The sequence below is a fragment of the Micromonospora sp. U21 genome (assembly GCF_018070045.1).
GTDB lineage: Bacteria > Actinomycetota > Actinomycetes > Mycobacteriales > Micromonosporaceae > Micromonospora.
The window spans coordinates 1-56701 of the sequence record NZ_JAGPYK010000007.1; the positions used below are offsets into that span (position 1 = coordinate 1).

The 56701-nt window shown below is 72.3% G+C and carries 55 protein-coding genes and 1 pseudogene (1 of these 56 cut by a window edge); 41 read left to right on the plus strand and 15 right to left on the minus strand.

Annotated elements, in window-relative coordinates; all coding sequences use genetic code 11:
- The first annotated feature begins 31 nt into the window (after positions 1–31).
- Both KBX63_RS11300 and KBX63_RS11305 read left to right on the plus strand, forming a co-directional pair.
- Positions 32–1066: an iron ABC transporter permease gene (locus KBX63_RS11300; protein WP_210911226.1), complete on the plus strand. Its 1035-nt coding sequence runs from the start codon at positions 32–34 to the stop codon at positions 1064–1066.
- A complete protein-coding gene (locus tag KBX63_RS11305) occupies positions 1063–1878 on the plus strand; it encodes an ABC transporter ATP-binding protein (RefSeq protein ID WP_210910968.1) in 816 nt (271 codons plus the stop codon). The genes KBX63_RS11300 and KBX63_RS11305 overlap by 4 nt, the downstream gene beginning before the upstream one ends.
- A 9-nt stretch (positions 1879–1887) precedes the next feature.
- Here the strand turns inward: KBX63_RS11305 and KBX63_RS11310 are convergent, their stop codons facing one another.
- The 3 genes from KBX63_RS11310 to KBX63_RS11320 all read right to left on the minus strand — a co-directional run bounded on the left by KBX63_RS11310 (position 1888) and on the right by KBX63_RS11320 (position 4456).
- Complete coding sequence (locus KBX63_RS11310) at positions 1888–2661, minus strand: VOC family protein (RefSeq protein ID WP_210910969.1); 774 nt, start codon at positions 2659–2661, stop codon at positions 1888–1890.
- Positions 2662–2754: 93 nt separating this feature from the next.
- Entirely contained in the window at positions 2755–3492 is a 738-nt protein-coding gene (locus tag KBX63_RS11315) for an ABC transporter permease (RefSeq protein ID WP_210910970.1), read from the minus strand.
- A 13-nt stretch (positions 3493–3505) separates the two neighbouring features.
- A complete protein-coding gene (locus KBX63_RS11320; RefSeq protein WP_210910971.1) occupies positions 3506–4456 on the minus strand; it encodes an ABC transporter ATP-binding protein in 951 nt (316 codons plus the stop codon).
- Between the two features lie 105 nt (positions 4457–4561).
- On the opposite strand from KBX63_RS11320, the gene KBX63_RS11325 reads away from it, so the two are divergent.
- Complete coding sequence (locus tag KBX63_RS11325) at positions 4562–4837, plus strand: hypothetical protein (RefSeq protein ID WP_247662157.1); 276 nt, start codon at positions 4562–4564, stop codon at positions 4835–4837.
- Here the strand turns inward: KBX63_RS11325 and KBX63_RS11330 are convergent.
- The 3 genes and pseudogenes from KBX63_RS11330 to KBX63_RS36390 all read right to left on the minus strand — a co-directional run.
- Positions 4817–7021 carry an AAA family ATPase gene (locus tag KBX63_RS11330; protein ID WP_247662158.1) on the minus strand — a complete coding sequence of 735 codons (2205 nt, stop codon included), beginning with the start codon at positions 7019–7021 and terminating at the stop codon, positions 4817–4819. The genes KBX63_RS11325 and KBX63_RS11330 overlap by 21 nt on opposite strands.
- A 412-nt stretch (positions 7022–7433) precedes the next feature.
- Entirely contained in the window at positions 7434–7790 is a 357-nt protein-coding gene (locus KBX63_RS36385; protein WP_307871690.1) for an HNH endonuclease signature motif containing protein, read from the minus strand.
- Positions 7791–7900: 110 nt separating this feature from the next.
- Positions 7901–8296: pseudogene (locus KBX63_RS36390) on the minus strand (DUF222 domain-containing protein); the annotation flags it as partial.
- On the opposite strand from KBX63_RS36390, the gene KBX63_RS36395 reads away from it, so the two are divergent.
- From KBX63_RS36395 to KBX63_RS11355, 4 genes are all read left to right on the plus strand, one after another.
- Positions 8280–8444: a hypothetical protein gene (locus KBX63_RS36395; RefSeq protein WP_307871703.1), complete on the plus strand. Its 165-nt coding sequence runs from the start codon at positions 8280–8282 to the stop codon at positions 8442–8444. The pseudogene KBX63_RS36390 and the gene KBX63_RS36395 overlap by 17 nt on opposite strands.
- Before the next feature lie 368 nt (positions 8445–8812).
- Positions 8813–9397 carry a helix-turn-helix transcriptional regulator gene (locus KBX63_RS11345; protein WP_210910972.1) on the plus strand — a complete coding sequence of 195 codons (585 nt, stop codon included), beginning with the start codon at positions 8813–8815 and terminating at the stop codon, positions 9395–9397.
- Positions 9398–9436: 39 nt separating this feature from the next.
- On the plus strand, positions 9437–10810 hold the full coding sequence (locus KBX63_RS11350; RefSeq protein ID WP_210910973.1) for an MFS transporter: 1374 nt from the start codon (positions 9437–9439) through the stop codon (positions 10808–10810).
- Entirely contained in the window at positions 10762–11613 is an 852-nt protein-coding gene (locus KBX63_RS11355; protein WP_210910974.1) for a menaquinone biosynthetic enzyme MqnA/MqnD family protein, read from the plus strand. Before KBX63_RS11350 ends, KBX63_RS11355 begins: the two co-directional genes overlap by 49 nt.
- 68 nt (positions 11614–11681) lie before the next feature.
- Here KBX63_RS11355 and KBX63_RS11360 read toward each other — a convergent pair whose 3' ends face one another.
- Both KBX63_RS11360 and KBX63_RS11365 read right to left on the minus strand, forming a co-directional pair.
- Positions 11682–12641 (minus strand): hypothetical protein, encoded by a 960-nt coding sequence (locus KBX63_RS11360; RefSeq protein ID WP_210910975.1) that lies wholly within the window; start codon positions 12639–12641, stop codon positions 11682–11684.
- Complete coding sequence (locus KBX63_RS11365) at positions 12641–13630, minus strand: hypothetical protein (protein WP_210910976.1); 990 nt, start codon at positions 13628–13630, stop codon at positions 12641–12643. Before KBX63_RS11365 ends, KBX63_RS11360 begins: the two co-directional genes overlap by 1 nt.
- 370 nt (positions 13631–14000) lie before the next feature.
- Here KBX63_RS11365 and paaA point away from each other — a divergent pair, with 370 nt between their 5' ends.
- From paaA to KBX63_RS11505, 28 genes are all read left to right on the plus strand, one after another.
- Complete coding sequence (gene paaA, locus KBX63_RS11370; protein ID WP_210910977.1) at positions 14001–15068, plus strand: 1,2-phenylacetyl-CoA epoxidase subunit PaaA; 1068 nt, start codon at positions 14001–14003, stop codon at positions 15066–15068.
- 14 nt (positions 15069–15082) lie between these two features.
- Positions 15083–15364, plus strand: a complete 282-nt coding sequence (gene paaB, locus KBX63_RS11375) for a 1,2-phenylacetyl-CoA epoxidase subunit PaaB (protein ID WP_210911228.1) — start codon at positions 15083–15085, stop codon at positions 15362–15364.
- A gap of 67 nt (positions 15365–15431) precedes the next feature.
- A complete protein-coding gene (gene paaC, locus KBX63_RS11380) occupies positions 15432–16157 on the plus strand; it encodes a 1,2-phenylacetyl-CoA epoxidase subunit PaaC (RefSeq protein ID WP_210910978.1) in 726 nt (241 codons plus the stop codon).
- A 53-nt stretch (positions 16158–16210) separates the two neighbouring features.
- Entirely contained in the window at positions 16211–16687 is a 477-nt protein-coding gene (gene paaD / locus KBX63_RS11385; protein ID WP_210910979.1) for a 1,2-phenylacetyl-CoA epoxidase subunit PaaD, read from the plus strand.
- Positions 16684–17793, plus strand: a complete 1110-nt coding sequence (paaE, locus tag KBX63_RS11390) for a 1,2-phenylacetyl-CoA epoxidase subunit PaaE (protein WP_210910980.1) — start codon at positions 16684–16686, stop codon at positions 17791–17793. Before paaD ends, paaE begins: the two co-directional genes overlap by 4 nt.
- Positions 17790–18212 carry a hypothetical protein gene (locus tag KBX63_RS11395; protein WP_210910981.1) on the plus strand — a complete coding sequence of 141 codons (423 nt, stop codon included), beginning with the start codon at positions 17790–17792 and terminating at the stop codon, positions 18210–18212. Before paaE ends, KBX63_RS11395 begins: the two co-directional genes overlap by 4 nt.
- A gap of 24 nt (positions 18213–18236) precedes the next feature.
- Complete coding sequence (locus KBX63_RS11400) at positions 18237–18515, plus strand: type II toxin-antitoxin system Phd/YefM family antitoxin (RefSeq protein WP_210910982.1); 279 nt, start codon at positions 18237–18239, stop codon at positions 18513–18515.
- A complete protein-coding gene (locus KBX63_RS11405) occupies positions 18512–18922 on the plus strand; it encodes a type II toxin-antitoxin system VapC family toxin (protein WP_210910983.1) in 411 nt (136 codons plus the stop codon). Before KBX63_RS11400 ends, KBX63_RS11405 begins: the two co-directional genes overlap by 4 nt.
- 75 nt (positions 18923–18997) lie before the next feature.
- Positions 18998–20188 carry a cyclic dehypoxanthinyl futalosine synthase gene (gene mqnC / locus KBX63_RS11410; protein ID WP_210910984.1) on the plus strand — a complete coding sequence of 397 codons (1191 nt, stop codon included), beginning with the start codon at positions 18998–19000 and terminating at the stop codon, positions 20186–20188.
- A 480-nt stretch (positions 20189–20668) separates the two neighbouring features.
- Positions 20669–21907 (plus strand): LPXTG cell wall anchor domain-containing protein, encoded by a 1239-nt coding sequence (locus tag KBX63_RS11415; RefSeq protein WP_210910985.1) that lies wholly within the window; start codon positions 20669–20671, stop codon positions 21905–21907.
- A 113-nt stretch (positions 21908–22020) separates the two neighbouring features.
- Entirely contained in the window at positions 22021–22731 is a 711-nt protein-coding gene (locus KBX63_RS11420; protein ID WP_210910986.1) for a demethylmenaquinone methyltransferase, read from the plus strand.
- A gap of 85 nt (positions 22732–22816) precedes the next feature.
- Complete coding sequence (locus KBX63_RS11425) at positions 22817–23044, plus strand: hypothetical protein (protein WP_210910987.1); 228 nt, start codon at positions 22817–22819, stop codon at positions 23042–23044.
- A 139-nt stretch (positions 23045–23183) separates the two neighbouring features.
- Positions 23184–24461: a geranylgeranyl reductase family protein gene (locus KBX63_RS11430; RefSeq protein WP_210910988.1), complete on the plus strand. Its 1278-nt coding sequence runs from the start codon at positions 23184–23186 to the stop codon at positions 24459–24461.
- A 134-nt stretch (positions 24462–24595) separates the two neighbouring features.
- Complete coding sequence (locus KBX63_RS11435; RefSeq protein WP_210910989.1) at positions 24596–24961, plus strand: NADH-quinone oxidoreductase subunit A; 366 nt, start codon at positions 24596–24598, stop codon at positions 24959–24961.
- A 14-nt stretch (positions 24962–24975) separates the two neighbouring features.
- A complete protein-coding gene (locus KBX63_RS11440) occupies positions 24976–25653 on the plus strand; it encodes an NADH-quinone oxidoreductase subunit B family protein (protein WP_210910990.1) in 678 nt (225 codons plus the stop codon).
- Positions 25654–25708: 55 nt separating this feature from the next.
- Positions 25709–26443, plus strand: coding sequence for an NADH-quinone oxidoreductase subunit C (locus tag KBX63_RS11445; RefSeq protein ID WP_210910991.1), 735 nt, complete (start codon positions 25709–25711; stop codon positions 26441–26443).
- Positions 26440–27765 (plus strand): NADH-quinone oxidoreductase subunit D, encoded by a 1326-nt coding sequence (locus KBX63_RS11450; RefSeq protein WP_210910992.1) that lies wholly within the window; start codon positions 26440–26442, stop codon positions 27763–27765. The genes KBX63_RS11445 and KBX63_RS11450 overlap by 4 nt, the downstream gene beginning before the upstream one ends.
- Positions 27762–28934 (plus strand): NADH-quinone oxidoreductase subunit NuoE, encoded by a 1173-nt coding sequence (gene nuoE, locus KBX63_RS11455; RefSeq protein WP_210910993.1) that lies wholly within the window; start codon positions 27762–27764, stop codon positions 28932–28934. The genes KBX63_RS11450 and nuoE overlap by 4 nt, the downstream gene beginning before the upstream one ends.
- Positions 28931–30247 (plus strand): NADH-quinone oxidoreductase subunit NuoF, encoded by a 1317-nt coding sequence (nuoF, locus tag KBX63_RS11460; protein WP_210910994.1) that lies wholly within the window; start codon positions 28931–28933, stop codon positions 30245–30247. Before nuoE ends, nuoF begins: the two co-directional genes overlap by 4 nt.
- Positions 30247–32754, plus strand: a complete 2508-nt coding sequence (locus tag KBX63_RS11465) for an NADH-quinone oxidoreductase subunit G (RefSeq protein ID WP_210910995.1) — start codon at positions 30247–30249, stop codon at positions 32752–32754. The genes nuoF and KBX63_RS11465 overlap by 1 nt, the downstream gene beginning before the upstream one ends.
- A complete protein-coding gene (gene nuoH, locus KBX63_RS11470) occupies positions 32751–34103 on the plus strand; it encodes an NADH-quinone oxidoreductase subunit NuoH (protein ID WP_210910996.1) in 1353 nt (450 codons plus the stop codon). Before KBX63_RS11465 ends, nuoH begins: the two co-directional genes overlap by 4 nt.
- Before the next feature lies 1 nt (position 34104).
- On the plus strand, positions 34105–34746 hold the full coding sequence (nuoI, locus tag KBX63_RS11475; protein WP_210910997.1) for an NADH-quinone oxidoreductase subunit NuoI: 642 nt from the start codon (positions 34105–34107) through the stop codon (positions 34744–34746).
- Entirely contained in the window at positions 34743–35513 is a 771-nt protein-coding gene (locus KBX63_RS11480; protein WP_210910998.1) for an NADH-quinone oxidoreductase subunit J, read from the plus strand. The genes nuoI and KBX63_RS11480 overlap by 4 nt, the downstream gene beginning before the upstream one ends.
- Entirely contained in the window at positions 35513–35830 is a 318-nt protein-coding gene (gene nuoK / locus KBX63_RS11485) for an NADH-quinone oxidoreductase subunit NuoK (protein WP_210910999.1), read from the plus strand. The genes KBX63_RS11480 and nuoK overlap by 1 nt, the downstream gene beginning before the upstream one ends.
- A gap of 11 nt (positions 35831–35841) precedes the next feature.
- Positions 35842–37767: an NADH-quinone oxidoreductase subunit L gene (nuoL, locus tag KBX63_RS11490; protein WP_210911000.1), complete on the plus strand. Its 1926-nt coding sequence runs from the start codon at positions 35842–35844 to the stop codon at positions 37765–37767.
- 64 nt (positions 37768–37831) lie between these two features.
- Positions 37832–39367 carry an NADH-quinone oxidoreductase subunit M gene (locus KBX63_RS11495; RefSeq protein WP_210911001.1) on the plus strand — a complete coding sequence of 512 codons (1536 nt, stop codon included), beginning with the start codon at positions 37832–37834 and terminating at the stop codon, positions 39365–39367.
- A 52-nt stretch (positions 39368–39419) separates the two neighbouring features.
- Positions 39420–40973 (plus strand): NADH-quinone oxidoreductase subunit NuoN, encoded by a 1554-nt coding sequence (nuoN, locus tag KBX63_RS11500; RefSeq protein WP_210911002.1) that lies wholly within the window; start codon positions 39420–39422, stop codon positions 40971–40973.
- Between the two features lie 101 nt (positions 40974–41074).
- Positions 41075–42148, plus strand: coding sequence for a polyprenyl synthetase family protein (locus KBX63_RS11505; RefSeq protein WP_210911003.1), 1074 nt, complete (start codon positions 41075–41077; stop codon positions 42146–42148).
- On the opposite strand, the gene KBX63_RS11510 is transcribed toward KBX63_RS11505, so the two are convergent.
- Positions 42124–43353: an MFS transporter gene (locus tag KBX63_RS11510; RefSeq protein ID WP_210911004.1), complete on the minus strand. Its 1230-nt coding sequence runs from the start codon at positions 43351–43353 to the stop codon at positions 42124–42126. The genes KBX63_RS11505 and KBX63_RS11510 overlap by 25 nt on opposite strands.
- Positions 43354–43507: 154 nt before the next feature.
- Between KBX63_RS11510 and KBX63_RS11515 the strand changes: the two genes are divergently transcribed.
- Positions 43508–44290 carry an IclR family transcriptional regulator gene (locus tag KBX63_RS11515; RefSeq protein WP_210911005.1) on the plus strand — a complete coding sequence of 261 codons (783 nt, stop codon included), beginning with the start codon at positions 43508–43510 and terminating at the stop codon, positions 44288–44290.
- A gap of 78 nt (positions 44291–44368) precedes the next feature.
- Here KBX63_RS11515 and KBX63_RS11520 read toward each other — a convergent pair whose 3' ends face one another.
- A complete protein-coding gene (locus KBX63_RS11520; RefSeq protein ID WP_210911006.1) occupies positions 44369–46495 on the minus strand; it encodes a PhoX family phosphatase in 2127 nt (708 codons plus the stop codon).
- 240 nt (positions 46496–46735) lie between these two features.
- Between KBX63_RS11520 and KBX63_RS11525 the strand changes: the two genes are divergently transcribed.
- Together KBX63_RS11525 and KBX63_RS11530 are read left to right on the plus strand one after the other, a co-directional pair.
- Complete coding sequence (locus KBX63_RS11525) at positions 46736–47251, plus strand: sigma-70 family RNA polymerase sigma factor (protein ID WP_210911229.1); 516 nt, start codon at positions 46736–46738, stop codon at positions 47249–47251.
- Positions 47248–47955, plus strand: coding sequence for an anti-sigma factor (locus tag KBX63_RS11530; protein WP_210911007.1), 708 nt, complete (start codon positions 47248–47250; stop codon positions 47953–47955). Before KBX63_RS11525 ends, KBX63_RS11530 begins: the two co-directional genes overlap by 4 nt.
- A gap of 7 nt (positions 47956–47962) precedes the next feature.
- Here the strand turns inward: KBX63_RS11530 and rarD are convergent, their stop codons facing one another.
- The 4 genes from rarD to eccE all read right to left on the minus strand — a co-directional run bounded on the left by rarD (position 47963) and on the right by eccE (position 51908).
- Positions 47963–48889 (minus strand): EamA family transporter RarD, encoded by a 927-nt coding sequence (gene rarD / locus KBX63_RS11535; RefSeq protein ID WP_210911008.1) that lies wholly within the window; start codon positions 48887–48889, stop codon positions 47963–47965.
- A 17-nt stretch (positions 48890–48906) separates the two neighbouring features.
- Entirely contained in the window at positions 48907–49392 is a 486-nt protein-coding gene (locus tag KBX63_RS11540) for a GNAT family N-acetyltransferase (RefSeq protein WP_210911009.1), read from the minus strand.
- 127 nt (positions 49393–49519) lie between these two features.
- A complete protein-coding gene (locus tag KBX63_RS11545) occupies positions 49520–49906 on the minus strand; it encodes a phage holin family protein (protein ID WP_089018084.1) in 387 nt (128 codons plus the stop codon).
- Positions 49907–49967: 61 nt separating this feature from the next.
- A complete protein-coding gene (eccE, locus tag KBX63_RS11550; protein ID WP_210911010.1) occupies positions 49968–51908 on the minus strand; it encodes a type VII secretion protein EccE in 1941 nt (646 codons plus the stop codon).
- A 290-nt stretch (positions 51909–52198) separates the two neighbouring features.
- Here eccE and KBX63_RS11555 point away from each other — a divergent pair, with 290 nt between their 5' ends.
- Together KBX63_RS11555 and KBX63_RS11560 are read left to right on the plus strand one after the other, a co-directional pair.
- Positions 52199–52519, plus strand: coding sequence for a WXG100 family type VII secretion target (locus tag KBX63_RS11555; RefSeq protein ID WP_210911011.1), 321 nt, complete (start codon positions 52199–52201; stop codon positions 52517–52519).
- A 23-nt stretch (positions 52520–52542) separates the two neighbouring features.
- Positions 52543–52836: a WXG100 family type VII secretion target gene (locus tag KBX63_RS11560; protein ID WP_210911012.1), complete on the plus strand. Its 294-nt coding sequence runs from the start codon at positions 52543–52545 to the stop codon at positions 52834–52836.
- 114 nt (positions 52837–52950) lie between these two features.
- Here KBX63_RS11560 and mycP read toward each other — a convergent pair whose 3' ends face one another.
- Positions 52951–54168 carry a type VII secretion-associated serine protease mycosin gene (gene mycP, locus KBX63_RS11565; RefSeq protein WP_210911013.1) on the minus strand — a complete coding sequence of 406 codons (1218 nt, stop codon included), beginning with the start codon at positions 54166–54168 and terminating at the stop codon, positions 52951–52953.
- 152 nt (positions 54169–54320) lie between these two features.
- On the opposite strand from mycP, the gene KBX63_RS11570 reads away from it, so the two are divergent.
- Positions 54321–56701 carry the 5' portion of an SseB family protein gene (locus KBX63_RS11570; protein WP_210911014.1) on the plus strand. It continues 541 nt past the right edge of the window, so 2381 of the gene's 2922 nt are visible here — the first part of the coding sequence; the start codon lies at positions 54321–54323; its stop codon lies off the right edge, out of view.

Below are 56701 nucleotides of genomic sequence, written 5' to 3' on the forward strand. Positions count from 1 at the left end.
CGCGACCCCCCCGGGGCGGCGCCCCGCCGGGCTGCGCAAGCGCTGGCTGGTCGCCGGCGTGTTCGCGGTGCTCGTCGCGCTGATCGCCGGGGTGTCGCTCGGCCCGATCAGCCTGCCGCCGGGCAGCGTCGCCGCCGAGCTGCTCAACCTGGTACCCGGGGTGCGCCTGGAGAGCGGGCTGACCGAGCGGGAGATCGCCATCGTCACCGAGCTGCGGCTTCCCCGGGTGGTGCTGGGCCTGCTCGTCGGCGGCCTGCTCGCCCTGGCCGGCGGTTGCTACCAGGGGGTGTTCCGCAACCCGTTGGCCGACCCGTACCTGCTCGGCGTGGCCGCCGGCGCAGGGCTCGCGGTCACCGCGGTGATCGCCCTCGGCGGCGTCGGCCGGCAGGGCGCGATCACCGGGCTGCCGCTGACCATCCCGCTGGCCGCGTTCGCCGGCTCGCTGCTCGCCGTGACGATGACCTACCTGCTCGGTGGCGCCGGCGGGCGGAGCCGGTCACCGGCGATGCTGATCCTGGCCGGGGTCGCGGTCTCCGCGTTCCTCTCCGCCGGGCAGACATACCTCCTGCAGAGGCACTCCGACAGCATCCAGCCGGTCTACTCCTGGCTGCTCGGGCGGCTGGCCACCGCTGGCTGGCACGACGTGCTGCTGGTGCTGCCGTACGCCGTGCTGACCACCGTGGTGGTGCTGCTGCACCGCCGTGAGCTGGACGTCCTCGCGGTCGGCGACGACGAGGCGAAGAGCCTCGGTCTGCACCCGCAGCGCTCCCGCTACCTGCTGATCGCGGCCGCCTCGCTGGGCACCGCCGCGGCGGTCTCCGCGACCGGCCTGATCGGCTTCGTCGGCATCATCGTGCCGCACACCGTCCGGCTGCTCGCCGGAGCGAGCTACCGGGTGATCCTGCCGCTGTCGTTGCTGTTCGGCGCCGCGTTCCTGGCGTTGACCGACGTGGTGGCCCGCACCGCCGCCGCACCGGCCGAGATTCCGATCGGGGTGGTCACCGCCCTGCTCGGTGGCCCGTTCTTCGTGCTCGTGCTGCGTACCGCCCGGCGGGTGCTCACGTGAGCCTCGAACCCGCCGCCGGCCGGGACCGCGTCGCCGGCGCGCCGGCGGTCGAGGTGCGGGGCCTGCACGTCAGCCTGGACGGCACACCGGTCCTCAGCGGCGTCGACCTCACCGTCGCCGTCGGCGAGTGGGTCACCGTGATCGGTCCGAACGGCGCCGGCAAGTCGACCCTGCTGCGCGCCGTCGGCGGGCTGCTGCCCGCGCCGGGGGCGATCTCCCTGTTCGGTACGCCGAGCGCCGCGCTGCGCCGCCGCGACCGGGCCCGGGTGGTGGCCACGGTGGCCCAGTCCCCGGTGGTGCCGCCCGGCATGTCGGTGCTGGACTACGTGCTGCTCGGCCGCACCCCCTACATCCCGCCACTGGGCCGGGAGTCCGCCGCGGATGTGACCGCCGTGCACGACGTGCTCGCCCGGTTGGACCTCACCGGCTTCCACCGCCGCGAGCTGGCCACCCTCTCCGGTGGTGAACGGCAGCGGGTCTTCCTCGCCCGGGCGCTGGCCCAGGGCGCGACCCTGCTGCTGCTCGACGAGCCGACCAGCGCACTGGACATCGGCCACCAGCAGGAGGTGCTGGAGCTGGTCGACCAGTTGCGCCGCGAGCACGGCCTGACCGTGCTCGCCACCATGCACGACCTCTCCCTGGCCGGCGAGTACGCCGACCGGATGGTGCTGATCGCCGACGGCCGTGTGGCGGCCGTCGGGACCCCGCACGAGGTGCTGACCGAGCACCTGCTCGCCACCCACTACCGGGCCAGCGTCCGGGTCGTCCCCGGCGCCCACGGGCCTCTGGTCGTCCCCGTCCGACCGCGCTGAGCCGGCCGGTCAGTCGCCGTCCGGGCCGAGGTCGATGACGGAGAAGAGGGCACCCTGGGGGTCGCGCAGGGCGGCGAACCGGCCCGCCGGGTTGTCCCGGGGCGGCACCAGGATGGTCCCGCCGAGCTCGGCGGCGCGGGCCGCGGCGGCGTCCGCGTCGGCCACCGCGAAGTACACCGTCCAGTACGCGGGCAGGTCGGCCGGGAAGTCGTCGGCGAACGGTGGCATCATCCCGCCGACGATGTGCGTCCCGAGCCGCCACCCGGTGTACGTCATCCCGCCGACGGGCTGGTCGTCCGGCTGCCAGCCGAACACCAGCTCGTAGAAGACCTTCGCGCCCTCCGGGTCCGGGGTGACCAGCTCGGTCCAGCTCATCGCGCCCGGCACGTTGAACACCTCGGCGCCGGGCATCGCCAGCGGTTGCCAGACACTGAACGTGGCGCCCGCCGGGTCGGCGAAGACCGCCATCCTTCCCCGGTCGAAGACCTCGAACGGCGGCACCACGACCTGCCCGCCGGCCCGCTCGACCCGGCCGGCGACCAGTTCCGCGTCGTCCGTGGCGAGGTACGTCGACCAGATCGGCACCTGGTCCGGGATCGCCGGCGGCCCGGCTCCGGCCACCGGCCGGCCGTCGAGCAGGAAGACCGTGTAGCCGCCCGCTTCGGGCTCCGGTGTCACCTGGCCGGTCCACCCGAACAGCTCGGGATAGAAGCGTCGCGCGTCAGTCAGGTCCGGGGTGGCCAGGTCGGCCCAGCAGGGCGTACCCGGCGGGACGGTGCTCACGTCAAGACCCCTCTCGGCCCGGCGGCCACGGCGGCCCCCTGCCGGAATCCTGGCACCGTCCCGCAGCGCCCCGGGGCGGAAACGGACGAATCGTCAGCTGAACCGGCGACCGTCGTCCCGCCGGTACGCCCAGCCGGCGAGCGTGGCGAGCAGCACCACCCACACGCCGAGCATGACCAGCGACAGCGGCTGGATCGGGTAGTCACCGACCGCCGCCCAGATCAGCTCGACCGCACCACGGGTGGGCAGGAACGGCGCGATCGTCTCGATGAACCCGGGCGCCTCACCCGGTGCGGAGAGCAGGCCGCCGCCGAACGCGAGCGGCAGGAAGACCACCTGCGCGACGACGATCGCCGCCTTGCTCGGCAGCGAGTAGCCGATGGCGAGCCCCATCAGGGTGAACGGCACCGAGATGACGGCCACGGTGCCGACGGCCAGGAGGAAGGCCGCCGGGCTGATCCGGGCCGCGGTCAGCGTCGCGCCGATCACCACGACCGGGATCAGCGAGAGGTACGTCAGCGCCAGGCCGGCCAGCACCCGGCCGGCGAACCGGGGTGCCGGCCCGGCCGGCAGGGTCCGGGTGTACGGGTTCCACGGCTGGTCGCGGTCCTCGGCGACACCGACGCCGTACTGGAAGATGTTGGCGCTCATCACCGAGAAGGTGACCATCGACGCGGTGGCGAAGGTGGCGCCGACCGGGTCGTCGCCGGCGAACGGCACCACGAAGAAGATCATCGCGGCGGCCGGGAAGAAGGCGCTGCCGAAGATCGCCACCGGAATCCGGATGATCTCCAGGAGCTGGTAGCGGGCGTGGACCAGGGCGAGCTGCACGGTGATCGCCTCCTCAGGCGGTGGTCGGTCGGCCGCCGGCAGCGGCGGTGGCGGGCTGCGCGGGCTTGCCGCCGGTGGGCTCTGGCCCGGTGGCGGGCTCGCTCCCGCTGGTGATGGCGAGGAACGCCTCCTCCAGCGAGGTGGGCCGGACCTCCAGGTCAGCGAAGACGGTCCCGGCGGTGACCAGCGCCCGGACCAACTGGTCGGCGTCGGTGGTGAGCAGGTGCAGCCGGCCGTCGATCCGTTCGGTGCGGACCACGCCGGGCAGCTCGGGCAGCTCGTCGGCGACCAGGCTGACCCGGCGTACGCCGACGATGCCGCGTACCGCGTCCACCGTGTCGTCGGCGAGCACCCGGCCCTGACCGATCACCACCACCCGGCGGGCCAGCGCCTCCACCTCCTCCAGGTAGTGGCTGCTCAACAGCACGGTCCCGCCGTCGTCGTGAAACGCCCGGATCGCATCCCACAGGGTGTGCCGGGCGGCCACGTCCAGGCCGGTGGTCGGCTCGTCGAGCAGCACCAGCCGGGGCCGGCCCACGAACGCCAGCGCCACCGCCAGCCGGCGGCGCTGCCCGCCGGAGAGGCCACCGGTCTGCCGCCGGGCGAGATCGCCCAGGCCGAAGCGGTCGAGCAGTTCTCCCCGGGGCACCGGGTCCGGGTAGTGCGCGGAGACGAAGTCGACGACCTCACCGACGCGCAGCGTCCCGGGTAGGCCGGTCTCCTGCGGGGTGACCCCGATCTGTCGCCGGGACGCCGGGTCGCGCGGGTCACCACCGAACAGTTCGACCCGCCCCGAGCTGGGTCGGCGCAGACCGACCAGCAGGTTCATCAGCGTGCTCTTGCCGGCGCCGTTCGGCCCGAGCAGGCCGACCAGCTCACCGGCCCGGACGTCCAGGTCGACGCGGTCGAGGGCGAGGACGTCGCCGTACCGGCGGCTGGCCTGGTCGGCACGCGCGAGGATCATGACTGCTCCTTCGACGAGGTGGGTCGAGCAGAGTGCGGATGACTCCGGTGTACTCCTCGAACGCCAGTCGGCCCCCGCCGGCTGAGCCGGATCAGGGTGGCCGGGGTGCGTCCGCGGTGGGTCTTGCTGATCTCGACGTTGCCGGCGTCCTCGAGCTTCTGGTCGAGCCGGGCCGACGACGAGCGGGCCGTGGCCGGCACCCGGGTCGTCTGGTCGGCGCCCCGGGCCGCGGTGGCCGGCGCCCGGGTGGGTTGGCACCGGCTCAACCCGAAGCGGCTAAGGGTGGCGTTCACCGACGGCTCGTGGCTGGCCTTCACGGTGCCGATCGCCGAGCCCGGCAAGCCGCTGCGTGGGATCGCCTCAGCCCTCTCCGGTCGCTGACCAGTCAAGGAGCGGCGCGGGCAGCGGCTCGCGGTGCAACACCGCGAGCCGGGACACCGCACGGGTGAGCACCACGTACAGCCGGTGCAGCCCGCGTGCCTCGGCCGCGACGATCGCGGCCGGCTCGACCACCACCACGTGGTCGTACTCCAGGCCCTTGACCAGCGTCGCGGGCACCAGGGTGACCCGCTCCGCGTCGGCGACGTCGTCGGCGGCCGCGGTCGGGACACCGGCGGCGGCCAGTGCCGCGCGCAGCCCGTCGACGGCCTCGTCCGCGGCGATCACACCGACCGAACCGTCGTGCGCGAGCGCCGCCTGCACCTCGGCCACCGTCGCGGCGGTCAGGTCGGTCACGGTACGCACGTCCAGGCCGCCGTCGCGGCGCAGCGACTCGGCCGGGGGCACGTTCACCGCGAGCGCCGGCAGCAGCCGGTTGGCGAACGCGACCACCGCGGCGGGCACCCGGAAGCCGACCGTCAGCGGGACCACCACCGCATCCGGCTTGCCCAGGTGGGCCAGCGACTCCCGCCAGTCGGTCGCCGCCCACGGCGCCGTGCCCTGCGCGAGGTCACCGAGGAGCGTCACCGAGCCGTGCTCGCTGCGCCGGGCGATGGCCCGGCACTGCATCGGCGAGAGGTCCTGCGCCTCGTCCACCACCACGTGCCCGAACCCGGAGGGCCGTTCCAGCAGCCCGGTCGCCTCGTCGATCAGCACCGCGTCGGCGACGGTCCAGCGGGTCGCCTTCGCCGTACGGGCCGGCTTCGTCCAGATCAGCTGCGCCTGCTCGGTGTCGCTGAGCAAGCCGTCCGCCGCGGTGGCGAGCCGCGCCGGGTCCGCCAACAGGCCGTGTACCAGCCCCTCGGGGGTGAGCGCCGGCCAGACCGCGTCCAGGAAATCGGTCACCGGTCGGCACCGGCCCATCCGCCGCAGCCAGGCGTCGCCGGGCGACTCCGCCCGCCGCGCCTCGGCCTGCCGTTGCAGCAGGCTCACCACCCGCGCCCGGACCCGCTCCCGGCCGGTGCCGTACGGCAGCCCTTCCCGGCGGGTCTCCTCGACGATCCGGTGCAGCGGCTCCAGCCCGATCCGCCACCGGAACGAGCCGTCCGACACGGTGATCGAGTCGGTCGGCGTGCCGATCTGTGCCTGCACGGCGCGGCGCAGCACGCTGGCCATCCGGACGTCGTGCTTGAGCGCGGCGACCGCTGGCGGCTCGACCGCCCGGACCGGCACCCGCGAGATCAACTCCTCCACCGTGGCCTGCTCGACCTCGACCTCGCCGAGGGCCGGCAGCACCGCCGCGATGTACGACAGGAACGCCCGGTTCGGTCCGACGATCAGCACACCCGCCCGTCGCAACCGCTCCCGGTGCAGGTAGAGCAGGTACGCGGCCCGGTGCAGGCCGACGGCCGTCTTCCCGGTGCCCGGCGCGCCCTGCACGCAGATCGAGTCGGCCAGGTCGGCCCGGACCAGCTCGTCCTGCTCCGGCTGGATGGTGGCGACGATGTCCCGCATCGGCCCGACGCGCGGCCGCTCGATCTCGTCGGTGAGGATCCGGCTGGTCGTGCCCAGCTCCTCGCCCCGGTCCAGTCGCTCGTCCTCGAAGCTGGTCAGCACCCCGTTGCTGAACCCGAACCGGCGCCGGACCGCCACCCCCTGCGGATCCCGTGCGCTGGCCCGGTAGAACGACCGGGAGACCGGTGCCCGCCAGTCCAGCACCAACGGCTCGCCCAACTCGTCCGTGACATGCCGCCGCCCCACGTGGTACTGACGCCCGTCATGATCGCCGCCGCCGCTGGCCGTCTCCCCGTCGGTCGCGCCGGTGCGGCCGGTCGTGTCGGTGGCTCCGGTCGTGCCGGTGGCGCCGCTCCTGCCCAACCCCGTGCGCGGGCTCGGGCCCGGCACGGAGTCGTCGTCGGGGGTTTCGCTGTCCTTGGTGCCGGCGAAGTCGAGGCGGCCGAAGAAGAGCGGCGTGGTCGGGTCGTCGGCCAGTTCGGCCACCCGGCGGGACAGCGTGCGGCCGAGCGTCTCCGCGGCGTAGGCGTCGCCGGCCACCTGGTCCCCGGTGGCGAAGAGGGCCTCGGCGCGCTCCCGCATCCGCCGTAGCGCCGCCCGTGAGGTGAACAGGTGTGCGCGCTCGGCGGCCAGATCCGTGTCGAGGTGGGTGTCGAGGTCGAGTGCGGGCATGCTGACGTCCCATCGTTCACATCTGCTGCGCGCTCGCGTGTCCGGGGGCGGATGGCCGGCCGCCCGGCGCGGGGACGTCCGTTCCGGTGCAGGTCACCTCGGCCGTCAAGCGGCCTGCAACCCTACGCTCCCACGCCCGGCCCTTCCACTGAATTACCGAAGCGACCACCCGATGGAGACGGCGTGGCGCCGCGGCGGCGTAGCCGAGGACACCGCGATGCGGCGTGGCGGCGGTGCGGCGGTGCGGCGTGACGGATGCGCGGCGATGCGGCCCGGCGCTGAGCGGTCAGCGTGGCGCCGGACCCTTGTGGCGCTGAGGGTGCGGTGAGGCTGCGTGAGGGCGTTGGCGCTGACGTCGCGGCAGCATGCTTGATCCCCACCCCAGGGGCGGTGCAGGCGGTGCTCCTCGGCGTCAGCAGCGCCGGTGGTAGAGATTGCGGCGCGGGGTGCGGAGCGGGTCGAGCCAGCGGGGCGGGAGGAAGTCGGGCTGGCCGTCGGGCACGATGCGGACCGTCCAGTCGCCCTGGTGAAGAAGGCGGTGGTGGTGGTGGCCGCAGAGCAGGACGGCGTTGTCCAGCGCTGTCGCGCCGCCATCGGCCCAGTGCCGGACGTGGTGACCGTCGCACCATCGGGGTGGCCGGTCGCAGCCGGGGAAGGCGCAGCCGCGGTCGCGCAGCACCAGCGCGCGGCGCAGCGGCCCGGTGAAGAGCCGGCGCTGACGCCCGACGTCCAGGACCTGACCGTTGCCGCCCAGCACGGCCGGCCGCACGGCGGCGTCGCAGGCGAGGCGGCGAACCGCACCCGGTGTGAGGCGCGCCCGGTCTCCAGAGCACCGGCGCGGACGCCGTTGACCAACGCGTCCAGCGACACCGTCACCACCAGCTGCGGCCGGTCGCCGCCGCTGCCTGGCAGGTGACCGGTGCGCAGCGCCAGCCGACAGATCTCGCCGAGCGCGTCAGCCCGGCGCTGACCGGGACTGCGGTCGTCGTGCGCACCTGCCGGGGCGCACAGCGGATCGATCGCCTCGCGCAGCAGGCTCGCGGTCTCGGTGTCGAGGCTGCCGCTGAGGCGTACCTGCCCGTCCTGTTGCTCGGAGAGGGTGACGTGCCGGCGAGCCTCGGCCCGCTCGGCGGCCCGTTCGAGCGCCGCCAGCTCGGCCTGGTCGGCCAGGTCCGGCGCGACGTGGGTGAGGACACGGTCCCCGAGACGGCTCAGGGTGGCGGGGTCGAACCGGTCGGCCCACGCGATGAGCAGTTGAGTGGCCTTGTCGGCCACCTCCGGCCCCTTCGACCGGAAGGGCCGCGATCGTCTCCGCCATCACCCGGCCCTGCTCGACGGTGATGGCGCCGGCGAGCATGGCGTCGCGCACCGCAGACGGCGCGGCGTCGACGGTGGCGGCGAGCTGGACCAGCTGGCGGGCTGATCGACCGGAGAGTCGGAGCCGCTCCCGCAGCCAGACTGCGGTGGACGAGGCGCCCTGGGCGATGGCGACGCCGCGGGCGTCCAGCTCGCGGACCAGCCCGAGCTGGATCGTGGCCAGCCGCTGCGCCACCGTGTGCGTCGCGTCGAGCGCCGCGAGCAGATCGGCGTCGGAGAGCGCCCACGGTGCGGCCTCGACGCAGTCGTCGACGGCCCCTCCCGCCTGCGCCAACGCCGCCAACATGAAGTGACAATAGAACAGGTGTACGACACTTTCGCCCGCCTTGATCGCCGGGCAGCACGAAGGCCGAGGTGCCAGCATGACCGCGGGGGGTGATGGCGGCTCGCGCCGGTGGCCGGGATCATGGGGGCATGACCGAGGCCCGCCCCGAGCCCCGTCGGATGACGATCAGTGACCCGCAGGTGATGCGGGCGCTGGCCCATCCGGCCCGGATCGCGATCATGGAATACCTGAGCAGTCGCGATGGTGGCGGGACCGCCACCGAGTGCGCGGAGATCGCCGGGCTGTCGCCGAGCGCGACCAGCTACCACCTGCGGGCGCTGGCGAAGTTCGGCCTGATCGAGCAGGCGCCGAGCCGGGGGGACGCGCGCGAGCGGGTGTGGCGCACGTTCAGCTCCAACCTGATGGTCGACGCGGGTCGCGATGCCGGTCCGGACGCGCGTGCGGCCGAGCAGGCGCTGGTGGAGGCGCATGCGGCTCGGGACATGGAACGGACCCGGGACTGGATGCGGCGTGCCGGGGGCGAGCCGGCCGAGTGGTACGACGTGGCGCTCTTCAGCGACACCCTGCTGCTGCTCACCCCGGAGGAGATGGCCGGGGTGAACGAGGCCGTCTCGGCGGTGCTGGAGCCGTACCGCCAGCGGAACCGCCGGACCGATCCGCCGTCGGGTGCGCGAGCTGTCTCGGTGCAGTACCACGTGGTGCCGCTGCCGTAGGGGCTTGTGTCATCCGATGTGAAGGAATATTTTCGAAGTATGTCCTTCACAACTGGCGGGTCGCGCTGGCCGGACGTCTGGCTCGCCGCCACCGCGCGGGGCACCACGATCTGCGGTGACTTCCTGGCCGCCACCGCGCTCGCGCTGGCGCTCCAGGGCGCCGGCGCCGGCGGGCTCGCCGTGTCCGGGCTGCTGCTCGCCGCCACCCTGCCCCTGGTGGTGCTCGCACCACTGGCCGGCCGGCTCGCCGACCGGGTGGACAGCCGCACCCTGCTGGTGACCGTCGGGCTGGCCCAGGCCGCGATCTGTGCACTGCTCGCTCTCGTCGATCACCCGGTCCTGGTGGTCGGGCTCGTCGCGCTGCTCGCCTGCGGGCTCGCGGTGACCCAGCCCTGCCTGGCGGCGCTGCTGCCGGCGATGGTCCGCCCGGGCGACCTGCCGCGGGCGAGCGCGATCAGTCAGACCGCTGTCTCCCTCGGCGCACTCGGCGGCCCGGTGCTGGCCGGGCTGCTGGTGGGGCAGTTCGGCACCCGCGTACCGCTGCTGCTCGACGCCGCGACCTACCTGGCACTGGTGGTCGCCGGGCTGCTGCTACGGACGCGGCGCGGTGGTCGGCGGACCACCGCGGTGGTCACCCCGGCCAACCCGGGCGGTACGGCCCCCGCCTGGAGGCTGCGCCGGGACCCGTTGATGCTCGTCATGGTGGTGAGCACCGCGGTGGTGATCGCGGCGATCGGCGGCATCAACGTGATCGAGGTCTTCTTCATCCGGGAGACGCTGAACGGCTCGCCCACCACGTACGGCCTGGTCAGCGCCGCCTGGATGGCGGGGATGCTGCCCGGTGGCTGGCTCGCCGCCCGGCTCGCCCACCGGCTGGACGACGATGGTGCCCTGGTCGGTGGGGTGCTGCTCACCCTGGCCGGGTGCAGCCTGATGGTGCTGCTCGCCGCGACGGTGCCGGCGGCGGGCCTGCTGGTGCCGCTCTGGCTGGTGGCGGGCGCGGCCAACGGGGGCGAGAACGTCTTCGCCAATCTGCTCACCGCTCGCCGGGTGCCGGAGGCGATGCGGGCCCGGGCATACGCGAGTTACGGCGCGGCGGTGCAGGGAGGCTCGATGGCCGGCTTCCTGGTCGGCGGTGCGCTGCTCACGGCCGCCCCGCCCCGGCCACTGATCGCCGCGGCCGGCGGGGCCGGACTGTTGGTGGTGCTGGCTTTCGTGCCGGTCGTCGCGCGGGTGGTACGCCGGCCGTCCCCGGACGAGCCGGGCGAACCACAGCACCAGCGGTCGACCCGCGCGGATGCGGGGTTGGCCACTCCGGGCGGACCCGCCGAGCCGAATCCGGGAGCCGGCGATACGGTCGGGTCATGGCTGAGCGCATCGCACGCCCGCGGGTCGGGCACATCCAGTTCCTGAACTGCCTGCCGATCTACTGGGGTCTGATGCGCTCCGGTGCCCTGCTCGACGTCGACCTGCACAAGGATTCGCCGGACCGGTTGAACACTGCCCTGGTGGCCGGTGACCTGGACATCGGCCCGATCTCGCTGCTGGAGTATCTGCGGCACGCCGACGAGTTGCTGCTCCTGCCGGACCTCGCGGTGGGCAGCGATGGGCCGGTGCTCTCGGTCAACGTCGTCTCCACCCGCCCCCTCACCGAGCTCGACGGCGCACGGGTGGCCCTCGGCTCGACCTCACGGACCGGGGTGCTGCTGGCCCAGCTGCTGCTCGCCGAGCGGTACAACGTGCGGCCCGACTACTTCCGCTGCCCGCCGGACCTGACCCAGATGCTGCTGGAGGCCGACGCTGGAGTGCTGATCGGGGACGTGGCGCTGCGCGCGCTCTACGAGGCGCCGCAGCGGGGCCTCACGGTCACCGACCTCGGGCAGGCATGGCGGGAGTGGACGGGCCTGCCGATGGTCTTCGCCGTCTGGGCTGTTCGTCGTGACTTCGCCGCCGCCCACCCGGGTCTGGTCAAGGAGGTGCACGAGGCGTTCCTGCGCTCGCGTGACCTCTGCCTGGACGAGCTTGACCAGGTCGCCGAGGCGGCGGCGCGGTGGGAGACGTTCGACGCCGCGACGCTGGCCACGTACTTCCGGACCCTGGACTTCTCGCTCGGTGACCGACAGGTCGCCGGGCTGCGCGAGTGGGCTCGCCGCGCCGCCGCGATCGGCGAGGCTCCGGCTCTGCCGGACGGCGGGCCGGAGTTCTTCGCCGGCTGAGCCGGTCAAGCGGGCTGAGCCGGTCAAGCGGGCCGGCCGGCCCGCCCGGCTCGGCGTTGGAGCGTGGGTCAGACGCCGGGGCGGAGCAGCGCCTCGGTGATCTTCTCGCAGTTCTTCATGCCGTAGTCGTAGCCCATGCCGATCGGGTACTTGACCATCACGCCCATCGTCCAGGTGTCGCCGATGGCCAGGCAGTTGATGTGCATCTCCTGCTCCCTGGTCCGGTCGATCCACCCGTTCTTGATGGCGATCTGCTTCTGCTCCGCGGCCGGGAACGCCTTCCGGATGCCGAAGTCACCGGCGCCGCGCACCAGCTTCATCTCGTTGAGCAGCCACTTGGTCCACTTCGGCCCGGCGGCGGTGCCGTCGGCGATGCAGTTGCCCAGCCGGGCGGTGTCCCGGGGGGAGAGCGCCGTCCGGCTCCAGCCGCCGTCGGAGGCGACGCTGCTGTCGGTCAGCTTGCACATGGAGAGCAGTCGCCGGATCGAGGCGGAGCGGCCGACCGAGTTGTAGAACTGCTCGGCACGGGTGTTGTCGCTGTCCCGGATGATCCGGGTCGCGTCGGCGAGCTTCGCGTCGCTCGGGGTGTCGCCGGCGTCGGCCGCGCGGCGCAGGTAGTCGGCGACGATCCAGGACTTGATCATCGAAGCGGTGGTGCTGGTCCCGTCCATGTTCTTGGAGCCGATGATCTTGCCGGTGCGCCGGTCGAGCACGCTCCAGGAGTACCAGCCCTCGATGTCGAGCTTGAGGTCCTTGGCCTGGAACGGCAGCGGCTCCAGGGAGGGGGTGGGGCTCGGTGCCGGCACCGGCTGGCGGGCGCTGCGGTCGGTGGGCGTGCCGGTGGACCGGTCGTTCGTCGTGCTGCCGGCGTCGCCCCACCGGGCGGCGGCGGTGGACTCGAACGGCGACCCGGGCAGCAGCCGCAGCGACACCAGGACCAGCCCGATCAGGATGATCGCGATCGCCACCAGCCGCAGGGGGGACGCCTCGCCGCCGCCGCGCCGGTCGGCCCGACGGTTGCCGGCCATCAGAGCTTTCCGACCGGCTGCTGCGGCACCTTCAGTGCGGCGCCGGGCTGCGGGGTGACGAGCTGGGTGGCCACGCTCGCGCAGACCTGCGCGCCGTAGTCCAGCCCGCTCTTGATCGGGTAGCGCAGCATCACCGCGAGGCTCCACTTGCCGTTGACGGCAAGGCAGTTGACGTGCCAGTTGCCGTCGTAGTAGAGCTCGGTCCAGCCGTTCTTGATGCTGACCGGGCCCTGGGCGGTGATCGACTTCGGCAGGCCGTTGATGATCCCCCAGCGGCCGCCGCCGGACTTGGTCTTCTGGTCCTTGGCCGCGGTGGTGCCCTGCACCTTGCTCATCTCGCTGAGCACCCACTTGGTCCACTTCGGGCCGGCGGCCTTGCCGTCGGCTATGCAGTCGCCGAGCCGGACGGCGTCCCGCGGGGACATCCGGGTGAAGCTCCAGAAGCCCTCGTACTTCGGCACATTGCCGCGCTTGGTGTCGGTCAGACCGCAGATGCTGATCGCACGCTTGATCACCGGCCCCGGCTGGCCACCCGCCGGGACGGCGTACGAGCCGCCGGCGGCCTTGTAGACCGCGTTGGCCGCGTCGTCGTTGCTGTCGCGGATGGCAGCGCTGGCGGATTTCTTCAACCCGGCCGACGGCTCCTTGTCACCGAGTTGGCGCAGGTAGTCGGAAACGATCCACGCCTTGATCATCGACTCGGTGGAGCTGGTCGAGGTCATGTTCGACGACCCGGAGATCTTGCCCGTCTGCCGGTCCAGCAACGCCCAGGAGAAGAACTCGCCCTTGAAGGTCACCGACACCGGGCCGGCGGCGAGCGTGGGCGGTGGCGGTGGGGTGGGTGAGGGCGCGGCGACGCTCCCGGCGCCGCCTCCGCCGCCTCCGATGCCGTCGTCGCCAGCGAGGCGGGCGTACGCGGCGGGGACCAGCAGGACGCCACCGAGCAGGACCGCCACGACGGCGAACACCATGATCACGCGAGATCGCATGAGGTGGGTGAGCTCCAGATGTCAGGGCCGGGGGACCGGCTTGTTGTCCGGGGCGACCGGTGCGATCGCCGAGGCCGGGGGAGGTGGCCTCTGTGGAGCCGGCGATCTGAGCAGCCGATCGTGTGACCGGCAGAAGTCTACGTCCGGACCGGCCGTCCGCCAGAGCCCCACACCTGGCAAAGGGCGATAAAGGTGGGATGTCGCGACGGTATGCGGCTTCTAGGGGGATTCATCTTTGTCCAGTGAGCCAAGTCATAGCCCTCCCTATCGCCCTGCGTGAGACGGAAGCGCCCATCGGTGACCGAACGTGACTCGGGTTTCCTGTTACACCCCCTGGTGCATCGGGGCGCAAGCTGTAACACTTGTCCTCATGTATGGCAATGACTTCTCCGCCCCGGACGACGCAACCGGCGGCGGCCTGCTCGGCGAGGTCGAGGCGGCCGAGGCGGAGCTGCGCGCGGCCGCCGCGCGTCAGCGGCGCGGCGGGCCCGCGCCGGACGAGGACCTGGCGACGTACTTCACCGCGGTGGTCGACGCGGAGCAGAAGATCGAGCCACGGGACTGGATGCCGGACGCGTACCGCAAGACGTTGATCCGGCAGATCGCTCAGCACGCCCACTCCGAGATCATCGGCATGCAGCCGGAGGGCAACTGGATCAGCCGGGCGCCCTCGCTCAAGCGCAAGGCGATCCTGCTGGCCAAGGTGCAGGACGAGGCGGGCCACGGCCTCTACCTCTACGCCGCCGCCGAGACCCTCGGCATCAGCCGGGACGAGCTGGTCCGGCTGCTGCTCGACGGGCGGCAGAAGTACAGCTCGATCTTCAACTACCCCACCCTGACCTGGGCTGACATGGGTGCGATCGGCTGGCTCGTGGATGGCGCGGCGATCGTCAATCAGGTGCCCCTGTGCCGCTGCTCCTACGGCCCGTACGCGCGGGCGATGATCCGGGTCTGCAAGGAGGAGTCGTTCCACCAGCGCCAGGGGTACGAAATCCTGCACACCCTGGCGCACGGCACCCCGGCGCAGCAGGCGATGGCCCAGGACGCGGTGGACCGCTGGTGGTACCCGTCGCTGGCCATGTTCGGTCCGCCGGACGGCAACTCCACGCACTCCGCGCAGTCGATGGCCTGGAAGATCAAGCGCTTCTCCAACGACGATCTGCGCCAGCGCTTCGTGGACATGTGCGTCCAGCAGGCGGAGGTTCTGGGGCTGCGCATCCCCGATGAGGACCTGCGCTGGAACGAGGAGCGGCAGGCGTACGACTACACGCAGCCGGACTACGACGAGTTGATGCGGGTGATCTCCGGCGACGGGCCGTGCAACCGGGAGCGGATGGCGCGCCGTCGGGCCGCGCACGCCGAGGGCGCCTGGGTACGCGAGGCCGCCACGGCGTACGCCGCCAAGCGGGCTGGACAGAAGGAGAAGGTGGCGGCGTGACCGAGCGAACGAGCATGGAGCAGACCCCGCTCTGGGAGGTCTTCGTGCGGGCCCGGCGCGGGCTGTCGCACACCCACGTCGGCAGCCTGCACGCCCCCGACGCCGAACTGGCCCTGCACAACGCCCGCGATCTCTACACCCGACGGCAGGAGGGCGTGTCGATCTGGGTGGTGCCGGCCGGCGCGATCACCGCGTCCAGCCCGGACGAGAAGGACGCCTTCTTCGACCCGGCCGCCGACAAGGTCTACCGCCACCCCACCTTCTACGAGGTGCCGGACGGGGTGGCCCACCTGTGAGCGAGCGAACCAGCCAGCGCAGTGGCGGGGCGCTTCGCGCCGCCGCCGAGCGAAGCGAGGTGATGGCGTGAACGGCCCCTTCGACTTCACCCTTGCCCTCGGCGACGACGCGTTGATCGCCGCGCAACGGCTGGCGGAGTGGACCACCCGCGCACCGGAGATGGAAGAGGACATCGCGCTGGCCAACATCGCCCTCGACCAGCTCGGCGCCGCCCGCCTGCTGCTGTCGTACGCGGGCGAGCTGGAGGGTGCCGGCCGGGACGAGGACGCGCTCGCGTACCTGCGTGACGACCGCCAGTTCCGCAACGTGCTCCTGGTCGAGCTGCCCAACGGCGACTTCGCGGTGACCATGGCGAAGTTGTTCTTCCTGGCGGCGTACCAACTGCCGCTGTACACGGCGCTGGCCGGTTGCGCGGACGAGCGGCTGGCCGCGATCGGCGCCAAGGCGCGCAAGGAGTCGGCGTACCACCTGGACCACGGCGCGTTGTGGGTGAAGCGGCTCGGCGACGGCACCGAGGAGTCGCACCGCCGGATGCAGGCGGCCGTCGACCAGGTCTGGCCGTACACGCACGAACTGTTCACCGCCGACCTGGCGGCGCCGGTCGACCCGGCCACCCTGCGGTCGGCGTTCGACGAGACGGTCGGCCCGGTGCTGGCCGAGGCGACGCTCACCCGGCCCGAGAGCCGCTGGTCGCCGGCCGGTGGGCGGACGGGCGTGCACACCGAGCACCTGTCGTACCTGCTCGCCGAGATGCAGGTGCTGCACCGCGCGCATCCCGGGGCGAAGTGGTGAGCGCGAGGAGTGCAGCGCAGCGGAGTCCCGCAGTCGCGAACGGTGGCGGCACGGTGAGCGACGCGAGGACGGCCGCGGCGAGCGTGGTGGACCCGGAGATCCGGGTGATCACCATCGATGAGCTGGGCATCCTGCGCGCGGTCGAGAAGGATCCGGCCAGCGGGCGGGTCACCGTCACCATCACCCCGACGTACACCGGCTGCCCGGCGATGGACGTGATCCGGGCCGACATCCGCCGCGCGCTGGCGGTCGCCGGTCACCCGGACGCCGAGGTCCGTACGGTCTACAGCCCACCGTGGAGCACCGACTGGATCTCCGACAGCGGGCGGGCCAAGCTCGCCGCCGCCGGGATCGCCCCGCCGGCCCCGGTGCCCGCCGCCGGCGTGGTGCCGCTGACTCTCGCGGTCCGCTGCCCGCACTGCGGCTCGCCGGAGACCGAGCAGGTCAGCCGGTTCGGCTCCACCGCGTGCAAGGCGCTGTGGCGCTGCCGTTCCTGCTCCGAACCCTTCGACCACCTGAAGGCGCTGTGACAGTCACCATCACCCGGCCGGTCCGTCGCCGGCCGGTCTTCCACCCACTGTCGGTCGCCGCCGTCGACCGGCTCACCGACGACGCCGTGGCGGTCACCTTCGCCGTACCCGACGATTTGCGGGAGACCTTCGCGTTCCGCGCGGGTCAGCATCTCACCGTGCGACGGGTGGCCGAGGACGGCACGGACGTGCGCCGCTCGTACTCCATCTGCTCCACATCGGACGACCTGGCCCGGCACGGCCGGCTGCGGATCGGGGTGCGGGAGATCCCCGGCGGCGCCTTCTCGGCGTTCGCCTGCGGCGCGCTGCGCGGAGGCGACACGGTCGAGGTGCTGCCGCCGCTGGGCACCTTCACCACGGCCTTCGAGCCGGACCGGGCGCGGCACTACGGTGCGGTCGTCGCCGGCTCCGGCATCACCCCGGTGCTCGCGCTGGTCGCGACCGCCCTGGCCGTCGAGCCGGCCAGCACCTTCACCCTGGTGTACGGCAACCGCACGGCGAACACGGTGATGTTCGCCGAGGAGTTGGCGGACCTGAAGGACCGGTATCCCACCCGGCTGCACCTGGTGCACGTGCTGTCCCGGGAGCAGGGTGAGTCGCCGCTGCTCTCCGGGCGGATCGACGCCGAGCGGCTGGCCCGGTTGCTGGGCACCATCGTGCCGGGTGACGCCATCGAGGAGTGGTTCCTCTGCGGCCCGTACGGAATGGTGGTCGACGTCCGGGACGTGCTGACCGAGCGCGGGCTGCCCGAGTCGGCGGTGCACACCGAGCTGTTCCACGTCGACGCGCCACCGGAGCCGGTGCGCCGTCCCACGGACCAGGCGGGCGCCGGGGCCGAGGTCACCATCGTGCTGGACGGCCGGTCGTCGAGTTTCACGATGGGCCGCGAGGAGCGGGTGCTGGACGCCGCGCTGAAGGTGCGCGGTGAGCTGCCGTACGCCTGCAAGGGCGGTGTCTGCTCGACCTGCAAGGCGAAGGTCGTCGATGGCGCGGTCACGATGGCCCGCAACTATGCTCTGGAGCCCGACGAGCTCGCTGCCGGCTACGTCCTGACCTGCCAGTCCAGCCCGACCACGGACAGGCTCACGGTCGACTACGACGCATGACCGACGACCGGCAGTTCGTCGAGCGGTTTGCCGAGGTCACCCGGGGGCGACGCCCGACCGGCTTCGTGGAGGCGTGGGAGCAGTTCGTCGGGTTCTGCGAGGAGGGCTACCACGACGTCCTCGACGAGTACTGGTTCGACCTGAGCGTCCGGCAGGCGATCGAGACCGCACTGACCGACGACCGGTTGCGGGGCTTCCCGCAGATGGGTTGGTTCCGGGAGCAGGTCGGGGCGGTGGACGAGCGGTTCCGGGCGGTGCTCTCCGAGGAGCGGCTCCCTGCGCGGGTCGAGCTGTCGTGGTGGGAGGCGTACCTGCCGGCGTGGGCGGGGCCGGTGCTCGCGGCGGAGGTCTGGACCAGCTACGGCGTACGGGTCGAGGTTCGCGAAGTTGATCACCCAACTACAATGGGTGACGTGTAGGACGCCTCGTACTACACTCGTGGTGTGGAGCAGGTCGCGGTCCGGGAGCTGAACCAGCACACCAGTAGGGTGCTGGCCCGGGTGCGTGCCGGCGAGACGGTTGAAGTGACGGACCGCGGCGAGCCCATCGCCCGGCTGGTTCCGATCGTCGCGGGTGGGGCGTTGCTGTCCCGGCTTGTTGCCGAGGGACGGGCAACCGCGCCGACGGACACCGGGCCGCTACCCCTGCCCCCGGTGCTCGGTGACCCTGCGGTCGACGTCGCTGCCGCCCTCGCCGCCGCGCGCGAGGAAGAGCGCTGGTGATCTACCTCGACTCCGCAGCGACCATAAAGCTGCTCCGGCGTGAGCCTGCGACCGAGCATTTGATCGCCTGGCTGAACGAGCGGTCCGGCATGTCGCTCGTCGCCTCCGCGCTGGTCGAGGTCGAGGTGCCGAGAGCGTTGCGTCGGTCGGCGCCGCTGGCCTTGGTGGGGGTGCCTGGGGCGCTGTCCCGTCTGTACCGCGTGGAGATCGACGCCACCGTCCGGGCTGCGGCCGGGGCATACAGCTACCCGCTGCTGCGCAGCCTCGACGCGATTCACCTCGCCACGGCGGCGATCCTCGCCGCGCAGTCCGGCTCGGACTTTGCCGCCTTTGTCGCCTACGACCGTCGCCTGCTGGACGCCGCCAAGGGTGTGGGGCTGCCGGTGGCGAGTCCTGGGATGGACTGAGCCCGGCGCTGGGGCGCTCGTCACCGGAGCTGGAGTGGCGTGTCGGCCCGCGAACGGGCGACGTAGGCTCGGGGTGTGACGGTGAGCCGGGAGATCGACGACATCCTGCAGCGTGGCGCGGACGGCGGGCGGATCACGCCCGAGGAGGCCCTGCTGCTCTACACCGAGGCGCCCTTCCACCCGCTGGGCGAGGCGGCGGACGCGGTGCGCCGGCGGCGCTACCCGGACAACGTCGTCACGTACCTGATCGACCGCAACATCAACTACACCAACGTCTGCGTGACGGCGTGCAAGTTCTGCGCGTTCTACCGGGCGCCGAAGCACGCTGAGGGTTGGACGCACCCGACCGAGGAGATCCTGCGCCGCTGCGGCGAGGCGGTCGAGCTGGGCGCGACCCAGGTGATGCTCCAGGGCGGGCACCACCCGGACTACGGCGTCGAGTACTACGAGGAGCTGTTCGCCTCGGTCAAGCAGGCGTACCCGCAGCTGGTCATCCACTCCATCGGGCCGAGCGAGATCCTGCACATGGCAAAGGTCTCCGGGGTGAGCCTGGACGAGGCCATCGCCCGGATCAAGGCCGCCGGCCTCGACTCGATCGCCGGCGCCGGCGCGGAGATGCTGCCCGAGCGGCCCCGCAGGGCCATCGCGCCGCTCAAGGAGTCAGGTGAGCGCTGGCTGGAGGTCATGGAGCTGGCCCATCGGCAGGGCATCGAGTCGACCGCCACCATGATGATGGGCACCGGCGAGACGCACGCGGAGCGGATCGAGCACCTGCGCATGATCCGCGACGTGCAGGACCGCACCCGCGGGTTCCGGTCCTTCATTCCGTGGACGTACCAGCCGGAGAACAACCACCTGAAGGGCCGCACCCAGGCGACCACGCTGGAGTACCTGCGGTTGGTCGCGGTGGCCCGGCTCTTCTTCGAGACCGTGCCGCACCTCCAGGCGTCCTGGCTGACCACCGGCAAGGACGTCGGGCAGCTCGCGCTGCACATGGGCGTGGACGATCTCGGCTCGATCATGCTGGAGGAGAACGTCATCTCCTCCGCCGGCGCGCGGCACCGCTCCAATCTGCACGAGCTGATCGGCATGATCCGCTCGGCGGACCGGACCCCCGCGCAGCGGGACACCCTCTACAACCGGCTCACCGTGCACCACACGCCGGCGGACGACCCAACCGACGACCGGGTGGTCTCGCACTTCTCCTCGATCGCGCTGCCCGGCGGCGGCGCCGGCCGGTCCCTGCCGCTGGTCGAGGTCAACTGATCCTGGTCGAAGCCCGGCCGTTCGGCTGATCGTGGCTCATGCTCCCGCCCGGCCGCCTCGGCGGTCCGGGTGGTCCCGGCCGCTGCGGCGCCCGAGCTGCCGGTCAGGGGTGGTGGAGATGATCGTGCGCGGCTAGCGTGCCGCCTCATATCCTTCGCCACCGCTCATGGGTCCACACCAACGACCATCCGTCACCGTCCATGGGCGCGGATCGGTGGAATGGGCACGACCTTGCTGGTGGCGGATGGTCTGATGGTGCTGGTCGCGCGACGGCGCGAGACGGTCCTCCATCGGCCCGGGCGGGCCGTTCACATAACGCACGGCGATACGGGCGGGATGGGTGACCATTCCGCCCGTACCGTCTGCTCACCCCGGGCCGGACGGATGAAAAGCGGTCCCGCCCGCTGGCGCGGGAGATCGACCTTCGATAACGTCCGCTCGTTCCGCAACCGTTCTTTCTTCCCTACCCACGGGGGACTGATGACAGCGTTCCACCGCTCGGCACTGGCCCGCGCCGGCGTCGTGGCCCTGCTCGCGGCCGGTGGCCTGGCCACCGTGGCCGCCCCGGCGCAGGCCGCCGATCAGGCCGACCTTGCCCTGGTGCCGATCAGCAAGGAGTTGGCCAAGGGTGTCAAGGAAGCCAAGGCCAAGCCGTTCAAGTTCCAGGTCGACAACACCCGGAGTGCGGTCGACGCCAAGGACGTCCGGGTCACCGTGGAAACCAAGGGCTTGAAGGATCGCAAGGTCGGTGTGCTCGCCTGGGACGGCTGCGAGGTCGCCGGCACCACCTTCAGCTGCCTCCTCGGCGACCTGGCGGCCGGCACCACCGAGGACTTCGGCATCCCGCTCTTCTCCACGGGAGGTCGCGGTGAGGCCGGCACGCTGGTGGTCACCATCAGTTCGGCCACCGCCGACCCGAACTTCGACGACAACACCGTCGAGCACGAGATCATCGTCGCCAAGCCCGGCTACGACCTGACCACCTGGGTGCAGGACGTCTACGCCGACGTGGTGGTGGACGGCGACACGGCGGGCGAGGCCGGCCGCAAGCCGGTCGCGCTCGGCGAGACGGCGCCGCTGGACTGGGCGGTCTACAACGACGGCAGCCGCAAGGCCACCGGCCTGGCGTACGGCTTCACGCTGCCGGCGGGCGTCACGTTCGCCGAGCTGCCGGAGGGCTGCGTGGAGCAGACGCTGAACGGTCTGGCGAACGCGTACTGCGAGGACTCCGGCGTGGTGCTGAAGCCGGGTCAGTTCTACACCGCCGGCGTGCGGGTGAAGATCGGCGCGGACGTGACCGGGGCGGTGCTCCGGCCCGGGTTCCTCTTCGCCGCCGGCCTGGACGCGACTCAGGGCAGCCCTGAGGAGCAGCCGCAGGTGGCGACCAGCGTGCAGCGCCGGACGTTCACCGAGACCGACCACGCGGACAACACCGGGCAGTTTGACGTGTTCGTCGACCTGACCGCGCAGCCCACCCCGACCCCCACGCCCACGCCCACGCCGACGCCTACGGGAACGGCGAGCCCGACCCCGAGCGGCACGACGACGCCGGGCGCGGGTGGCGGCGGCGGTGGCGGGCTGCCGGTGACCGGTGTGCAGGCCGGCCTGATCGGCGGCATCGGTGGCATGATCCTGCTCGCGGGCGGCGCGTTGCTGGTGCTCTCCCGCCGGCGCAAGGTCGTCCTGGTCACCCCGGGCGACGAGAAGTCGACCGACTGAGGCACGTCACGACGTGAGGGCGGGGTGGGCGACCACCCCGCCTTTCACGTGCCACGATCCGTGCCGCGTCACCCAGCGACCGTCGGCCGGCGGGCGGCTGGCAGAGTGGAGGGGTGAGCCGTACCCCGCAGGGCCAGCGCGCCAGCCTGGACAAGCAGCCGCACGAGGTCGCCGCGATGTTCGACGGCGTGGCCGAGCGATACGACCTGACCAACACGGTGCTCTCCTTCGGCCAGGACCGCTCCTGGCGTCGGTCCACCAGGGCGGCGCTCGGGCTACGGCCGGGCGAGCGGGTGCTGGACGTCGGCGCGGGCACCGGTGTCTCGACCCGGGAGCTGGCGCAGTCCGGTGCGTACGCGGTCGGTGCGGACCTGTCCCTGGGCATGCTGCACGCCGGCAAGCGGGCCCGGCCCGAGGTGCCGTTGCTGGCGGGGGACGCGCTGCGGCTGCCGTTCGCCGACGCCAGCTTCGACGCGGTGACCATCTCCTTCGCGCTGCGCAACGTCAACGACACCGACGCGGCCCTGCGCGAGCTGGCCCGGGTGACCCGGCCCGGTGGGCGGCTGGTGGTGTGCGAGTTCAGCACCCCGGTCAACCCCGCCTTCCGGACGGTCTACCTGTCGTACCTGATGCGGTCGCTGCCGGCGGTGGCCCGCGCGGTGGCCAGCAACCCCGAGGCGTACGTCTACCTCGCCGAGTCGATCCGGGCCTGGCCGGACCAGGCCGCGCTTGCCGGGCGGCTCGCGGCGGCCGGCTGGGGGCGGGTGGCGTGGCGCAACCTGACCGGTGGCGTGGTCGCCCTGCACCGGGGAATCCGCGAGTAGCGCCGGCCCTCGCCGCCGACACCGACAATATTCAGGTTTCGTGAATACCAGCCTTTAGTCCACTTTGCGCCGTACGCTCGTCCGCATGACCCGAGCAGAGTCGGCGGACCCGGTGGCCGCCACCGACGACGACGCGGCCGAACTCATCGCGCAGCTGCGCGCGCTGGCGGGTGCCGATCCGGCGGACGTCCGGCAGGTCGTCGCCGAGGTGTTGGCCGCGCTGGACCGGGCGGCCGGCGGCGCGCTACGCGAGCACCTGCCGGAGACGATCCGGGTCGACGCGGGCCTGGACGCGCCCAGTCCGGCGGCCTGACACCTGCCTGCTGTGGACGGTCGTCGACTGTCACATCGGCGAGTTAGGTACCCCTGATCCTGGGCAGGTATGACGCCGGTCATACACTCGTCCCGTCTGGCTTGTGAAGCATTTCACGAGCGTGCGGGAGGAGGCGCGGATGACCGCGGTGGAACACGATGCCGACGTCATCGTCGTGGGCGCCGGTCCCGGTGGATCGGCGACGGCTTACCACCTGGCGCGGCACGGCGTGCGGGTGCTGCTGCTGGAGAAGACCGAGTTCCCCCGGGAGAAGGTCTGCGGCGATGGGCTGACCCCGCGCGCGGTGCGTCAGCTCGTCCGGATGGGCGTGGACACCTCGCCCGAGGCCGGCTGGCTGCACAACCGGGGCCTGCGGGTGATCGGAGGCGGGGTGCGTCTGGAACTGGACTGGCCGGAGCTCGCCAGCTTCCCCAACTACGGGCTGGTGCGCACCAGGCTCGACTTCGACGACCTGCTCGCCCAGCGGGCGGTGGCCGCCGGCGCCAAGCTGCGGACCAACGTCAACGTGCTGGGCCCGGTGCTCGACGGCGACGGCCGGGTGACCGGCGTCGAGGCGGAGGTTGGCCCGGGCAAGGAGCCCGCCACCTTCCACGCTCCGCTGGTCGTGGCGGCGGACGGGGTCTCCGGCCGGTTCCCGCTCGCTCTTGGGCTGGCCAAGCGGGAGGACCGGCCGATCGGCGTGGCGGTCCGCCGCTACTACCACTCTCCGGCCAAGCACGACGACGACTACCTGGAGTCCTGGCTGGAGCTGCGCAGCAAGGACAGCGGCGACAACCTGCTGCCCGGGTACGGCTGGATCTTCGGGCTCGGTGACGGGCGGGTCAACGTCGGCCTCGGCGTGCTCAACTCGTCCTCCGCGTTCGGCAAGACCAACTACCGCCGGCTGCTCACCGACTGGCTGGAGAACACGCCCGTCGACTGGGGAATGACCGACGAGGCCAACGCCGACGGCCCGATCCTCGGCGCCGCGCTGCCGATGGGATTCAACCGGGTGCCGCATTACACCCGTGGCGTGATGCTGGTCGGCGACTCCGGCGGCATGGTCAACCCGTTCAACGGGGAGGGCATCGCCTACGCCATGGAGTCCGGCGAGCTGGCCGCGGAGGTCGCGGTGCAGGCCCTCGCGCGACCGGCCGGCCCGGAGCGGGAGCGGGCGCTGATGGCGTACCCGAACGAGCTGAAGGCCCGGCTCGGTGGCTACTACCGGCTGGGCGGCATCTTCGTGAAGCTGATCGGCCGTCCGGAAATCATGCGGATCGCCACGAAGCACGGCATGCCGCACCCGACGCTGATGCGATTCGTACTCAAGCTGTTGGCCAACCTGACCGACCCGCGTGGCGGGGACGCGATGGACCGGGTCATCAACGCGATGACGAAGGCAGCGCCAGCCGTATAGGTGGACGGTGTCTGGGCTGGTCACAGCTCTGATCCGGACAGAGATCGACCCCCGCCGGCAGCCACCGCGAGGGACGTGAATAGTGTGATTTTCGTCAAGCACCGAGGGCAGGGAAGGACGAGCAGGAGAAAACGATGACGCTCTCGCCTTACGCACCGATCATCGGGCTGTTTGCCCTCGCCGCGGCGTTCTCGCTGTTCTCGGTCGGCGCCGCCCGCTTCGCTGGTCCCCATCGCTACAACAAGGCCAAACTCGAGGCTTACGAGTGCGGCATCGAGCCCAGCCCCCAGCCGGTCGGCGGTGGGCGGTTCCCAATCAAGTTCTACCTGACGGCGATGCTCTTCATCGTCTTCGACATCGAGATCATCTTCCTCTACCCCTGGGCGGTCTCGTTCGACGCCCTGCCGATCTTCGGCTTCGTGGAGATGGTCCTGTTCATCGTCGCGGTCTTCGTCGCGTACGCCTACGTGTGGCGGCGCGGCGGCCTGGACTGGGACTGAGGAAGGAACGTCAGATGGGCATCGAGGAGAAGCTTCCCGCCGGCGTCCTGCTCACCTCGGTGGAGAAGCTGGTCAACTGGTCCCGGAAGTCGTCCGTGTGGGGCGCCACCTTCGGCCTGGCCTGCTGCGCCATCGAGATGATGGCCGCCGGTGGCCCGCACTACGACATGGGCCGCTGGGGCATGGAGGTCTTCCGGGCCTCGCCCCGGCAGGCCGACCTGATGATCGTGGCCGGCCGGGTGAGTCAGAAGATGGCACCGGTGCTGCGCCAGATCTACGACCAGATGGCCGAGCCCCGCTGGGTGCTCTCCATGGGCGTCTGCGCCAGCAGCGGCGGCATGTTCAACAACTACGCGATCGTGCAGGGCGTCGACCACGTCGTGCCGGTCGACATGTACCTGCCCGGCTGCCCGCCCCGGCCGGAGATGCTCATCGACGCGATCCTCAAGCTCCGCGAGAAGATCATGTACGAGCCGCTGGGCCCGAACGGTCGCAAGATGCTGGCGGCCCGGCAGGAGCGTGGCGAAGTCCCGGTCGTGCCCTACGGCTCCATGCCGTCCTCGTACCGCAACGACAAGGCCCGGCGTGCCGAGTGGACCCGGGCGGTCCGCGAGGGGCGCGAGGAGCAGCTGCGGATCGAGAACTGGATGAACGCCCAGAACCACCTCCACGCGCAGAGGGGCCCCAAGTGAGCGCGCGGAGTGCGGCGGAGCGGAGCCCCGCAGTCGGGAACGGAAGGTGGGCACGGTGACCGCGCAGGACAAGCCCAACGACGGCGGCGTACCGCTGCCGGTGACGCCGGCCGGCGCCACCACCGGCGCCCCGGCCGACTATCCGCCGGCCAGCCCGGCCGGCCGCGGGATGTTCGGCAACCAGGGCACCGGCGACGTGTCCGGCTACGGCGGCCTGGTCCGCCAGCGCCAGCCGATCGAGGAGGCAGCCCGGCCGTACGGCGGCTACTTCGACGAGGTCCGCGACGCGCTGGAGGAGGCGTACCCCGCCTTCGGCGACGCGATCGAGAAGGTCGTGGTCGACCGGGGTGAGCTGACCCTGCACGTACGCCCGGAGCGGATCGCCGAGGTCTGCCAGGTGATGCGGGACGACATGGCGCTGCGCTTCGAACTGTGCTCCTCGGTGTCCGGCGTGGACTACCTCGGCGCCGACGAGCGCCGGCTGCACGTGGTCTACCTGCTCACCTCGATGACCTACCGGCGTCGGGTCCGGCTGGAGGCCGCCGTCTCCGTGGAGAGCCCGCACCTGCCCAGCGTGACGGCGATCTACCCGACCGCCGACTGGCAGGAGCGGGAGGCGTACGACATGTTCGGCATCGTCTTCGACGGCCACCCCAACCTGACCCGGATCCTCATGCCGGACGACTGGGAGGGCCACCCGCAGCGCAAGGACTACCCGCTCGGTGGCGTGGCGGTCGAGTACAAGGGCGCTGAGATCCCGCCGCCGGACCGGAGGAGGTCCTACCAGTGACCACGTCGAACTACGCGACCGAACGCGAGACCACCGAGGGCAGGGTCTTCACCGTCACCGGTGGGGACTGGGACACGGTCGTCTCGAGCACCGACCCGATCAACGACGAGCGGATCGTCGTCAACATGGGTCCGCAGCATCCGTCCACGCACGGCGTGCTGCGGCTGATCCTGGAGCTGGAGGGCGAGACGGTCCGCGAGGCCCGCTCGGTCGTCGGCTACCTGCACACCGGCATCGAGAAGAACCTCGAATACCGCAACTGGGTCCAGGGCTCGACGTTCGTGACCCGGATGGACTACCTCGCCCCGATCTTCAACGAGACGGCGTACGCGCTGGCGGTCGAGAAGCTGCTCGGCATCACCGACGACATCACCGAGCGGGCCACCACCATCCGCGTGCTGATGATGGAGCTCAACCGGATCTCGTCGCACCTGGTCTGGCTGGCGACCACCGGCATGGAGCTGGGCGCGATCTCGATCATGCTCTACGGCTTCCGTGAGCGGGAGTACATCCTCGACATCTTCGAGACCATCACCGGCCTGCGGATGAACCACGCGTACGTCCGGCCGGGCGGCGTGGCGCAGGACGTGCCGGACGAGGCGATCGTCAAGATCCGCGAGTTCCTGAAGATGATGCCGCAGAAGCTCAAGGAGTACGAGGACCTCCTCTCCGGCCAGCCGATCTGGACGGAGCGGACGAAGAACGTCGCGGTGCTGGACGTGACCGGCTGCGTGGCGCTCGGCATCACCGGGCCGGTGCTGCGCTCCGCCGGCCTGGCCTGGGACCTGCGCAAGACCATGCCGTACTGCGGTTACGAGACGTACGAGTTCGACGTGCCGACCCACCCCGACGGAGACGTGTGGGGCCGCTACCTGGTCCGGCTCGCCGAGATCCGGGAGTCGATGAAACTGGTCGAGCAGGCGCTGGACCGGCTCCGGCCGGGCCCGGTGATGGTCGCCGACCGCAAGATCGCCTGGCCGGCGCAGCTGGCCATCGGTGTCGACGGCATGGGCAACTCGCTGGAGCACGTAGCGAAGATCATGGGTCAGTCGATGGAGTCGCTGATCCACCACTTCAAGCTGGTCACCGAGGGCTTCCGGGTCCCGCCGGGCCAGGTGTACGTCGGCATCGAGTCGCCCCGCGGCGAGCTCGGCGTGCACGCGGTCTCCGACGGTGGCACCCGGCCGTACCGGGTGCACTACCGGGAACCGAGCTTCGTCAACCTCCAGGCCCTCCCGGCGATGGCCGAGGGCGGCCTGATCGCCGACGTGATCGCCGGCGGCGCCTCGCTGGACCCCGTGATGGGTGGTTGTGACCGATGACGACGACGTTCACTGACGAGACCCGCGAGCGGGCGCGCGAGATCATCGCCCGCTACCCGGCGGACCGGTCCCGCTCGGCGCTGCTGCCGCTGCTGCACCTGGTCCAGTCGGAGGAGGGGTACGTCTCCCCGGCCGGGGTCGCCTTCTGCGCCGAGGTGCTCGGGCTGAACAAGGCCCAGGTCGGCGCGGTGGCCACCTTCTACACGATGTACAAGCGCAAGCCGACCGGCGACTTCCTGGTCAGCGTCTGCACCAACACCATGTGCAACGTGCTCGGCGGCCAGGAGGTCTACGACACCCTCGCCGAGCACCTCGGTGTCGGGCACGACGAGACCACCGCCGACGGGAAGATCACCCTGGAGCACGCCGAGTGCCTGGCGGCCTGCGACTACGGCCCGGTGATGACCGTCAACTACGACTTCTTCGACGGTGTGGACTCGTCCACCGCGGTCGGGGTGGTCGACGAGCTGCGCGCCGGCGGCCGGCCGATGCCGACCCGGGGCGCCCGGCTCTGCACGCTCAAGGAGATGGCGGTGCAGCTCGCCGGCTTCGCCGACGAGCGGGACGGCGCGGTCGCCGACGGTGGGCCGGGCGAGCCCACGCTGCGCGGGCTGCGGCTGGCGCAGCAGCACGGCGTCTCGGTGCCGGGCTTCGACCCGAACACCCCGATCCGCAGCAAGGCCGAGGCGGACAAGGCGGCCGCGCAGGCGAAGGCCGCCGAGGCGGCCGCGAAGCCGGCCGAGGCGCCCGCCCCGCAGGTCGGCCCGGTGAAGGGTGGCGACGGCGCGTCCGCTCCGACGGGTACGCCCGGCAACGCCGGCGTCGGCGAGCCAGCTCCGGCCGCCGCGGCGACCGGCAGCACGGCGCCGGACGTGAAGGCGCCGGACGACAAGTCGCCGCAGGTGCGTACCGCCGAGACCCGCCAGCCGGACGCGGCGACCGCCGTGCCCGACGCACCCGGCACCAAGGTCCCGGCGGAGACCTCGCCGCCGGCCCCGCGCGACGCGCAGGAAGCGGAGGCCGCCGGCGTGGCGGCCAACGAGCCGGCCGGCGACGGCAAGCCCGCCGGTGACTCCACCGGCGCGCAGGAGCGCAACCTCAACGAAGCGTCGGCGAGCGCCGATGGCGCGACCTCCACCGTCGCGAGCGAAACGGGGGCCCAGAAGTGAACACTCCCCGCCCGGAGACGCTGGCCAAGCTGACGCCGGTGCTGACCAAGCGCTGGCTGTCGCCGGACGCCTGGCGGATCGGCACGTACGAGCAGCTGGACGGCTACGCCGCGCTGCGCAAGGCGCTCAAGGCCCACCCGGACGACCTGATCCAGCTCATCAAGGACTCCGGGCTGCGTGGCCGGGGCGGCGCGGGCTTCCCCACCGGTCTCAAGTGGGGTTTCATCCCGCAGGGCGACGGCAAGCCGCACTACCTGGTGGTCAACGCCGACGAGGGCGAGCCGGGCACCTGCAAGGACCTGCCGCTGATGACCCACGACCCGCACTCCCTGGTGGAGGGCGTGATCATCGCGTCGTACGCGATCCGGGCCAACCGCGCCTACATCTACATCCGCGGCGAGGCGGTGCACGCCGCGCGCCGGCTGCGCAACGCGGTCCAGGAGGCGTACGACAAGGGCTACCTCGGCCGCAACATCCTGCGCACCGGCTACGACCTGGAGCTGGTGGTGCACTCGGGCGCCGGGGCGTACATCTGCGGCGAGGAGACGGCGCTGCTGGACTCGCTGGAGGGGTTCCGGGGCCAGCCCAGGCTGCGCCCGCCGTTCCCGGCGACCCACGGCCTGTACGCCAGCCCGACGGTGGTGAACAACGTCGGCACCATCGCCAGCGTGCCGCCGATCGTGCTCGGCGGGGCCGACTGGTGGAAGACCATGGGCACCGAGAAGTCCTCCGGACCGATGATCTACTCGCTCTCCGGCCGGATCGCCAACCCGGGCCAGTACGAGTGCTCGATGGGCGTCACGCTGCGCGAGCTGCTGGAGCTGGCCGGCGGGATGCAGCCCGGGCACAACCTGAAGTTCTGGACCCCGGGAGGCTCGTCCACCCCGCTGCTCGCCGCCGAGCACCTGGACGTGCCGCTGGACTTCGAGGGGGTGGCGGCGGCCGGCTCGATCCTCGGCACCACGGCCACCCAGATCTTCTCCGACCAGGACTGCCCGGTCTACGCGACGTACCGGTGGCTGGAGTTCTACCACCACGAGTCGTGCGGCAAGTGCACTCCGTGCCGTGAGGGCAACTACTGGATGGTCCGGGTCTACGGGCGGATCCTCGCCGGCCAGGGCACCCACGAGGACCTGGACACGCTGCTGGACACCTGCGACAACATCCTCGGCCGCTCGTTCTGCGGTCTGGGTGACGGTGCGACCAGCCCGGTGACCTCGTCACTGAAGTACTTCAAGCAGGACTACCTCGACTACATCGAGGGACGTACCGCGCCGAAGCTCTCCGACAAGCAGCTGGTTGGAGCTCACTGATGACGGACGTAGCCAAGCAGACCGACACCGTCACGCTCACCATCGACGGCGTCGAGGTCACCGCCCCCAAGGGGACGCTGCTGATCCGGGTCGCCGAGCAGATGGGCACCGAGATCCCCCGGTTCTGCGACCACCCGCTGCTGGCCCCGGCCGGCGCGTGCCGCCAGTGCCTGGTCGAGGTGGAGGGGCAGCGCAAGCCGGTCGCCTCCTGCACCCAGGCGGTCGCCGACGGCATGGTGGTCCGTACCCAGCTCACCTCCCCGGTGGCCAAGAAGGCGCAGGAGGGGGTGATGGAGCTGCTGCTGCTCAACCACCCGCTGGACTGCCCGATGTGTGACAAGGGCGGCGAGTGCCCCCTGCAGAACCAGGCGATGTCCACCGGCCGCACCGACTCGCGCTTCCACGAGCACAAGCGGGAGTACGAGAAGCCGATGGCGATCAGCAGCCAGGTGCTGCTGGACCGCGAGCGCTGCGTGCTCTGCCAGCGGTGCACCCGGTTCTCCGAGGAGATCGCCGGCGACAAGTTCATCGACCTGATGGGCCGGTCGTCCGCCGAGGAGATCAACATCTACCGGGACGACGCGTACGGCGAGGAGGGCGACGCGGGTGACGTGCCGTTCAACTCCTACTTCTCCGGCAACACCGTGCAGATCTGCCCGGTGGGCGCGCTGACCGGTGCCCAGTACCGGTTCCGGGCCCGGCCGTTCGACCTGGTCTCCAGCCCGAGCGTCTGCGAGCACTGCTCGGCGGGCTGCGGGCAGCGCACCGACTGGCGGCGTGGCAAGGTGCTGCGCCGGCTGGCCGGTGACGAGCCGGCGGTGAACGAGGAGTGGAACTGCGACAAGGGCCGGTGGGGCTTCCAGTACACCCGGGCCACCGACCGGCTGACCAACCCGCTGGTCCGCGACGAGCGCACCGGTGAGCTGCGTGAGGCTTCCTGGAGTGAGGCGCTCACCGTGGCCGCCGAGGGGCTGCGCGCGGCCCGGGACAGCGGGCAGGGCACGGCGGTGCTCACCGGCGGTCGGCTGACCGTCGAGGACGCCTACGCGTACGCGAAGTTCGCCAGGGTCGCGCTGAACACCAACGACATCGACTTCCGGGCCCGGCCGGTTTCCCGCGAGGAGGCCGACTTCCTGGCCAGCTCGGTCGCCGGGGTCACCGACGTCATCTACACCGACGTGGAGAACGCGCCGGCGGTGGTGCTGGTCGGCCTGGAGCCGGAGGAGGAGTGCCCGATCCTCTTCCTGCGGCTGCGCAAGGCGTACCTGAAGAAGACCCTGACGGTGTACTCGCTGGCGCCGTTCGCCACCCGCGGCCTGGAGAAGCTCGGCGCCAAGCTGGCCCGGGTGGTGCCGGGCGAGGAGGCCAGCGTGCTCGCCGAGCATGCCACGGTCACCGAGGCGCTGAGCGCGCCGGGCGCGATCCTGATCGTCGGCGAGCGGCTGGCCAGCGTGCCGGGCGGGCTCTCCGCCGCGGCGGACGTGGCTCGGCGGACCGGCGCGAAGCTGGCCTGGGTGCCGCGGCGCGCGGGTGACCGCGGCGCGGTCGACGCGGGCTGCCTGCCCAACCTGCTCCCCGGTGGCCGGCTGGTCACCGAGCCGGCCGCCCGGGCCGAGCTGGGCGAGGCGTGGGACATCCCGGCCGGGGTGATCCCGAGCCAGGCCGGTCGGGACACCGACCAGATCCTGGCGGCCGCGGCCAACGGGCAGCTCGGCGCGCTGGTGGTCGGCGGGGTCGACCCGGCCGACCTGGCCGACCCGCGGCTCGCCGAGACCGCTCTGGACGCGGTGCCGTTCCTGGTCAGCCTGGAACTGCGCGGCAGCGCGGTGACCCGGCGGGCCGACGTGGTGCTCCCGATCGCCCCGGTCGTCGAGAAGGCCGGCAGCTTCCTGGACTGGGAGGGCCGGCTGCGTCCGTTCGAGGCGGTGCTGCAGACCGCGGCGATGACCGACGGCCGGGTGCTCGACGCGCTGGCCGCGCTGCTCGACGTGCGACTCGGCACCGCGGACGTGCCGAGCGTGCGCCGCGAGCTGGGCACGCTGCCGGCGACCCGCACCCAGCGGCCGTCCCCGCCGTCGGTGGCGCCGGGCACGGTGCCGCACCCGGGCGCCGGGCAGGCCGTGCTGGCCACCTGGCACCAGCTTGTCGACCTGGGCACCCTGACCGACGGCGACGAGCACCTCGCCGGCACCGCCCGCCCGCCGGTGGTCCGGCTGGGCAAGGGCATCGCCGAGGCGCTCGGTGTCGCCGATGGCGACCCGGTCACGGTGGGCACGGACCGGGGGGCGCTGACCCTGCCGGCGGAGCTCGCCGAGATGCCGGACGGCGTGGTCTGGCTGCCGACCAACTCACCGGGTTCGACCGTGCGACGCAGCCTCGGTGTGACGTCCGGCGCGGTCGTCCGGATCTCCGTTCCCGCACCGAGCGCGGCCGTCCCGGCCGGGCGCGTGGCGGCGGACGAAGCCGGGCTCCCCGGTCCGCTCCTCAACGCTGGGGGTAACCAGTGAGCCCGTCTTACCTGGCCCAGGACCCGACGCTGGCCGACTTCGGTCGGGATCCGTGGTGGCTGGTCCTCATCAAGATCGTTTTCGCGTTCGCCTTCGGTCTGCTGGCCACCCTGCTCGGCGTCTGGTTCGAGCGGCGCGTGGTGGGCTACATGCAGGTGCGACCCGGCCCCAACCAGGTCGGCCCGTTCGGCCTGCTGCAGACGCTGGCCGACGGTTTGAAGATGGCCTTCAAGGAGGACATCCTGCCGAAGGCGGCCGACAAGGTCGTCTACTTCTTCGCCCCGACCATCTCGGTGATCTGCGCGGTCACCGCGCTGTCGGTGGTGCCGTTCGGCCCGATGGTGAGCATCTTCGGCCACCACACGCCGCTGCAGGTCACCGACGTGCCGGTGGCGGTGCTGTTGCTGCTGGCCTGCTCCTCGATGGGCGTCTACGGCATCGTGCTGGGCGGGTGGGCCTCCGGCTCGACGTACCCGCTCCTCGGCGGTCTGCGGTCGAGCGCCCAGATGATCTCCTACGAGGTCGCCATGGGGCTCTCCATCGTGGCGGTGTTCATGACCGCCGGCACGATGAGCACCAGCGGGATCGTCGCCGCCCAGGGCGACGGCACGCAGCTGACCATCGCCGGCCAGCAGATCCCCGCGCCGGGCTGGTACGCGATCCTGCTGCTGCCCAGCTTCATCATCTTCTTCATCGCCACCGTGGGTGAGACCAACCGGGCGCCGTTCGACCTGCCCGAGGCCGAGTCCGAGCTGGTTGCCGGCTTCATGACCGAGTACAGCTCGCTGAAGTTCGCGCTCTTCATGCTCAGCGAGTACGTCGCGATGGTGACCATGTCGGCGGTCACCACCACGCTGTTCCTCGGCGGTTGGCGCGCGCCGTGGCCGATCACCATCTGGGAGGGCGCCAACTCCGGTTGGTGGCCGATGCTCTGGTTCTTCGGCAAGGTGATCGCGCTGGTCTTCGTCTTCGTGTGGCTGCGCGGCACGCTGCCGCGGCTGCGCTACGACCAGTTCATGCGCTTCGGCTGGAAGGTGCTGCTGCCGATCAACCTGGTCTGGATCCTGGTCCTGTCGGGCCTGCGCTCCATCGAGGACTGGGACACGCGCGGCAAGGTGATCGCTGTCGGCATCCCGGCCGGCATCCTGCTGATCGCCACGCTGTTCTGGCCCAGCCGCCGGCCGCAGCCGACGCCGACGACGCAGGAACAGGTGGACAGCCGGCCGTACGGGAGCTTCCCGCTGCCACCGATGGATCTTCAGGTACCACCGAGCCCGCGTATCACGCGCGTGGTCGCCGAGCGGGAGCCGGCCAACATCGCCACCGGCTCGGACTCCAGGGAGGTGTGACGTGGGCACGATCACCGGAACGTTCAAGGGCTTCGGGGTCACCTTCTCGCACATGTTCAGGAAGGTCGTCACCACCGACTACCCGTTCAAGCCGCCGGTGTCGGCGCCGCGCTACCACGGGCGGCACATCCTCAACCGGCACCCGGACGGGCTGGAGAAGTGCATCGGCTGCGAGCTGTGCGCGTGGGCCTGCCCGGCGGACGCGATCTTCGTCGAGGGTGGCGACAACACCGACGACCAGCGCTTCTCGCCGGGCGAGCGGTACGCCAGCGTCTACCAGATCAACTACGCCCGGTGCATCTTCTGCGGGTTGTGCATCGAGGCCTGCCCGACCCGGTCGCTCACCATGAGCAACGAGTACGAGCTGGCCCGGGACAACCGGCAGGATCTGATCTTCACCAAGGAGCAGCTGCTCGCACCGCTGCTCGAAGGCATGGAGCAGCCGCCGCACCCGATGCGTCTGGGCGACAGCGAGAAGGACTACTACGTGGGCGCGTTGGACAACCCGGGCACCTCCGCGGGTGCGGAGAAGTCCCCGATGGGCCCCGGCCGCTACCACGTCGAGGAGCACCCCGGCGTGACGTTCCCGGGCGCCGAGCAGGCGGCCCAGCGAGCCGGCGCGGGTAAGGGAGACGGAGCATGACCACGGACACGGTGCTCGCCGCGGCGGGTTCGGTGCCCGGCGGCGAGGCGGTCACCTTCTGGATCCTCGCCCCGCTGGCGCTGATCGGAGCGATCGGCATGGTGGCGGCGCGCAACGCTGTGCACTCGGCGCTCTGGCTGGTGCTGACCATGCTCTGCCTGGGCGTGTTCTACGTGCTCCAGGCCGGTCCGTTCATCGGCATGGTGCAGATCATCGTCTACACCGGCGCGATCATGATGCTCTTCCTGTTCGTGCTGATGCTGGTCGGCCGGGACGCCTCGGACTCACTGATCGAGACGCTGCGCGGCCAGCGGGTCGCCGCGATCGTTCTCGGGCTGGGCTTCGCCGGCCTGATCGGCACCGGCCTCTACCAGGCGATGGAAAAGACCACCGCGGTCGGCCTGGAGCAGGCCAACGCGGAGGGGAACGTCCAAGGCATCGCCCGGCTGCTGTTCACCAAGTACGTCTTCGCGTTCGAGCTGACCTCGGCGCTGCTGATCACCGCGGCGGTCGGTGCCATGGTGCTGGCGCACGTCGAGCGGCGTAAGCAGGACAAGATGGACCAGCCGGCGACCATGCGGGCGCGCTTCGCTCCGGGCAACTACCCCGGCCCCAAGCCGGGCCCCGGCGTCTTCGCGACCTCTTCCTCGGTGGCCACGCCGGCCCGGCTGCCCGACGGCCGCCTGACCGACCACAGCACCCCGGCGATCCTTCCGCAGCGCGAGCTGACCGCCGAGGAGACTTCGCTGAAGGGGACGGACAAGTAATGGACGGGTTCTTCTCGGTCGAACCGAACTACTACCTGGTTCTCGCCGCGGTGCTGTTCACCATCGGCGCCGGCGGGGTGCTCGTTCGGCGCAACGCGATCGTGCTGTTCATGTGCGTGGAGCTGATGCTCAACGCGGCCAACCTGACGCTGGTCACCTTCAGCCGGATCAACGGTGACCTGAACGGTCAGATCATGGCGTTCTTCGTGATGGTGGTGGCGGCGGCTGAGGTCGTGGTCGGTCTCGCGATCATCATGTCGATCTTCCGGACTCGACGCTCCGCGAGCGTCGACGACGCCAACCTGCTCAAGTACTAAGGGGCAAGCAAGTGGAAGAGACTGTGCAGTACGCCGGTGCCACGGGCTTGCTCGGCAGCGTCTGGCTGCTGGTGGCGATCCCGCTGGTCAGCGCGGCCATCCTGCTGCTGCTCGGCCGGCGGGCCGACCGCTGGGGGCACTGGTTGGGCGTCGCCGCCATCGGTGCCGCGTTCGTGCTCGGCCTGGCCTTCTTCTTCCAGCTGCGCGGCCTGGAGAACAAGTCGGTCGAGCTGAGCCTCTGGGACTTCATCGCGGTCGGTGATCTGCGCGTCGACTTCGGCCTGCTGTTCGACCCGCTGGCCGCGGTCTTCGTGCTCCTGATCACCGGCGTGGGCTTCCTGATCCACCTGTACGCCGTGGAGTACATGGCGCACGACGCGGGCCGCCGCCGCTTCTTCGCGTACTTCAACCTGTTCGTCGCGGCCATGCTGCTGCTGGTGCTCGGCAACAACTACGTGATGCTCTACTTCGGCTGGGAGGGCGTCGGTCTGGCGTCGTACCTGCTGATCTCCTTCTGGTACGAGCGGCCGAGCGCTGCCACCGCAGGTAAGAAGGCGTTCCTGATGAACCGGGTCGGCGACGCCGGCCTGGCCATCGGCATCTTCATCATGTTCGCCACCCTGGGCACCACCCAGTACGACGAGGTGTTCAACGGCGTCGGCGCGCTGGCCGGCCCGACCGTGCTGGTGCTCGGCCTGCTGCTGCTGCTCGGCGCGACCGGCAAGTCCGGCCAGTTCCCGCTGCAGGCGTGGCTGCCGGACGCGATGGAGGGCCCCACCCCGGTGTCGGCCCTCATCCACGCCGCCACCATGGTCACCGCGGGCGTCTACCTGATCGCGCGGTCCAACCCGATCTTCTCCGCCAACTCGACGCTCCAGCTCGTGGTGGTCAGCGTCGGCGCGCTCACCCTGCTGATCGGCTGCATCATCGGCGCGGCCAAGGACGACATCAAGCGGGTGCTCGCCTGGTCGACGGTGAGCCAGATCGGCTACATGTTCCTCGGCGTCGGCCTGGGTGGCGGCGCGTACGCGCTGGCCATCGTGCACCTGCTGGCGCACGGCTTCTTCAAGGCCAACATGTTCCTGGGCGCCGGCTCGGTCATGCACGGGATGAAGGACCAGGTGGACATCCGGCGCTTCGGCGGGCTGTCGAAGTACATGAAGATCACGTGGTTGACCTTCATGATGGGCTGGCTGGCCATCATCGGCATGTTCCCGTTCTCCGGCTTCTTCTCCAAGGAGCCGATCATCGTGGCCGCCTTCGAGCGGGCGGACTGGACCGCCTGGCTCTTCGGCGGGGCGGCGCTGCTCGGCGCCGGGCTGACCGCGTTCTACATGACCCGGCTCTTCGTGCTCACCTTCCACGGCCCGAAGCGGTGGACCGAGGACATCGAGCAGCCGCACGAGTCGCCGGCACTGATGACCATCCCGCTGGTCCTGCTGGCGGTCGGCTCGGTCGGCGCCGGCTTCCTGCTCGCGACGTCGGTGCCGGACTGGCTGACGGCGACCGCCGGGCTGGGCGCCCACGAGGAGGCGCACGAGGCGGTCCTCTCGCACGCCGTGATCACCGTGCTCTCGCTGCTGGTCACCGTGCTCGGCGCCGGGCTGGCCTGGTTCCTGTTCCGGGCCGGTACGGCCACCGCGCCGCAGCCGGCCGGGGTGCTGGTCACCGCCGCCCGGCGCAACCTCTACACCGACGCGGTGAACGAGGCGGTCTTCGAGAAGCCCGGCATCTTCCTCACCCGGGCGCTGGTCTTCCTCGACAACCGGGGCGTCGACGGGTTGGTCAACGGGCTCGCCGCCGCGGTCGGCGGCGGCTCGGGCCGGCTCCGGCGGCTGCAGACCGGCTTCGTCCGCTCGTACGCCACCTCGATCCTGGCCGGTGCGCTGCTGGTGATGGCGGCGTTCCTGGCGGTGCAGGCCGGGTGGTTGGCGTGATCGACCTCTTTCCGGCCGCCCCCGCCGGCGGACCACGCAGTGACGACGGAGGTAAGGCCGCATAATGTCCAACTTCCCGTTCCTCTCGGTGCTCACCGTGGCGCCGCTGGTCGGCGCCCTGGTGGTGGCGTTCCTGCCGCGCCACCGGCCGGAGCTGGCCAAGCAGGTGGCGTTCGCCTGGTCGCTGCTGGTGCTGGTGCTCTCGGTGGTGATGTGGGTCAGCTTCAACGTCGGCGGTGACCGGTTCCAGTTCCGCGAGTCGTACTCGTGGATCCCGAACTGGGGCGTCAGCTTCACCTTCGCCGCCGACGGCATCGCGCTGGTGATGCTGATGCTGATCGCGGTGCTGGTTCCGCTGGTGATCCTGGCATCCTGGCACGACGCGGAGTCGTCGAAGCGGTCGGTGCCGGTCTACTTCGCGCTGCTGCTGGTCCTCGAGTGCACGATGATCGGCGTCTTCGCCGCCGCCGACGTCTTCCTGTTCTACGTGTTCTTCGAGGTCATGCTGGTGCCGATGTACTTCCTGATCGGCAGCTACGGCGGCCACCAGCGGCAGTACGCGGCGGTGAAGTTCTTCCTCTACTCGCTCGTCGGCGGTCTGTTCATGCTGGCCGCGGTGATCGGGCTGTGGGTGGTCGGCGGGAAGACCTTCGACTGGCAGGCGCTGTCGCAGGTCGACATCAGCACCGGCACCGAGCGGTGGCTGTTCCTCGGCTTCTTCCTCGCGTTCGCCATCAAGGCGCCGTTCTTCCCGTTCCACACCTGGCTGCCGGACGCCGGTGGCGCCGCCCCGGCGGGCGCCGCGGCGCTGCTGGTCGGAGTGCTGGACAAGGTCGGCACGTTCGGCATCCTGCGCTACTGCCTGCCGCTGTTCCCCGAGGCGTCGAAGTGGTTCGCGCCGTGGGCGCTGGCGCTGGGCGTGATCGGCATCGTCTACGCCGCGCTGCTGGCGGTCGGCCAGAACGATCTGAAGCGGCTGGTGTCGTACACCTCGATCGCGCACTTCGGCTTCATCGGGGTGGGCATCTTCGCCTTCACCACCCAGGCCGGCACCGGCGCGGTGCTCTACATGCTCAACCACGGTCTGGCCACCGGCCTGCTCTTCCTGGTGGTGGGCATGCTGATCACCCGGCGCGGCTCGGCCCTGATCAGTGACTTCGGCGGTGCCGGCAAGCTGGTCCCGGTGCTCGCCGGGGTGCTCTTCTTCGCCGGTCTCGCCTCGCTCGCGCTGCCCGGCACCGCGCCGTTCATCTCCGAGTTCCTGGTGCTGATCGGCACCTTCACGGTGAACAAGCCGGTCGCGGTCATCGCCACGCTCGGCATCATCCTGGCCGCCGCGTACGTGCTGTGGATGGTGCAGCGCACCACCCAGGGCACGCTCAACCCGGCGCTGACCGAGGTCGACGGCATGCGCCGGGACCTCAACCTGCGCGAGAAGGTCGTGGTCGCCCCGCTGATCGCGCTGATCGTGCTGCTCGGCTTCTACCCCAAGCCGGTCACTGACGTGATCAACCCCGCCGTCCAGGCGACCATGGACGACATCGGCAGGACCGACCCCGCGCCGTCCGTGGGCGGCACCGTCCAGGAGGCGCGCCGGTGAACGCGAGGAGTGAGCTTGCGAGCCCCGCAGTCGTGAACGAAAGGTCGGCCCAGTGACCGAGTTGAAACTGCCGTCGCTCAACTACGCGGCGCTCGCCCCGATCATGATCATGCTGGGCGTCGCCCTGCTCGGCGTGCTGGTCGAGGCCTTCGTCCCCCGGCGCCTGCGGCACGTCGTGCAGCTGACGCTGGCCCTGCTGGCCGTCCTCGCCGCGCTGACCATGGTGGTCCTCAACGCCGACGACCGGATCATCACCGCCGGGCAGGCCCTCGCGGTGGACGGGCCGACGCTCTTCCTCCAGGGCGCGATCCTGGTGCTGGCCGCGATGGCGCTGCTGCTGATCGGTGACCGCTCGGTGGAGCGCGGCGGAGCGTTCGTCGCCCAGGCGGCGGTGACCGCCGAGTCGGCCGACGACCGGCGGCAGGCCGAGGGGCGCAACGGCCTCACCGAGGTCTACCCGCTCACCACGTTCGCGATCGGCGGCATGCTGATCTTCGTGGCGGCGAACGACCTGCTGACGATGTTCATCGCGCTCGAGGTCTTCTCGCTGCCGCTGTACCTGCTCTGCGCGCTGGCTCGCCGCCGGCGGCTGCTGAGCCAGGAGGCGGCGATGAAGTACTTCCTGCTCGGCGCGTACGCCTCGGCGTTCTTCCTGTTCGGCGTGGCCCTCATCTACGGATTCACCGCCGGCATCCCGGGCCGTGTGGCCGGGGTCGACTTCGCCACCATCAACGCGGCGGTGACCGAGTCGCCGGCCAGCCCGGTGCTGCTCTTCGCCGGCATGGCGCTGCTCGCCATCGGCCTGCTCTTCAAGGCCGCGGCGGCCCCGTTCCACGTGTGGACGCCGGACGTCTACCAGGGCGCGCCGACCCCGGTCACCGGCTTCATGGCCGCCTGCACCAAGGTCGCCGCGTTCGGCGCGCTGCTGCGCGTCTTCCACGTCGCGTTCGCCGGTGCCGCCTGGGACTTCACTCCGGTGCTCGGCGCGGTGGCGGTGCTGACCATGCTGGTCGGCGCGGTGCTCGCGGTCACCCAGACCGACATCAAGCGGCTGCTCGCGTACTCCTCGATCGCCAACGCGGGCTACCTGCTGGTCGGCGTGCTGGCGCCGAGCCGGGAGGGGCTCGCCGGCACCATGTTCTACCTGGTCGCGTACGGCTTCTCGGTGCTGGCCGCGTTTGCGGTGGTGACCCTCGTGCGGGACGACGACGGGGAGGCCACCCACCTGTCCCGCTGGGCCGGGCTGGGCCGGCGCTCGCCGTTCTTCGCCGGGCTGTTCACGTTCATCCTGCTCGCCTTCGCCGGCATCCCGCTGACCAGCGGCTTCATGAGCAAGTTCGCGGTCTTCGGAGCGGCGTTGGACGACGGCCAGGCCTGGCTGGTGATCGCCGGTGTGCTGACCAGCATGGTGCTGGCCTTCCCGTACCTGCGGGTCGTGGTGATGATGTGGCTGTCCGAGCCGGGCGAGTCCACGCCGACCGTCACCGTGCCCGGCGGCCTCACCTCCGCCGCGCTGATGATCGGCGTGCTGGCCACCCTGGTGCTGGGCATCGCCCCGGCGCCGCTGCTCGACCTGGCGACCGGAGCCGCCGACTTCGTGCGATGACCAGAGCCTCGGCAACCGGGGGCCGATACGCGTTCGCGTGCCGGCCCCCGGTGCGTATCCCCGGCCCGGAGCAGGTAGAACGGGTGTGGCATGGTTGATGCGTGGTGATTCCGGCTGGCGAGCGTTCAGGTGCCACCGGCTCCGGCGGTCGGCGGGGTCGGGCGAGCACGAGTCAGTTCGGCGCGCTCGGCCTCCATCTCGCCGATCCACGCGTCGAGGCGTCCGTGCTGGGCCTGCTGGACGGGGTCGAGGTGGAGCTGCGCGCCAGTGTGGCCAGCGCCGATCCCTTCGTCACCGAGGCCGCCCGGCACCTCGTCGAGGCCGGCGGGAAGCGGTTCCGGCCGCTGCTGGTGGCGCTGGGCGCCCAGTTCGGTGACCCCACCAGCCCACGGGTGGTCCCGGCGGCGGTGGTGATGGAGCTCACCCACCTGGCCACGCTGTACCACGACGACGTGATGGACGAGGCGGCCGTGCGGCGGGGCGCACCGAGCGCGAACTCCCGCTGGACCAACTCGGTGGCCATCCTGGTCGGTGACTACCTCTTCGCCCGGGCCGCGGACATCGCGGCCGACCTGGGCCCGGAGGCGGTCCGGTTACAGGCGCGGACCTTCGCCCGGCTGGTGCACGGCCAGATCGCGGAGACCGTCGGGCCGCGCGCCGGCGACGACCCGGTCGCGCACTACCTGCACGTGATCGCCGAGAAGACGGGCTCCCTGATCGCCACGTCGGCCCGGTTCGGCGGCATGTTCGGTGGCGCCTCCACCGAGCACATCGAGGCGCTGGCCGGGTACGGTGAGACGATCGGCGTCGCCTTCCAGCTCTCCGACGACCTGCTGGACATCGCCTCCGAGTCGATGCAGTCGGGCAAGACGCCCGGCACGGACCTGCGCGAGGGCGTCCCCACACTGCCGGTGCTCTACGCCCGCGCGGCGGACGACTTCGACGCGTCCTCGCTGCGGCTACGGGAGATCCTGGCGACCGGCCCGCTGACCGACGACGCGCTGCACGCCGAGGCGCTGGGGCTGCTCCGGGAGAGCCCGGCGCTCAAGCGTGCCCGAGAGACCGTGCGCAGCTACGCCGAGGACGCTCGCGCGCGCCTGGCCCCACTGCCGGCCGGCCCGTCCCGCCGGGCCCTCGAGTCGCTCTGCGACTACATCGCCGACCGCACCAGCTGATCTCCGGCTCGACCGGCCCCGGCGGCGGTGCGGGTCAGCAGGCGGCTGCCGACGAGCATCAGAGCGGCGGCGAGCAGCATGGACACCGCCGCCGTGGTCCACATCGTCGGGTAGCCGAGGTGGGCGGCGAGCGGACCGAGGCTCAGTGGGCCGAGGCAGCCGCCCGCGTACACCCCGGTCTGGGTGATCGAGGTGGCGGCGGCCGGGGCCTGCGGGTGGAGCCGGACCACCGCGAAGTTCATCAGGCCGGGCCAGGCCCAGCCCAGGCCGAAGCCGAGCACCACGCCGGCCACCAGCGGCACCACGCCGGTCAGCGCGAGCAGGCCCAACCCGCCGGCGCCGACCACCAGCATCGCGGCGATGAGCGCGACGTGACCGCCGGTGCGGCGGTCGGCCAGCCAGCCGGCACCTACCCGGGCCGCCACGCAGACGGCGCTGCCCAGGGTCAGCGTGAGACCGGCGACGCCCGGTGAGAGCCCCCGGGCGGCCGCCGAGTCCACCAGGAAGGTGCCCAGCGCGTTGGCTGCGGCCGCGGCCAGTGTCGCCGCCACACCGACCACCACCAGCGCCACCGTGGCCCGGCCGGCACGCGTGGCGCCGGCCCGCCGGGCGCGGCCAGCCAGCTGCCGGGGTACGGCGGGCAGCGTCGTCAGGGCCGCACCGGCGGCGACCACGAACGCCCAGCGCCAGCCGGCGGTGAGCGCGATGGTGGGCACCGCCGCCCCGGCCAGCAGGGTGGAGACCGGGATGGCTGCCTGCTTGACGCCGAACGACAGCCCCTGCCGACGGGTCGGGACGTGCTGCGCCAGCGCGGCGTTGCTGGCCAATTGCCCGAGGGCGTTCGCGGTGGCGCTGAGCGCCAGCAGCCCGACCAGCACCGGGTACGACCGGGCGAGCACCGCCACGGCAAGCATCGACCCGGCGGCCAGCACGATGCCGCAGCGGGCCACCACGGTCGGCCCGTACCGCTCGACCAGACGGCCGGAGGGCACCGAGGCCAGCGCGCTGACCCCGAAGTAGACGGCCACGGCCAGGCCCAGGCCGGCCGGGGAGAACCCGAGGTCCGCGCCCATCTGCACGGCGAGGCCACCGAGCAGGAAGACGGGCAGCACGCAGGCCACGGTCGTGAGGACAGCGCCGGCGCTGGCCCGGATCGGGCGGGCGCGGGCGGCGTCCGGGGCGGAGGTGAGGGCGGTGTCGGTCATCGTCCGGCAAACCTACGCGAGTCGCGCCCGGACCACTCCCGGTGACCGTCGGTGCACAACGCGTGGATGGTGATCTGGCATCCTCGACCCGAACAGGCATTTCGCACCCGGCCTGTTTTTCATATGGTGTAAGTCCCCGGCGGCGGAGGTGGTTGTGCGCGACCCCTTGGCAGAACCTTCGGATCTGATCCGCAGCGTGTCCCGAGCGCTGCGGGTGCTGGAGTCGGTCGGTCGCGCCCCGAAGGGCCTGACGGTCAAGCAGATCGCCCGGCGGTGCGAGCTGACCGTGGCCACCACGTACCACCTGGTCCGCACCCTGGCCTACGAGGGCTACGTGATCCGTCGGGAGGACGGCACGTACATCGTGGGGTTGGAGGTGGCCGACCGCTACCGGGAGCTGGTGACCGCCTTCCGGGGGCCGCCGGCGGTCGGTGAGACGCTGCGGCGGGCCGCCGCGGACACCGGCTACAGCCACTACCTGGGGCGCTTCGTCGGCGGCCAGGTCGCCATCACGGCGGTCGCCGAGGGGCCCCGGTCGCCCTACCTGGAGGACCTGGTTCCCGGCTTCGACGAGGGGGCGCACGCGACCGCCCTCGGCAAGTCCCTGCTCGCCACCCTCACCGCCGAACAACGCTTCCGCTACCTGCGGGAGTACGGCATGCGCCCGTTCACCACCGCGACATTGACCAGCGTCGAGACGTTCGAGGCCGACCTGGCCGCCGGCGACCGACGCGGGATGCAGTTGGAGCTGGGTCAGTTCCGCCAGGGGGTGGCCTGTGCGTCGGTGCTGGTCACGCCGGACAAGGATATGGAACGCCGGGTCGTGCTCGCCTGTGCGCTGCCGGCCAGCGAGATGATGACCTCGGCCCGGGTAGTCCGGGCCAAGCTGCTCACGGTGGCCCGCGCCGTCGCCGACGGCATCGCCACCGACCACTGACGCGGACGCGGAGAGGCCCTCTCCCAGGCTGGGAGAGGGCCTATCGCGGCGGTCCAGCGCCGGACCGCCGGAGCAACGTCAGCTGCCCACCGGGCCGCCGTCCAGGCGCCAGGTGACCACCACGCCCGGCTTGGCGTAGTCGCCGTCCGGCCAGTTGGAAGCGGGGTTCTCCACCGAGGCTCCGGTGATCTCACCCGGGTGCTGCACGGCGACGAAGACCGAGCGGTTGTCGCCGGTGATGAACGGGCCGCAGGTCTCCGCGCCGAGCGGTACGGTCAGGAACTGCTTGAGGTGACCACGCTCCGGGCCCTCCACGGCGGTGGCGAAGAGGCCGTCGTTGCTGCCCAGCGCGTTGCCGTCCGTGGAGATCCACAGGTTCCCGGTGGCGTCGAAGGCGACGTTGTCGGGGCAGGAGATCGGGGAGACCCTGGTCTTGTCGTACCCGGCGAAGAAGGTCGACGGGTCGGTCGGGTCGCCGCAGACGATCGGCAGCGACCAGGCGAACGTCTCGGCGGTGTTGTCGCCGCGATCCTCGACCAGCTCCAGGATCTGGCCGTGCTTGTTGGCGTTCCGCGGGTTGGCCTCGTCGGCCTTCGGGCTGCTGCCGACGCCCCGGTTGGTGTTGTTCGTCAGCGCCACGTACACCTTGCCGGTGAGCAGGCTCGGCTCGACATCCTCGGGGCGGTCCATCTTGGTCGCGCCGACCTTGTCGCCGGCGAGCCGGGTGAAGGTGAGCACGTCCGCGGCGGTCATCCCGTCGACGAACGAACGGTTGCCGCTGACCAGCTTGATCCAGCGGCCCCGGCCGTTGAACGCGCCGTCGGCGGGAAGCTTGCCCGAGCCGTCGATCTCTTCCGCGCTGGTCTGGTCCAGCTTCGCCACGTACAGGGTGCCGGACTCCAACAACGTCAGGTTGTGCTTGCGGGCGGCCCAGGAGTTGCCCTTCATGAACTTGTTGTCCGAGACGAACTTGTACAGGTAGTCGAACCGCTCGTCGTCGCCCATGTACGCGACGACGTGGCCGTCCTTGGCCACGATCACGTTCGCGCCCTCGTGCTTGAACCGGCCCATCGCGGTGTGCTTGCGCGGGCGGCTCTCCGGATCGAACGGGTCGATCTCGACGATCCAGCCGAACCGGTGCGCCTCGTTGGGGTGCCTGGCCAGGTCGAAGCGCTCGTCGGCGCGCTCCCACCTGCGGCTGCCGCTGGGGTAGCGGGACGCCGTGCTGATGCCGTAGCGGTCCAGCTTCGGCTTCAGCTCCGCCGGCGCTCCGTCGGCGCCGACGAAGTACTGGTTGAAGTTCTCCTCGCCGGAGAGCACCGTTCCCCACGGGGTCACGCCGCCAGCGCAGTTGTTCAGCGTGCCGACCACCGTACGGCCCCTGGGGTCTGCGCCGGTCTTCAGCCAGGCCGAGCCGGCGGCCGGGCCGGTCAGGTCGAACTTGGTGCTCAGCGCGGTGACCCGGCGGTTGTACGGCCGCCGACCGTTGTCGACCGGCGTCCACTGCCCGGTGCCGGCGACCCGCTCGATCTCCACCACGGACATGCCGTGCGCGGCCATCGCGGTGCGCAGCTGCTCGACCGAGAGCCCGTCCAGGCCGGGGAAGCCCGGGAACATCAGGTCCTCGTTGGTGTACTCGTGGTTGACCACGAGCAGCGCACGGTTGCCCCGCTTGTCCAGCGGCAGCACGCCCACGAAGTCGTTGTTGTATCCGAACTGCCTGGACTGCGCCGCGGCGGTCTGCTGGTGCACGTTGAACTCGGGCGCGCCCGGCACCACCGGGTCACCCCACTTGATGACCACGGCGTGGTCGTACCCGTTCGGCACGACCAGGGTGTCCAGCTTGTTGGGCGGGATCGGCTTGAAGGTCAGGGCCCCGCTGCCGACGCCGGTGCTGGGACGTCCGAAACCGAACGCCTCCGGGACGTCCGGGACGGTGGGTGCGGCCATGGCCGGCGCCGCGCCGGCCAACGCGCCGGCCGCCGCGCCGCCGAAGCCGAGGACCAGCGCGCCGACGGCGCCGGCCCGGACCACGCCGCGCCGTGAGACCTCGGCGTTCACCACGTCTCCGAAGTACGCGTTGTCGGAGGTGTTCGGGACCGGGTGGTCACAGGCGTTTCCGCAGCGGTAGAGACAGGTCATGGTGTCACGGCTGCCGTGGCGGGTGGCGCCCAACAGCGGGAGCAGCCGGGGACGGTCGCTCATGGAGGAGCCTCCTGGGAAGGGTCGGTGGCACGCGGGATCAGTCGTTGGCCGGGCGTACCTGCCGGACGCTAGGAGGACGCGGTGAGCGGTCGTCGGCCGCGATGTGAACCAGGCGTGAACACCTCTCTGGGCGCCGGCCGCGCCCAACCGGTCTGACCTCGGGCTGAACCGATCGGCGTGACCGCACGTATTCACGAGCGGACGCACCGCCGGACGCGCGCCGGAAGCGAGGAGACCGCCATCAGCGACCACGACGCCCAACTGCTGCGCGCGCTGCACGACGAGCACGCGGAGGCGCTGTACGCACACGCCCTCCGGCTGGTCAACGGGGACCGGCAGCGGGCTGAGGACCTGGTGCAGGAGACGCTGCTGAGGGCCTGGCGGCACCCGGAGTCACTCGATCCGCGACGCGGCTCGGTGCGGGCCTGGCTCTTCACCACCGCCCGCAACCTCGCCATCGACGCCTGGCGGCGGCGGTCCACCCGGGTCGGTGAGGTGTTCACCGACGAGATGCCCGAACCGCCGGAGGTGGTCGACGAGGCCGAACGCGCCGTGGAGGCGTGGACCGTCGCCGAGGCGCTGAACCGGCTCAGCCAGACACACCGCGAGGTGCTGGTCGAGTGCTTCTACCAGGGACGGTCGGTGGCCGAGGCGGCGTCCCGGCTGGGCGTGCCACCGGGCACCGTGAAGTCCCGCACCCACTACGCGCTGCGGTCACTACGGTTGGTCCTGGCTGAGATGGGAGTGACGGGATGACCCGGTGCGAGTTCGCGCACGACGATGGCGCGTACGTGCTGGGTGCCCTGGCCCCCGCGGAGCGGGCTGCCTACGAGCGGCACCTCGCCGGCTGCGCCTCCTGCCGGGACGCGGTTGCCGAGATCGCCGTCCTGCCCGGGCTGCTCGGTCGCCTCGACCCGGCGGGTCTGGAGCAGTTCCTGCCGCCGCCGACCGCGCCCCGGGTGCCCGCGCTGCTCGAGGAGGCCAGGGCCCGCCGGCGGCGCGAGCGGTGGGCCACCCGCCGGCGGTACGCGCTGACCGGGCTGGTCGCCGCCGCGTTGGCGCTGGTGGTCGGCGTGGGCACCGTGACGGTGCTGCGCGGCACCCCGGGCGTCCCGGGCTCCCCGGGGACCCCCGGGCCGCAGGTGTCGATGGTCGCGATGCGGCCGGTGGCCGCCGCCGGGCCGGTGCACGCCGAGATCGGGCTGACCGGCACCGACTGGGGCACCGAGGTGACCATGCGCTGCGGGTACGACCCGCGGACCGGCTACGGCAAGGCGTACACCTTCCGGTTGGTGGCGCGTGGCCCCGACGGCGCCACCGAGCAGATCGGCTCCTGGCTGGCCGCGCCGGGCGACGCCCTCCAGTTCACCGGCGCCACCCGGTTCACCGACGCCGAGCTGGTCAGCGTCGAACTTCAACGCGCCGACGGCACCCCGGTCCTGTCCTACGCCGTTCCCTGACCCCGGGTCACGGGGCGGGGACGGGAGTGCGGGAGGCGGCGGCGCGTGCGCGGGTACGGGTGCGGTGGGACTGGCGGACGGCGTCGGCGGTGAAGACGACGAGGGCGAGCCAGACGAGCGCGAAGCCGGCGAGGCGGGCCGGTGGCATCGGCTCGTGGAAGATCAGCACACCGCAGCCGAGCTGGAGGATCGGCGCCAGGTACTGGATCATGCCGAGGCTGCTCAGCGGCAGCCGGTTGGCGGCCCCGGCGAAGAGCAGCAGCGGGATCGCGGTGGCCGCGCCGGCCAGCACCAGCAGCGCGGTGTGCCCGGCTGAGACGTGCCCGAAGGTCGACTCGGCGCGCCGGGTCAGCCAGGCCAGGTAGCCCAGTGCGGGCAGCGCCAGCACCGCCGACTCGACGAAGAGCCCTTCCGCGGCGGGCAGCCCGAGCCGCTTCTTGACCAGCCCGTAGCCGGCGAAGCTGAACGCCAGGGTCAGGGCCAGCCAGGGCAGCCGGCCGTAGTCCACGGTGAGCACCGCGACCGCCGACGCCCCGATGCCCAGCGCCACCCACTGCGCCGGGCGCAGCCGTTCCCGCAGCACCGTCACCCCGAGCAGCACCACCACCAGCGGGTTGATGAAGTAGCCGAGAGCGGTCTCCACCACCCGGTCCGAGTTGACCCCGTAGATGTAGGTGCCCCAGTTGATCGCGATAAGGGCGGCGGCGGCGACGATCCCGGCCACCGCCCAGGGCCGGCGCAGCAACGCCCGCAGGAAGCCGACGTTGCGCAGCGCGGCCAGCAGCAGGGCCACGAAGGCCACCGACCAGACGATCCGGTGGGCGAGAATCTCCAGCGGACCGGCCGGTCGCAGCAGCTTGAGGTAGAGCGGGAAGAAGCCCCAGAGCAGGTACGCGCCGAGGCCGTAGAGGTATCCCAGACGGAGTGGCGTCACGGCTCCACCGTAAGGGGTCAAACCCCGCTTTGTTCCTTTCCTGGAACCGGGGTGACCGGCGTCACCGGTGGCCGCCGGTCGAGCTGCATCCACCGTGTGGGGTCGTCCAGGGGCGTGAAGCCGACCCGTGCGTACACCTGGTGCGCGTCGTTGGTGGCCAGCAGGATCCGGCGTACGCCCAACCCGGCCAGGTGGTCGCGGACGGCGCCGGCGAGCCAGCCGCCCAGCCCGTGACCCCGGGCGGCCCGGTCCACGTACACGTCGCAGAGCCAGGCGAAGGTGGCGCCGTCGGTAACGGCCCGGGCCACCGCGACCTGGCGGCCGTCCCCGGGTCGGTAGACGCCGAACGGCAGAGAGCCGGCGAACGCCCGGACGACCGTCTGCCGGTCCCGGCCCAGTGCCCAGTACGCGTCGGTGGACAGCCACCGGTGCACCCGGTCCAGATCGAGCCGGGCGGGATCGGTGCTGAGCAGATGGCCGTCGGAGCGGGTCAGCGAGAACACCCCGCGACGCTAGCCGTCAGGACCGGCCCCCGCGCCGGCCAATTCCCGGACTCTGGTCACCGGACCGCCCGGGCTCCGGCCTCGGCCGGGGCCCGGGCGGTCCGGGTCGATCCTGGTCGGTCGCCGGTCAGTCCCGGTCGAGGATGGCGCCGAGGACCCAGGTCACGATGCTCACGAAGAGCGCGCCCAGCACGGCGGCAGGCCAGAAGCCGTCCACGGAGAACGGCAGCCCGGCCTGGTCGGCGATCCAGCTGGTGAGCAGGAACAGCAGCCCGTTCACCACCAACGCGATGAGACCCAGGGTCAGGAGGTAGAAGCCACAACCGACGGTCTTGATGATCGGCTGGAGCACCGCGTTGACCACACCGAAGATCGCCGCTACCAGGAGCAGCGTGGTGACCGTCTCGACGGTGGAGGTCGACTCCAGAGTGATGCCCGGAATGAGGAGTGTGGCCAGCCAGAAGGCCAGCGCCGTGGTGGCCAGCCGAATCAGCAGCCCTTTCAGAAAACCCATGGCGGGGATCGTGCCACGGACCGGGCACCGGCGTAACCCGCCGACTGACGATCGGAACGGTTCAGCCCCGCGCGGGTCGTCCGATGAGCTGCGCCTCGATCGGTGTGGGGGAGAGCAGCGCCCAGCGCAGCGCCCGTCGGTTCACCACGGCCACCATGTCGTCCCGGATCCGCGTCAACCACTCGGCCGAGCCGCCCAGCCCGAGCGCGGCGCCGGCCAGCGCGGCCTCGGTGGCGTCCAGCGGTTGCAGCACCGCCAGGTCGGCCCGGGTCAGCGCGTCCACGTCCGCCGGGGTCAGCTCGTCCCGGACCACCAGGGTGGCCCGCCAGGGCGGACCCGGCTCGGCGTCGGCCGGCACCGGCCCGGCGTCGACCACCAACAGCAACGGCCGCAGCGCCGTGCCCACCCTCTCGGCGACCGGACGCCCCGGCGGAATCAGCGGGATCGTCCCACCCGGCGCCCCCACACCCCGCACGAACGGCTCCCACGCGCGGGGGCGTCCGGTCTGGACAACCACCAGAGCGCCCAGCGCCATCGCGCGCAGTGCCAGCAACTGGGCGGCACGCACCCCGCCGACCAGCAGAACCCGGGTGCTCTCCGGCCGGAACAGCCGGACGGTGACGGCTCCACCGTGCCGGTTCGTGCCGACCATCATCCCCGCCTCGCCCAGGGTCAGCTCCCAGTCGTCCAGCGCCGGCCGCGACTGCGCCCCGGGGGTCGTGAGCGCCAGCGGCAGCGTGCCGGCCAGCCCGGCCAGGTGCGCGCCGTCGAGCCGGCTCAGCTCCCCACCCAGGCCGGTGACCAGCCGGTCCAGCGCCTCGGCGGCCGCGGTCAGCTCCTCCGTCGTTCCGGCGGCCAGGCGTACGGTCAGCTCGGTCGGCACCTCGGTCGCGCCGCTGACCGGCGGCGGGCCCGCGCAGAGTGACACCGTCGTCGCGGTCGCCGGCAGCGCGAGCAGCCGTGGCACCAGCCGGCGCGCGCCCGCACCCTCGGCGCCCGGCCAGTGGATCAGCCGGAAGGTGGCCTGGACCAGAGTGCCGGACCGGAGCACCGGCCAGGACTCCCGGAGAGGATGGCCGTCGTGGTGGGCCAGTTCGCCCAGGACGCGCAGTGCCGCCGGCACACCGAGCGGCCGGGCGGTCAGCGGCCCGAGCCGGCGGACGATCCGGCGTAGTGTGCCGCCGAGCACCCGGCGCAGGTCCTCCTCCGACCAGCCGTCCACCCGCAGCACACGGACCGCGAGCACCGCCCGCTCCCGCCCGGCGAGCCGCCCGTCGGTGAGCTGCCGGTACGACGTGCCGACCGTGCCGCCCGCCGCGGGCACCGGCGCCGGGGTCCCGGCGAGCAGTAGCTGGATCCGCAACGGCGGCACGTCCGGCCCGACCGGCGGCAGCAGCGCGGCCGGCCCGGGGACGGCCCGGGGCGCGTCGCCGAGCAGGTCGCCGGGATCGCCGAGCTCCAACAGCGCCACCATGCCGTCGGTGTCCTCGAGCACCGCGGCCGGCCCGCCGGAGAGTTCCGTCGAGCGGACCACGGTGCCGGGGGCGACCAGGTCGAGCAGCTCGGCCGGGCCGGCCGGCCCGGGCAGCGCGCGGCGGCGGGTCAGGTGCCCGGCGGCGGTGCCCAGCCACTCGAAGAGCCACCGGCCCCGGACCCGGGCCCAGGCGATCGCCACCAGCAGCACCGCCGCCAGGAGGGCCGCGAGCATGACCGGCGTGCCCCGGCCCAGGGCGGCGAGGACGATCGCCACCGCGACCTGCCCGGTGACCAGCTGACCGGCGCGCACCCCGGTGCCCCCACGCCGACCGAGGGAGGCCCTGCGGGCGACCGGTGCCAGGCGGTCGGGGGCGCCCCGCTCGGAGAACCCGGGACCGGGGTCGGCGGGCGCGCCGTGCACGATCGCCCGCGGCGCAACGCCTGGCCCGGTCGCCGGCGTGACGACGCCTGGCCCGGGCCCGACCGGGGTCGCCGGCTGCGGCCCTCCGGTGGTTGTCGCCGGCACCGCGCCTCCTCGAGCAGTGTGGGACCGTGCCGGGCGGTCGGCCGCATCCGCGGCCCGTCACGCGCCGCGACGTGGCTGCGGCACATCGTAAGCGACCGATGTCCGTCGTGGTTGTCCACAGGTGAGATGCAAGGGGTAGCAGAACCGCTACCGGGCCGCTACCGTCAGCCACGAAGTTCTTCGCTGACCCGCGTTCACCGTGCTCAACGACCCGGGCCACGCGAGCAGCGCGCCCTCAGGGTGGGCGCGTCGACGGCCAGTCACGACCGAGGAGACGAGGTGACGTCCGGGTGTCCCAGACCCAGGCAGAAGCCGCGGTGATGCAGCAGAGCGCCGCGAAGTTCGAGCAGGTGGACCAGTCGTTGCAGTCCATGCTGACCGGCCTGTTGGCCGAGTTGGAGGTGTTGCAGCAGGCCTGGCGCGGCGCCGGCGGGCGGTCGTTCGAGCAGGTCAAGCAGCAGTGGTCACAGGACCAGGCAGCGCTGCACCGGGCGCTGCGGGAGACCGCCGGGGCGATCCGCACCGCCGGTCGGCAGTACGACGTCTCGGACGACGAGTCGGCCAGCCGGGTGGCCGGCACCAACCGCGGCGGCATCCAGCTGCCGCTCTGACCCCCGGTCGAAAGGGAGATCCGATGGACCACGGTGTGCTGGTCGTCAACTTCGCCGCGCTTCAGCAGGCCGGCGCGGACATCCAGAAGGCGCTGAACACGCTCGACTCGCAGCTCGGCCAACTCGAACGGGACGCCGCGCCCTTGGTGGCGAGCTGGACGGGCGAGGCCCGGCAGGCGTATGAGCAGCGCCAGGCGCGGTGGCGGTCCGCCTCGCAGGACCTCCAGGCGATGCTGCGCGACATCAAGCTGGCGGTGAACGACTCCGCCACCGACTATCTGGACACCGAGAAGAAGAACACCGGGCTGTTCCAGTGATGTAGGGCGTGTTCAGAAGTGTCGGTCGCCCGAGGTGGGCCGGGAGCGCTGACCGTGTCCGGGTCGGCGCCCCGGCCGTGCCCGATCGGGGAGCGGCGCGGCCGGGTGCCGGGGTCAGGCCGGGTCGGCCGGCCGCCAGCGCCGGCGGGCGGCTCGGGGCAGCACCAGGGCGAGCAGCACCACCGTGACCGCCGTCATGCCGATCACCGCGCCGACCAGCAGGGCCCGGTCCCGGGCCGTCGCCCGGCGGGCCTGGCGCGCGACCAGCGCCGGATCGGCCCGGTCGTCGGCGAGCCGGGCGACAGCCGCGGGGCCGGCCGGTCGCCCGCCACCGGTCTCGGTGACCGCCCGGTACGGGTTCAGCACGCCGGCCCCGTACCCGCCGCCCGCACCGGGCGCCGGATCGGTGGTGGCGACGATCCGCTCCGCCACCTGGGCGGCGGTCAGCTCGGGCCGGTACTGGCGCAGCAGCGCCGCGGTGGCGGCCACGAACGGGGCCGCGTAGCTGGTGCCCTCGACCCGGTGGTGGCCCTGACCAGGCGCGGCGGTCAGCACCTCGCTGCCCGGTGCCACCAGGTCGACATAGGGGCCGGTCTGCGAAAAGGCCGCCCGCCCGCCGTCCGCCCCGATCGCACCCACGCCGAGCACCCCGTCGTACGCGGCGGGGAACGGGCGCGGGTTCCCGCTGTCGTGCAGGTTGCCGGCGGCGGCCACCAGCACCACGTCCCGGTCGACGCCGTACCGCACGGCGGAGCGGACCTCCGGGTCGTCGGCGTACAGCACCACGGAGAGGTTCACCACGTCGGCGTCGTGGTCCACGGCCCAGCGGATGGCCCGGGCGAACTCACGGGCACTGACCGTACGCCCCGACTCCCGCCCCTGCACCACCTGCTGCTCACTCACCCGCACCGGCAGAATCCGGGCGCCCGGTGCCAGGCCGTGAAAGGCGACGCCGGGTCGGGGTGCTGCCGCGATGATGCTCGCCACGCCGGTGCCGTGACCGGCGCAGTCCCTGCGCCCGTCCCCGCCCGGGTCGAGGAGGTCGGTGCCGGCCAGCACCCGCCCGGCCAGTTGGGGGTGCGCCCGGTCGACCCCGGAGTCGACCACCGCCACCGTCATCCCGGCGCCGGTGGCCAGCGGCGCGAGCCGCGCGGGGTCGTACCGCTGCTGCGGCCAGGGCAGGGCCGGGACCGGCCGCACGGGGGCGAGTGCGGTCGCGCAGGCCGGAGCCACCCGGAGCGCGGCATCGGCGGTGCCGGCCGGGACCGGCGCGCCGGTCAGCAGGGTGGCCGCCAGCCCAGCCAGGACCGGGCGCGCAATCGACCGGGACATCGACGGCCTCCGTATGGTGTCGGCTCCGGGACGGGATGTTATCGCCTCACCGGCGCCCCGGCGGACCGCCGACGGCCAGCCATTGTGATCTTGATACCACCTTGTAGGTTGTACGCGATACCTGTGGCCTGTTCTCGGAAGGAGAGGTGGCCGTGACCGAATGGGAGCCGGCCACGGAGGCCGAGGTGGCGATGCGGGACGCGCTGCGCGCCAACGACCAGGAGCTGTACTTCCGGCTTCTGTCCCGCACCGATCTGCTGTTGCCGGTCTCCGCGCCAGCACCGTCCGGTCAGGCACCCCCCGGCTGGGGCACCTGGACCACCGGCGGCCGGACCCACGTGCTTGCCTTCACCTCCGCTGCCGCGCTGCGGACCTGCCTCGGCGAGCATTCCGGCAGCAACCGGCGCATTCCGTTCACCGACCTCGCGGTCGGCTGGCCCAACCACGAGTGGTGGCTCGCGGTCAACCCGGGGCTGCCCGTCGAGGGATACCTGCCGGCCTGGTTCGTCGCCCAACTGTCCCGGGGTGACGTCCGGCTGCCCGGCCGTGCGATGGGTGCCCGCGCCCGGCTGGAGCGCGCGGAGACCCTTGCCCGGTCCAGGACAGGTGTGACCGGCCGCGATGCCTCGACCTCCACGGGGTCCACGTCGTCCGGGTCCGACCCGGTGGCGACCCCGCCCGGGCGGCCCGCACCGACGCGGGGCGCGGTGCCGCGGACGGGCGCTCCGACGGCGCCCGGCACGTCGCCCCGGATGCCCGGCCCGGGTGAGCTGTCGCGGCGTTCCGGCGGAGAGGACATGCCCGCCGCCGGTCAGCGGTACCCGACCGGACCGCCCCGACCCGGCGGCCCGGGTGCCGAGTCCGTACCCACCACGAGCCGGCCCGCCGCGTCCCGGTTCGCGCCGTTGAAACCCGCCGACCACCCGGGTGTCGCCCCGGCCGACCAGCCGGCTCCCGGCGCGGTTCGGCCGCCTGGGATTCGGCCGGACGCCGACGGCCCGGCCGTCGGCAACGGCAGCGCCCAGGGCGGCCGGCGCTCCTTCTTCGAACCTGCGTCCGAGAGGGACCGGCCGGCCGGCCCGGCCTCTGGTGGGGTCCGACCTGGCGACCGCGCGGCGCCGCCGTCCCGGTTCGGGCGGGGCAGCCAGCCCTTTCCGCGCCGCCGTCCCGCCGACGCACCGGCCGGCGATGGCGCGACCACGGCCTTTCCGATGCCGGATCCGGACGCCACCCGGCCGCTGCGGCCGCCGGCCGGTGACCTGGGCGCGTCCAGAGGAGTACGAGCACCGGCGCCGGACGACGAGCCCACCCAGCCCCTGCCGCCGCGCCGGCCGGCCCCGCTTGCCGACGAGCCCACCCGCGCCTTCCGGTCGCCCGGTCGGGCCACTGGCGAGCCACCGCTGACCCGGGCCGGGCGGTCCGATCCCGCCGCGGACGAGACCCAGGCGATCCCGCGCGGCCGGCCCGGCGATCCGGGCCGGTTCGACCCGGTGGAGGAGCTGCCCGCGTCCATCGCGGAACCGGTCTCCGGCCCGCCCGCGCCGCGCCGCGGCTTCACGCCCATCGTCATCGAGGGCACCATCATCGAGTCCCGGGACCTCACCGAGCCGGCCGAGGCGAGCAGCGTGGCCGACGCGGCCGGACGGTCGGGCCGGCAGTCCGCCGCGCCGTCGTCGTTCGGTCCACCGTCTTTCGACCCGGAGCCCGCCGCCCCGCCGTCGTTCGGCCCACCGTCTTCCGGCCCGCCACCGTTCGGCCCTTCGCCCTCCGGCGCGCGTCCGTTCGGCCCGGCGGAGGCCGGTCCGGTCGGCGGTGGTCCGGTGGACGCCGCGCTGGGTGGTGTGCGCGCCGACGACCTGGTCGGTGTCCGCCCGGACGGGGGAGATCGCGCGGACCTCGGCGGTCCACCGGTCGGCGTGAACGGCGCGGGCCGGGCCGGCGGTGACGTCAGCGGCGAGCAGGTCGGCCCGGACGTCGGCAGCCAACCGCCTCGGGCGGACAGCGGTGCCGAGCCGGCGCGGCCCGACTTCGACGACATGGTGGACCGCGCGGTCCCGGCCGGCGACGGGCAGCACGGTCCCGCCGAGGGTCCGGCGCCGGTCGAGTTCCTGCCCGCCAACACGGTCGAGGAGGACCTGCTCGGCGCTGCGGGCGCGGGCAGCACGGACACGTTCCTGTCCACCCTGCTGCTGGCCCGGGTGCTGCTGCCGGCGACACCGGACTCGGTGCGCGGCAGCCGCCCGGGCGATCCGGGTTTCGTCTGGCGTACCGAGCAGTTGGATGGCGAGACTTACGTGGTGGTCTACACCTCGCCGGAGCGGCTCGCCGACCACGCCGAGGGCGATGTCGACATCGTCCGGGTGAAGTTCGCCCAACTGATCCGGCGCTGGCCGGACGAGGACTGGTCGTTCGCCGTCAACCCGGGCACGCCGGTCGGTGCAAAGCTGCCCGGCGAGCAGATCGTCGCGCTGGCCAACTGGGCCGCGGAGGTGGGGCTCGGCGACGACCTGGAGGTCGACCCGGAGGAACCGCC

What these genes read in the sequence shown, in the direction of transcription:
- KBX63_RS11320 (WP_210910971.1), bottom strand. Translation starts at nt 4,456, where the DNA reads ATGATCCTCGCGCGTGCCGACCAGGCCAGCCGCCGGTACGGCGACGTC.
- KBX63_RS11330 (WP_247662158.1), bottom strand. Translation starts at nt 7,021, where the DNA reads ATGCCCGCACTCGACCTCGACACCCACCTCGACACGGATCTGGCCGCC.
- KBX63_RS11345 (WP_210910972.1), top strand. Translation starts at nt 8,813, where the DNA reads ATGACCGAGGCCCGCCCCGAGCCCCGTCGGATGACGATCAGTGACCCG.
- KBX63_RS11350 (WP_210910973.1), top strand. Translation starts at nt 9,437, where the DNA reads ATGTCCTTCACAACTGGCGGGTCGCGCTGGCCGGACGTCTGGCTCGCC.
- KBX63_RS11355 (WP_210910974.1), top strand. Translation starts at nt 10,762, where the DNA reads ATGGCTGAGCGCATCGCACGCCCGCGGGTCGGGCACATCCAGTTCCTG.
- KBX63_RS11360 (WP_210910975.1), bottom strand. Translation starts at nt 12,641, where the DNA reads ATGGCCGGCAACCGTCGGGCCGACCGGCGCGGCGGCGGCGAGGCGTCC.
- KBX63_RS11365 (WP_210910976.1), bottom strand. Translation starts at nt 13,630, where the DNA reads ATGCGATCTCGCGTGATCATGGTGTTCGCCGTCGTGGCGGTCCTGCTC.
- paaA (WP_210910977.1), top strand. Translation starts at nt 14,001, where the DNA reads ATGTATGGCAATGACTTCTCCGCCCCGGACGACGCAACCGGCGGCGGC.
- paaB (WP_210911228.1), top strand. Translation starts at nt 15,083, where the DNA reads ATGGAGCAGACCCCGCTCTGGGAGGTCTTCGTGCGGGCCCGGCGCGGG.
- KBX63_RS11395 (WP_210910981.1), top strand. Translation starts at nt 17,790, where the DNA reads ATGACCGACGACCGGCAGTTCGTCGAGCGGTTTGCCGAGGTCACCCGG.
- KBX63_RS11415 (WP_210910985.1), top strand. Translation starts at nt 20,669, where the DNA reads ATGACAGCGTTCCACCGCTCGGCACTGGCCCGCGCCGGCGTCGTGGCC.
- KBX63_RS11425 (WP_210910987.1), top strand. Translation starts at nt 22,817, where the DNA reads ATGACCCGAGCAGAGTCGGCGGACCCGGTGGCCGCCACCGACGACGAC.
- KBX63_RS11430 (WP_210910988.1), top strand. Translation starts at nt 23,184, where the DNA reads ATGACCGCGGTGGAACACGATGCCGACGTCATCGTCGTGGGCGCCGGT.
- KBX63_RS11435 (WP_210910989.1), top strand. Translation starts at nt 24,596, where the DNA reads ATGACGCTCTCGCCTTACGCACCGATCATCGGGCTGTTTGCCCTCGCC.
- KBX63_RS11440 (WP_210910990.1), top strand. Translation starts at nt 24,976, where the DNA reads ATGGGCATCGAGGAGAAGCTTCCCGCCGGCGTCCTGCTCACCTCGGTG.
- nuoE (WP_210910993.1), top strand. Translation starts at nt 27,762, where the DNA reads ATGACGACGACGTTCACTGACGAGACCCGCGAGCGGGCGCGCGAGATC.
- KBX63_RS11465 (WP_210910995.1), top strand. Translation starts at nt 30,247, where the DNA reads ATGACGGACGTAGCCAAGCAGACCGACACCGTCACGCTCACCATCGAC.
- KBX63_RS11480 (WP_210910998.1), top strand. Translation starts at nt 34,743, where the DNA reads ATGACCACGGACACGGTGCTCGCCGCGGCGGGTTCGGTGCCCGGCGGC.
- nuoK (WP_210910999.1), top strand. Translation starts at nt 35,513, where the DNA reads ATGGACGGGTTCTTCTCGGTCGAACCGAACTACTACCTGGTTCTCGCC.
- KBX63_RS11495 (WP_210911001.1), top strand. Translation starts at nt 37,832, where the DNA reads ATGTCCAACTTCCCGTTCCTCTCGGTGCTCACCGTGGCGCCGCTGGTC.
- KBX63_RS11510 (WP_210911004.1), bottom strand. Translation starts at nt 43,353, where the DNA reads ATGACCGACACCGCCCTCACCTCCGCCCCGGACGCCGCCCGCGCCCGC.
- KBX63_RS11520 (WP_210911006.1), bottom strand. Translation starts at nt 46,495, where the DNA reads ATGAGCGACCGTCCCCGGCTGCTCCCGCTGTTGGGCGCCACCCGCCAC.
- KBX63_RS11530 (WP_210911007.1), top strand. Translation starts at nt 47,248, where the DNA reads ATGACCCGGTGCGAGTTCGCGCACGACGATGGCGCGTACGTGCTGGGT.
- KBX63_RS11545 (WP_089018084.1), bottom strand. Translation starts at nt 49,906, where the DNA reads ATGGGTTTTCTGAAAGGGCTGCTGATTCGGCTGGCCACCACGGCGCTG.
- KBX63_RS11560 (WP_210911012.1), top strand. Translation starts at nt 52,543, where the DNA reads ATGGACCACGGTGTGCTGGTCGTCAACTTCGCCGCGCTTCAGCAGGCC.
- mycP (WP_210911013.1), bottom strand. Translation starts at nt 54,168, where the DNA reads ATGTCCCGGTCGATTGCGCGCCCGGTCCTGGCTGGGCTGGCGGCCACC.